The sequence below is a fragment of the Nocardioides zhouii genome, from assembly GCF_004137345.1.
Lineage (GTDB): Bacteria > Actinomycetota > Actinomycetes > Propionibacteriales > Nocardioidaceae > Nocardioides > Nocardioides zhouii.
The window spans coordinates 55518-110159 of the sequence record NZ_SDWV01000003.1; the positions used below are offsets into that span (position 1 = coordinate 55518).

58 protein-coding genes (2 of these 58 running past the window's edge) are annotated in these 54642 nt (G+C 71.2%); 23 read left to right on the forward strand and 35 right to left on the reverse strand.

What is annotated here, in order from left to right:
- Positions 1-527, reverse strand: partial view of a pyridoxal phosphate-dependent decarboxylase family protein gene (locus EUA94_RS03500; protein WP_207210379.1) — the start only. The gene continues 904 nt to the left of window position 1, outside the view; 527 of the gene's 1431 nt are visible here — the first part of the coding sequence; it begins with the start codon at positions 525-527; its stop codon lies beyond the left edge, outside the window.
- Positions 528-624: 97 nt separating this feature from the next.
- On the opposite strand from EUA94_RS03500, the gene EUA94_RS03505 reads away from it, so the two are divergent.
- Positions 625-915, forward strand: a complete 291-nt coding sequence (locus EUA94_RS03505; RefSeq protein WP_129424762.1) for a YiaA/YiaB family inner membrane protein — start codon at positions 625-627, stop codon at positions 913-915.
- Between the two features lie 149 nt (positions 916-1064).
- On the opposite strand, the gene EUA94_RS03510 is transcribed toward EUA94_RS03505, so the two are convergent.
- Positions 1065-2282: an acyl-CoA dehydrogenase family protein gene (locus EUA94_RS03510; RefSeq protein ID WP_129424764.1), complete on the reverse strand. Its 1218-nt coding sequence runs from the start codon at positions 2280-2282 to the stop codon at positions 1065-1067.
- Complete coding sequence (locus EUA94_RS03515; RefSeq protein ID WP_129424766.1) at positions 2282-3643, reverse strand: acyl-CoA dehydrogenase family protein; 1362 nt, start codon at positions 3641-3643, stop codon at positions 2282-2284. The genes EUA94_RS03510 and EUA94_RS03515 overlap by 1 nt, the downstream gene beginning before the upstream one ends.
- 88 nt (positions 3644-3731) lie before the next feature.
- On the opposite strand from EUA94_RS03515, the gene def reads away from it, so the two are divergent.
- Complete coding sequence (gene def / locus EUA94_RS03520) at positions 3732-4343, forward strand: peptide deformylase (RefSeq protein ID WP_129424768.1); 612 nt, start codon at positions 3732-3734, stop codon at positions 4341-4343.
- Positions 4340-5134 (forward strand): TrmH family RNA methyltransferase, encoded by a 795-nt coding sequence (locus EUA94_RS03525; protein ID WP_129424770.1) that lies wholly within the window; start codon positions 4340-4342, stop codon positions 5132-5134. The genes def and EUA94_RS03525 overlap by 4 nt, the downstream gene beginning before the upstream one ends.
- Positions 5135-5188: 54 nt before the next feature.
- On the opposite strand, the gene EUA94_RS03530 is transcribed toward EUA94_RS03525, so the two are convergent.
- Together EUA94_RS03530 and cobA are read right to left on the reverse strand one after the other, a co-directional pair.
- Positions 5189-6001, reverse strand: coding sequence for a TrmH family RNA methyltransferase (locus EUA94_RS03530; protein WP_129424772.1), 813 nt, complete (start codon positions 5999-6001; stop codon positions 5189-5191).
- Complete coding sequence (cobA, locus tag EUA94_RS03535; protein ID WP_129424774.1) at positions 5994-7217, reverse strand: uroporphyrinogen-III C-methyltransferase; 1224 nt, start codon at positions 7215-7217, stop codon at positions 5994-5996. Before cobA ends, EUA94_RS03530 begins: the two co-directional genes overlap by 8 nt.
- Positions 7218-7266: 49 nt before the next feature.
- Here cobA and EUA94_RS03540 point away from each other — a divergent pair, with 49 nt between their 5' ends.
- The 5 genes from EUA94_RS03540 (at position 7267) to EUA94_RS03560 (ending at position 11301) form a co-directional block, all read left to right on the forward strand.
- The gene (locus EUA94_RS03540; RefSeq protein ID WP_129424776.1) at positions 7267-7794 is read left to right on the forward strand and encodes a YbhB/YbcL family Raf kinase inhibitor-like protein; all 528 of its coding nucleotides are present in this window, start codon (positions 7267-7269) and stop codon (positions 7792-7794) included.
- A 236-nt stretch (positions 7795-8030) separates the two neighbouring features.
- On the forward strand, positions 8031-8606 hold the full coding sequence (locus tag EUA94_RS03545) for a CAP domain-containing protein (RefSeq protein ID WP_165356784.1): 576 nt from the start codon (positions 8031-8033) through the stop codon (positions 8604-8606).
- Between the two features lie 128 nt (positions 8607-8734).
- A complete protein-coding gene (locus EUA94_RS03550; protein ID WP_129424780.1) occupies positions 8735-9532 on the forward strand; it encodes an ABC transporter permease in 798 nt (265 codons plus the stop codon).
- Positions 9525-10328, forward strand: a complete 804-nt coding sequence (locus EUA94_RS03555; protein WP_207210380.1) for an ABC transporter permease — start codon at positions 9525-9527, stop codon at positions 10326-10328. The genes EUA94_RS03550 and EUA94_RS03555 overlap by 8 nt, the downstream gene beginning before the upstream one ends.
- 1 nt (position 10329) lies before the next feature.
- Positions 10330-11301, forward strand: coding sequence for an ABC transporter ATP-binding protein (locus EUA94_RS03560; RefSeq protein ID WP_129424782.1), 972 nt, complete (start codon positions 10330-10332; stop codon positions 11299-11301).
- Between the two features lie 4 nt (positions 11302-11305).
- On the opposite strand, the gene EUA94_RS03565 is transcribed toward EUA94_RS03560, so the two are convergent.
- Positions 11306-12454 carry a PP2C family protein-serine/threonine phosphatase gene (locus EUA94_RS03565; protein WP_129424784.1) on the reverse strand — a complete coding sequence of 383 codons (1149 nt, stop codon included), beginning with the start codon at positions 12452-12454 and terminating at the stop codon, positions 11306-11308.
- 99 nt (positions 12455-12553) lie between these two features.
- Here EUA94_RS03565 and EUA94_RS03570 point away from each other — a divergent pair, with 99 nt between their 5' ends.
- The gene (locus tag EUA94_RS03570) at positions 12554-13552 is read left to right on the forward strand and encodes an alpha/beta hydrolase (RefSeq protein ID WP_242494658.1); all 999 of its coding nucleotides are present in this window, start codon (positions 12554-12556) and stop codon (positions 13550-13552) included.
- 187 nt (positions 13553-13739) lie between these two features.
- Positions 13740-14858 carry a peptidase associated/transthyretin-like domain-containing protein gene (locus EUA94_RS22360; RefSeq protein ID WP_207210403.1) on the forward strand — a complete coding sequence of 373 codons (1119 nt, stop codon included), beginning with the start codon at positions 13740-13742 and terminating at the stop codon, positions 14856-14858.
- A 60-nt stretch (positions 14859-14918) separates the two neighbouring features.
- Here the strand turns inward: EUA94_RS22360 and EUA94_RS03580 are convergent, their stop codons facing one another.
- The 4 genes from EUA94_RS03580 to EUA94_RS03595 are packed head-to-tail and all read right to left on the reverse strand — an operon-like array spanning position 14919 to position 18161.
- Positions 14919-15680: a sulfite exporter TauE/SafE family protein gene (locus EUA94_RS03580; protein ID WP_129424786.1), complete on the reverse strand. Its 762-nt coding sequence runs from the start codon at positions 15678-15680 to the stop codon at positions 14919-14921.
- Complete coding sequence (locus tag EUA94_RS03585; RefSeq protein WP_129424788.1) at positions 15677-16795, reverse strand: SPFH domain-containing protein; 1119 nt, start codon at positions 16793-16795, stop codon at positions 15677-15679. Before EUA94_RS03585 ends, EUA94_RS03580 begins: the two co-directional genes overlap by 4 nt.
- A 48-nt stretch (positions 16796-16843) precedes the next feature.
- On the reverse strand, positions 16844-17305 hold the full coding sequence (locus tag EUA94_RS03590) for an NfeD family protein (RefSeq protein ID WP_129424790.1): 462 nt from the start codon (positions 17303-17305) through the stop codon (positions 16844-16846).
- 49 nt (positions 17306-17354) lie between these two features.
- The gene (locus EUA94_RS03595) at positions 17355-18161 is read right to left on the reverse strand and encodes an ABC transporter ATP-binding protein (RefSeq protein ID WP_129424792.1); all 807 of its coding nucleotides are present in this window, start codon (positions 18159-18161) and stop codon (positions 17355-17357) included.
- Between the two features lie 90 nt (positions 18162-18251).
- Between EUA94_RS03595 and EUA94_RS03600 the strand changes: the two genes are divergently transcribed.
- Together EUA94_RS03600 and serB are read left to right on the forward strand one after the other, a co-directional pair.
- A complete protein-coding gene (locus EUA94_RS03600; RefSeq protein ID WP_129424794.1) occupies positions 18252-18962 on the forward strand; it encodes a hypothetical protein in 711 nt (236 codons plus the stop codon).
- Between the two features lie 74 nt (positions 18963-19036).
- The gene (gene serB / locus EUA94_RS03605) at positions 19037-20260 is read left to right on the forward strand and encodes a phosphoserine phosphatase SerB (protein ID WP_129424796.1); all 1224 of its coding nucleotides are present in this window, start codon (positions 19037-19039) and stop codon (positions 20258-20260) included.
- Here serB and EUA94_RS03610 read toward each other — a convergent pair.
- Positions 20226-21023 (reverse strand): putative protein N(5)-glutamine methyltransferase, encoded by a 798-nt coding sequence (locus EUA94_RS03610; protein ID WP_129424798.1) that lies wholly within the window; start codon positions 21021-21023, stop codon positions 20226-20228. The genes serB and EUA94_RS03610 overlap by 35 nt on opposite strands.
- Positions 21020-21550 (reverse strand): SixA phosphatase family protein, encoded by a 531-nt coding sequence (locus EUA94_RS03615; RefSeq protein ID WP_242494659.1) that lies wholly within the window; start codon positions 21548-21550, stop codon positions 21020-21022. The genes EUA94_RS03610 and EUA94_RS03615 overlap by 4 nt, the downstream gene beginning before the upstream one ends.
- A 48-nt stretch (positions 21551-21598) precedes the next feature.
- Between EUA94_RS03615 and EUA94_RS03620 the strand changes: the two genes are divergently transcribed.
- Genes EUA94_RS03620 through EUA94_RS03630 form a run of 3 tightly spaced genes read left to right on the forward strand, consistent with a single transcriptional unit; the run spans position 21599 to position 25719 of the window.
- Positions 21599-22579 (forward strand): cyanophycinase, encoded by a 981-nt coding sequence (locus EUA94_RS03620; protein ID WP_129424801.1) that lies wholly within the window; start codon positions 21599-21601, stop codon positions 22577-22579.
- Positions 22576-25353 carry a cyanophycin synthetase gene (gene cphA / locus EUA94_RS03625; RefSeq protein ID WP_129424803.1) on the forward strand — a complete coding sequence of 926 codons (2778 nt, stop codon included), beginning with the start codon at positions 22576-22578 and terminating at the stop codon, positions 25351-25353. Before EUA94_RS03620 ends, cphA begins: the two co-directional genes overlap by 4 nt.
- Positions 25354-25719: a cupin domain-containing protein gene (locus tag EUA94_RS03630; RefSeq protein WP_129424805.1), complete on the forward strand. Its 366-nt coding sequence runs from the start codon at positions 25354-25356 to the stop codon at positions 25717-25719.
- Between the two features lie 516 nt (positions 25720-26235).
- Here EUA94_RS03630 and EUA94_RS03635 read toward each other — a convergent pair.
- On the reverse strand, positions 26236-27663 hold the full coding sequence (locus tag EUA94_RS03635; protein ID WP_129424806.1) for an MFS transporter: 1428 nt from the start codon (positions 27661-27663) through the stop codon (positions 26236-26238).
- 50 nt (positions 27664-27713) lie between these two features.
- Here EUA94_RS03635 and EUA94_RS03640 point away from each other — a divergent pair, with 50 nt between their 5' ends.
- Positions 27714-28223 carry a winged helix-turn-helix transcriptional regulator gene (locus EUA94_RS03640; protein ID WP_129424808.1) on the forward strand — a complete coding sequence of 170 codons (510 nt, stop codon included), beginning with the start codon at positions 27714-27716 and terminating at the stop codon, positions 28221-28223.
- Between the two features lie 10 nt (positions 28224-28233).
- Here the strand turns inward: EUA94_RS03640 and EUA94_RS03645 are convergent, their stop codons facing one another.
- The 5 genes from EUA94_RS03645 to EUA94_RS03665 all read right to left on the reverse strand — a co-directional run bounded on the left by EUA94_RS03645 (position 28234) and on the right by EUA94_RS03665 (position 32208).
- The gene (locus EUA94_RS03645; protein WP_165356785.1) at positions 28234-28452 is read right to left on the reverse strand and encodes a hypothetical protein; all 219 of its coding nucleotides are present in this window, start codon (positions 28450-28452) and stop codon (positions 28234-28236) included.
- 37 nt (positions 28453-28489) lie between these two features.
- Positions 28490-30181, reverse strand: coding sequence for a Mur ligase family protein (locus EUA94_RS03650; protein ID WP_242494660.1), 1692 nt, complete (start codon positions 30179-30181; stop codon positions 28490-28492).
- Between the two features lie 193 nt (positions 30182-30374).
- Positions 30375-31145 carry an enoyl-ACP reductase FabI gene (fabI, locus tag EUA94_RS03655; protein WP_129424812.1) on the reverse strand — a complete coding sequence of 257 codons (771 nt, stop codon included), beginning with the start codon at positions 31143-31145 and terminating at the stop codon, positions 30375-30377.
- A 54-nt stretch (positions 31146-31199) separates the two neighbouring features.
- Entirely contained in the window at positions 31200-31916 is a 717-nt protein-coding gene (gene fabG, locus EUA94_RS03660; RefSeq protein WP_422879882.1) for a 3-oxoacyl-[acyl-carrier-protein] reductase, read from the reverse strand.
- A gap of 79 nt (positions 31917-31995) precedes the next feature.
- Positions 31996-32208, reverse strand: coding sequence for a dodecin (locus EUA94_RS03665; protein WP_129424816.1), 213 nt, complete (start codon positions 32206-32208; stop codon positions 31996-31998).
- Positions 32209-32306: 98 nt separating this feature from the next.
- Here EUA94_RS03665 and EUA94_RS03670 point away from each other — a divergent pair, with 98 nt between their 5' ends.
- Positions 32307-32597 (forward strand): DUF3099 domain-containing protein, encoded by a 291-nt coding sequence (locus EUA94_RS03670; RefSeq protein ID WP_129424818.1) that lies wholly within the window; start codon positions 32307-32309, stop codon positions 32595-32597.
- Positions 32598-32806: 209 nt separating this feature from the next.
- Positions 32807-33010, forward strand: a complete 204-nt coding sequence (locus EUA94_RS03675) for a hypothetical protein (RefSeq protein ID WP_129425160.1) — start codon at positions 32807-32809, stop codon at positions 33008-33010.
- Between the two features lie 472 nt (positions 33011-33482).
- Here the strand turns inward: EUA94_RS03675 and EUA94_RS03680 are convergent, their stop codons facing one another.
- The 4 genes from EUA94_RS03680 to moaA form a co-directional block, all read right to left on the reverse strand.
- Positions 33483-34034: a hypothetical protein gene (locus EUA94_RS03680; RefSeq protein WP_129424820.1), complete on the reverse strand. Its 552-nt coding sequence runs from the start codon at positions 34032-34034 to the stop codon at positions 33483-33485.
- 15 nt (positions 34035-34049) lie between these two features.
- Positions 34050-35558 (reverse strand): hypothetical protein, encoded by a 1509-nt coding sequence (locus EUA94_RS03685; RefSeq protein WP_129424822.1) that lies wholly within the window; start codon positions 35556-35558, stop codon positions 34050-34052.
- Positions 35559-35807: 249 nt separating this feature from the next.
- Entirely contained in the window at positions 35808-36941 is a 1134-nt protein-coding gene (locus tag EUA94_RS03690) for a CDP-glycerol glycerophosphotransferase family protein (RefSeq protein WP_129424824.1), read from the reverse strand.
- A gap of 25 nt (positions 36942-36966) precedes the next feature.
- Entirely contained in the window at positions 36967-37956 is a 990-nt protein-coding gene (moaA, locus tag EUA94_RS03695; RefSeq protein ID WP_129424826.1) for a GTP 3',8-cyclase MoaA, read from the reverse strand.
- Positions 37957-38016: 60 nt separating this feature from the next.
- Here moaA and EUA94_RS03700 point away from each other — a divergent pair, with 60 nt between their 5' ends.
- Entirely contained in the window at positions 38017-38898 is an 882-nt protein-coding gene (locus tag EUA94_RS03700) for an SURF1 family cytochrome oxidase biogenesis protein (protein ID WP_129424828.1), read from the forward strand.
- On the opposite strand, the gene EUA94_RS03705 is transcribed toward EUA94_RS03700, so the two are convergent.
- Complete coding sequence (locus EUA94_RS03705) at positions 38842-39612, reverse strand: SDR family oxidoreductase (protein ID WP_129424830.1); 771 nt, start codon at positions 39610-39612, stop codon at positions 38842-38844. The two genes, EUA94_RS03700 and EUA94_RS03705, sit on opposite strands and share 57 nt — an antisense overlap.
- 20 nt (positions 39613-39632) lie before the next feature.
- The gene (locus tag EUA94_RS03710; protein WP_129424832.1) at positions 39633-41513 is read right to left on the reverse strand and encodes an ABC transporter ATP-binding protein; all 1881 of its coding nucleotides are present in this window, start codon (positions 41511-41513) and stop codon (positions 39633-39635) included.
- A gap of 152 nt (positions 41514-41665) precedes the next feature.
- Between EUA94_RS03710 and EUA94_RS03715 the strand changes: the two genes are divergently transcribed.
- Positions 41666-42169: an RNA polymerase sigma factor gene (locus EUA94_RS03715; RefSeq protein ID WP_129424834.1), complete on the forward strand. Its 504-nt coding sequence runs from the start codon at positions 41666-41668 to the stop codon at positions 42167-42169.
- Complete coding sequence (locus EUA94_RS03720) at positions 42156-42821, forward strand: hypothetical protein (protein WP_129424836.1); 666 nt, start codon at positions 42156-42158, stop codon at positions 42819-42821. Before EUA94_RS03715 ends, EUA94_RS03720 begins: the two co-directional genes overlap by 14 nt.
- 12 nt (positions 42822-42833) lie before the next feature.
- Here EUA94_RS03720 and EUA94_RS03725 read toward each other — a convergent pair whose 3' ends face one another.
- From EUA94_RS03725 to EUA94_RS03735, 3 genes are read right to left on the reverse strand one after another with little or no spacing between them, the layout of a single operon-like run.
- Positions 42834-43850, reverse strand: a complete 1017-nt coding sequence (locus EUA94_RS03725) for a TolB family protein (RefSeq protein WP_129424838.1) — start codon at positions 43848-43850, stop codon at positions 42834-42836.
- Between the two features lie 60 nt (positions 43851-43910).
- Positions 43911-44693: an enoyl-CoA hydratase/isomerase family protein gene (locus tag EUA94_RS03730; RefSeq protein ID WP_129424840.1), complete on the reverse strand. Its 783-nt coding sequence runs from the start codon at positions 44691-44693 to the stop codon at positions 43911-43913.
- A 28-nt stretch (positions 44694-44721) separates the two neighbouring features.
- Complete coding sequence (locus EUA94_RS03735) at positions 44722-46320, reverse strand: ABC-F family ATP-binding cassette domain-containing protein (protein ID WP_129424842.1); 1599 nt, start codon at positions 46318-46320, stop codon at positions 44722-44724.
- Positions 46321-46439: 119 nt separating this feature from the next.
- Between EUA94_RS03735 and ypfJ the strand changes: the two genes are divergently transcribed.
- Positions 46440-47363 (forward strand): KPN_02809 family neutral zinc metallopeptidase, encoded by a 924-nt coding sequence (ypfJ, locus tag EUA94_RS03740; RefSeq protein WP_129424844.1) that lies wholly within the window; start codon positions 46440-46442, stop codon positions 47361-47363.
- A gap of 19 nt (positions 47364-47382) precedes the next feature.
- On the opposite strand, the gene EUA94_RS03745 is transcribed toward ypfJ, so the two are convergent.
- The 7 genes from EUA94_RS03745 to EUA94_RS03775 are packed head-to-tail and all read right to left on the reverse strand — an operon-like array spanning position 47383 to position 53158.
- On the reverse strand, positions 47383-48291 hold the full coding sequence (locus EUA94_RS03745) for a phosphotransferase (RefSeq protein ID WP_129424846.1): 909 nt from the start codon (positions 48289-48291) through the stop codon (positions 47383-47385).
- 10 nt (positions 48292-48301) lie between these two features.
- Positions 48302-49876, reverse strand: coding sequence for an ABC transporter permease (locus EUA94_RS03750; protein WP_207210381.1), 1575 nt, complete (start codon positions 49874-49876; stop codon positions 48302-48304).
- Positions 49873-50766: an ABC transporter ATP-binding protein gene (locus EUA94_RS03755; RefSeq protein ID WP_129424848.1), complete on the reverse strand. Its 894-nt coding sequence runs from the start codon at positions 50764-50766 to the stop codon at positions 49873-49875. Before EUA94_RS03755 ends, EUA94_RS03750 begins: the two co-directional genes overlap by 4 nt.
- Positions 50767-50785: 19 nt before the next feature.
- Positions 50786-51391, reverse strand: a complete 606-nt coding sequence (locus EUA94_RS03760; RefSeq protein WP_129424850.1) for an acVLRF1 family peptidyl-tRNA hydrolase — start codon at positions 51389-51391, stop codon at positions 50786-50788.
- Positions 51392-51396: 5 nt separating this feature from the next.
- The gene (locus tag EUA94_RS03765; protein WP_129424852.1) at positions 51397-51942 is read right to left on the reverse strand and encodes an NYN domain-containing protein; all 546 of its coding nucleotides are present in this window, start codon (positions 51940-51942) and stop codon (positions 51397-51399) included.
- 29 nt (positions 51943-51971) lie between these two features.
- Positions 51972-52358 carry an ASCH domain-containing protein gene (locus EUA94_RS03770; RefSeq protein ID WP_129424854.1) on the reverse strand — a complete coding sequence of 129 codons (387 nt, stop codon included), beginning with the start codon at positions 52356-52358 and terminating at the stop codon, positions 51972-51974.
- A 17-nt stretch (positions 52359-52375) separates the two neighbouring features.
- Positions 52376-53158, reverse strand: a complete 783-nt coding sequence (locus EUA94_RS03775; RefSeq protein ID WP_129424856.1) for an aminoglycoside adenylyltransferase domain-containing protein — start codon at positions 53156-53158, stop codon at positions 52376-52378.
- A 116-nt stretch (positions 53159-53274) separates the two neighbouring features.
- On the opposite strand from EUA94_RS03775, the gene EUA94_RS03780 reads away from it, so the two are divergent.
- Positions 53275-54237, forward strand: a complete 963-nt coding sequence (locus tag EUA94_RS03780; RefSeq protein ID WP_129424858.1) for a DUF6923 family protein — start codon at positions 53275-53277, stop codon at positions 54235-54237.
- Positions 54238-54398: 161 nt separating this feature from the next.
- Here the strand turns inward: EUA94_RS03780 and EUA94_RS03785 are convergent, their stop codons facing one another.
- Positions 54399-54642, reverse strand: partial view of a metal-sulfur cluster assembly factor gene (locus EUA94_RS03785; RefSeq protein WP_129424860.1) — the 3' portion only. The gene runs 137 nt beyond the window's last position; only the last 244 of its 381 coding nucleotides appear in the window; the start codon falls outside the window, past its right edge — the gene reads right to left on this strand; the stop codon is at positions 54399-54401.

The following is a 54642-nucleotide window of genomic DNA, read 5'->3' on the forward strand; positions in this document are numbered from 1 at the left end:
CCCAGGCCGTGCACGCGTACGTCTCCCTCACTGGCGCGGTGGAGCGCCGACAGCAGCGCCGTGAAGGTCGCGGTGGAGGCGGTGTCCTGGATGACGCCGCCACCGGCGCCGTCGCTGCGGAACGCGTCCGGGAGGCCCAGCGCCTCGGCGAACCAGTCCAGGACGACCTGCTCCACCTCGGTGACCGCCGGGCTGGTCGCCCAGATCATCCCCTGGGCGCCGATGCCGCTCGAGAGCAGGTCGCCGAGGATCGCCGCCGGCGACGAGTTGGCCGGGAAGTAGGCGAAGAACCGCGGGTGCTGCCAGTGCGTGAGGCCCGGCACGACGATGCGGTCGAGGTCGGCGAGCACGGCCTCGAACGGCTCGCCGGTCTCCGGCGCCGACGTCGGGAGCTCGCGGCGTACGTCACCGGGCGCGACCTGGGCGCGCACCGGCAGGTCGTCGAGTGATGCCCAGTAGTCGGCGATCCAGTCGATCGCGGCGTGCCCCTGGCGACGGAACTCATCGGGCGTCATGTGGTCTGCCATAGCGCGAACGTACCGGGGCAGGTTGGGTCGTCGTACTCAGCACCGATCGGGTACGACGGCAGGTCCGCGGGAGCGCGGGCGACACGAGACTTCACCCATGCCCAAGACCGACACCACCGCCAAGAACACCACTGCCTTCGCCGCCCAGGCCGCGATCTCCTTCGGCGCCTCGCTCTTCGCGATGCTGGTCGCCGTCTACTTCATGGAAGCCGATCCCTGGATCAAGGGGTTCCTCGCCCTCGGCACCCTCTACCTGACCACGTCGGCCTTCACGCTCGCCAAGGTCATCCGCGACCAGCAGGAGGACCAACGGGTCTTCCACCGCATCGACCAGGCCCGCGTCGACCGTCTCCTCGCCGAGCACGACCCCTTCAAGTCCGTCTCCTGACCCACCACACACACGAGGCCCCCTCCCAGATCGCCCGGGAGGGGGCCTCGTCGTGTGTCGGGTGGGGGAAGTCTTGCGGGATGGGGGCGTTGCAACGGCCCAACCGCGCGGGAGTCACCGCTCAAGCGGGGACTCCGACAGACCCAGCCCTACTTCAGCTCAGAGCTCGTCAGCCCGAGGATCCGGCGGGCCACGATGAGCTGCTGGATCTGCTGGGTGCCCTCGAAGATGTCGAGGATCTTGGAGTCTCGTGCCCACTTCTCCAGCAGCTCGCCCTCGCTGTAGCCGAGGGTGCCGCAGAGCTGGACGCACGAGAGCGTCACGTCGGAGCCGACCCGGCCGGCCTTGGCCTTGGCCATCGAGGCCTCGAGCGAGTTGGGCTTGCGGTTGTCGGCCATCCACGCCGCCTGCATCATCAGCAGCTGGGCGCCCTCCCAGTCCGCCTCGAGCTGCAGGAACTTCGCGGCTGCGGCCACCTGGCGCTCGGCCGGGCGGTCGTAGTCGATGGTGACGCCGGCCTGCTCGAGCAGGTCGCGGGTCAGGTCGAGCGAGGCCCGGGCGCACCCGATCGCCATCGCGGCCACCAGCGGACGGGTGTTGTCGAAGGTCGCCATCGCACCGGCGAAGCCCGACTTGGTGTCGATCTCCGGCGAGCCGAGGAGGTCCTCGGCCGGCACGCGGCAGTCGGTGAAGGTGATCGCCGCGGTGTCGGAGGCGCGGATGCCGAGCTTGTGCTCGAGCCGCTCGACCTTGAGGCCGGGGTTGTTCTTGCGGACGAGGAACGACTTGATCGCCGCGCGGCCGAGCTCCTTGTCGAGCGTGGCCCACACGACGACGCTGTCGGCGCGGTCGCCGGAGGTGACGTAGATCTTCTCGCCGTTGATGACGTACTCGTCACCGTCCTTGACCGCCGTGGTCGCGAGGTTGGCCGAGTCCGAGCCGATGCCGGGCTCGGTGATCGCCATCGCGGCCCACGTGCCCTTGTAGCGCTCGAGCTGCTCCTCGTTGGCGACCGACGCGATCGCGGAGTTGCCCAGGCCCTGGCGCGGCATCGAGAGCAGCAGCGCGGTATCGCCCCAGCACATCTCGGCAACCGACAGCACCGAGGCGAGGTTGGCGCCGTTGCGCACCTTCGACGGGTCCTTGTCGGGCGTCTCGTCACGACGTACGCCGCCCGCGCCGGCGCCGCCGGTCGCGCCGGTCTCACTCACGCCGTCGATCAGCGCGGCGAGCATGTCGAGCTCCTTGGGGTACTCGTGCTCGGCGCGGTCGTACTTGCGCGAGATCGGGCGGAGCATGTTCATCGCCAGCTGGTGGGCCTGGTCGATGAGCTGCGCCTGCTTCTTCGGGGTCTCGAGGTTGATCATCAGACCAGCACCGCACCTTCCATGATCCCGACGGCCCGCAGGTCGCGGTACCACCGTTCGACCGGGTGTTCCTTGACGAAGCCGTGGCCGCCGAGCAGCTGCACGCCGTCGAGGCCGATGCGCATGCCCTTCTCCGAGCAGAGCTGGCGCGCCAGCGCGACCTCGCGGGCGAAGTCCTGGCCGCGGGTGGCGCGGGAGGCGGCCTTCCAGGTCAGCAGGCGCATCGCCTGCAGCTCGATGGCGATGTCGGCGACCATGAACGCCACCGACTGGCGGTGGCTGATCGGCTCGCCGAACGCCTGGCGCTCGTTGACGTAGTCCTTGACGTAGTCGAGGACCGCCTGGCCGGTGCCGACCGCGAGGGCGCACCACGCGAGCCGCGAGAGGCGTACGCACTCGGTGTAGGCCACGCCGTCGGTGTCGCCGAGGAGCGCCTCCGCACCGACGCGTACGCCGGTGAGGTGCAGGCGCGAGAGCGCCGCGGCGCGCAGGCCCATGGACGGGTCTGCCTCGACCTCGAGCCCCTCGGTGCCGGACTCGACGAGGAAGAGCGCCGGCGTGCCGTCGAGCATCGCGGCGACGACGAACAGCTCGGCCTCGGCACCGCGGACGACCGCGGACTTCACGCCGTCGAGCACGAAGCCGTCACCGTCGCGCAGCGCGGTCGTGGACAGCTCGAACGGGTCGAAGAGGACCGTCGGCTCCGCGATCGTCAGGGCGGCCGTGGGGACGTCGGTGCCGGTGAAGGCCGGCAGGTAGGTCTGCTGCTGCTCGTCGGTGCCCCAGAGCCCGAGAGCCGTGGCGACGGCGCCGGGAGAGAGCGCGGCCACGGCGAGGCCCATGTCGCCCTTGGCCAGCGCCTCGGCGACGAGGGTGCCCGCCATCGCGGAGCGCTCCTCCATGATCCCGCCGAGCGACTCGGGCACGCCGAGACCGGGGAGGCCGACCTCCTGGGCTGCCGCGAGCACCTCGGCGGGTGCGGCGCACGCCTCGTCGGCCGCCGCGGCGGCCGGGCGGAACAGCTCGGCGGCGAGCTCCTGCACGACGTCGACGAGCATGCTCTCGTCCTCGGTCGGGGTCAGGTCGAAGACGCCGCGCGACGGCGCGTTGGCGGGCCGCTCCCCTGCGGTGCGCCGACCTGCCCGGGCGTACGTGCGACCGGCCGCGGTGGCGACGCGGAAGCCGTTGCGGGTGGTGGAGTAGACGGCCTGCTCGGTCTGCTTGCGCAGGCCGACGCGGTCGATGAGGTCGCTCTGCGCGAGCCGGTTGACGGCGGCGATGGCGTACCCGATGGGATCGCGCGTCTCGCGGGACGACAACCCGTGACGACCGCCGGGCCGGAGGCTGCTGAGGAAGGACATGAGCCAAATGTAACTCTGAGTTACACCCTTGACCAGCGGCGCGTACGTGGTGCCCGTCACCCGGGGTGCGACCACTACGATCCACCGCATGCCCGACGAGCAGCCGACCGACGACCACTCCGACGTGCTGACGCCCCACGGCCCGCTCCCCACCGGCGGATCGCCCCGCGCGATCACCCGCTGGGGCACGCCCGTCATGCACCGCGCGCAGCAGCAGGTGACGGCGTACGACGACGCGCTCGCGACGCTGGCGGCCGACATGGTGGCCACGATGTACGCCGCCGACGGCGTCGGCCTGGCCGCCTGCCAGGTGGGCGAGGACGTCGCGATGTTCGTCTTCGACTGTCCCGACGACGAGGGTGTCCGCACCGTCGGCGTGGTCTGCAACCCGGTCCTCACGCTGCCCGAGGGCAAGGACCGCCAGCTCGACTCCGACGAGGAGGGCTGCCTCTCCTACCCCGGCTCGTTCGAGCCGTGCGCGCGCCCCGACTGGGCCCGCGTCGACGGCTTCGGCCTCGACGGCGAGCCGGTGTCCTTCGATGGCGACGGACTCCTGGCCCGCTGCCTCCAGCACGAGACCGACCACACCCTCGGCACCGTCTTCGGCGACCGCCTCTCGGCCAAGTCCCGCAAGAAGCTCGGCAAGAAGCACGACGCCGCAGCGGAGGACTACCCCCTCACCTGGCCGGCCTCGTCGTGAACGACCTCCGCGTCACGCGCGAGAACGCCCGCTTCCAGCAGTGGGAGGCGCTGCTCACCAACCGCTCCAAGCGGCACCGCACCCGCGAGTTCCTCGTGCAGGGCGTCCGCCCGATCACGCGGGCGGTCGAGGAGGGCTGGACCGTACGCGCCCTGCTGCGCGCGGACGGCACGTCGTCCACCTGGGCCGACGACCTCTGGGCGGGCACCGACGCCGAGCGGGTGCTGCTCTCCCCCTACCTCCACGCCCGGCTCAGCGGTCGCGAGGACGGCGCCGAGCTCGTCGCCGTGATCGAGATGCCCGACGACGGGGTGTCGCGGCTCGAGGGCTCCTCGCGGCCCCACGGACCGATCGTCGTCTTCGACCGGCCGACCAGCCCCGGCAACATCGGCACGCTCGCCCGGTCGGCGGACGCCTTCGGCGCCTCGGCGCTCGTCGTCACCGGCCACGCGGCCGACCCGTACGACCCGCAGGCCGTCCGCGCCAGCACCGGCTCGCTCTTCGCGCTGACCGTGCTCCGCGTGCCCGGCCCCGGGCCGGTGGTCGAGCACGCGCACGCCCACGGCTACCGGATCGTCGGCACCGACGAGGAGGGCAGCGCGCTCGCCGACGTCGACCTCGGCGGCCGGGTCGTGGTCGTCGTCGGCAACGAGACCCACGGCCTCTCCTCGCAGTGGCGCGCGGTCTGCGACGACGTGGCGAGCATCCCGATGGTCGGCTCGGCGTCGTCGCTCAACGCGGCGGTGGCGGGATCGATCGTGCTCCACGAAGCGCTGCGTCAGCGCGGCTGAGCCATGAGGTGTGGCGATGCGGCGGTCCGGACCGCCGCATCGTGACACGTCCGATCAGCGCCGGGCCGCGATGTAGCAGGCGACCGCGGTGGCCGCGGCGACGTTGAGCGAGTCGATGCCGGCGCGCATCGGGATGATCGCCCGTCGGTCGGCGGAGGACTCCCAGCGGGTGGACAGCCCGTGGCCCTCCGACCCGAGCACCAGGGCGAGCCGGTCGACTCCGGCGACCGCCTCCTCGATCGGCACCGAGTCGGGCGACAGCGTGAGCGCGACGCTGGTGAACCCGCGCCGGGCGAGGTCCGGCAGGGCGTCGTACCAGTCCGGCAGCCGCGTCCAGGGCGTGGTGAAGACGGCGCCCATGCCGACCTTGATGGACCGGCGGTAGAGCGGGTCGGCGCAGCGCGGCGCCAGCAGGACGGCGTCGAAGCCGAGCGCCGCGCCGGAGCGGAAGATCGCGCCGACGTTGGTGTGGTCGACGAGGTCCTCGAGCACCAGGACCGAGCGGGCACCGGCCAGCACGTCGTCGACGGGCGGCAGCGGCCGCCGGTGGAGCGACGCGAGCGCTCCCCGGTGCACGTGGAAGCCGGTGACCTGCTCGATGAGGGCCTCGGACAGGACGTAGACGGGGGCGTCGCCCGATCCGAGCACGTCGGCCAGGCCGTCGAGCCACCGCGGCGCCATCAGGAAGGAGCGCGGCGCGTAGCCCGCCTCGATCGAGCGGCGGACGACCTTCTCGCCCTCGGCGAGGAACAGGCCGTGCTCGGCCTCGAGGCTCTTGCGCAGCTCCACGTCGCGCAGGTCGCGGTAGTCGGCCAGGCGTGGGTCGTCGGCGTCGGCGATCTCGACGAGCTGCGGGGCGTCAGGCACGCCCGTAGTGTGCCGGACGCGCGACCGCGACCACTTCTCCGATCACGATGATCGCCGGCGGCACCACGCGGTGCGTGGCGAGGTCGTCGGCGAGTGACCCGAGGGTGCTCAGCACCGTGCGCTCGGTCGGCATGGTGCCGTCGACGATGACGGCCGCGGGCGTGTCGGCGGACCTGCCGCCCCCGACGAGGGCGGCGGCGATCGCGGGTGCGTTGTCGACGGCCATCAGCAGGACGATCGTGCCGCGCATCCGGGCCACCGCGTCCCACGCGACGAGCGAGTCCGGGTGGCCGGGCGGGAGGTGCCCGGAGATCACGGTGAACTCGTGGGCCACTCCGCGGTGGGTGACCGGGATGCCCACGCGGGCCGGGACCGAGAGCGCGGACGTCAGGCCGGGTACGACGGTGACGGGCACGTCGGCGGCGGCGCAGGCCAGCAGCTCCTCGAAGCCGCGACCGAACACGAAGCTGTCCCCGCCCTTGAAGCGTACGACGCGCTTGCCGGCGCGGGCGCGGGCGACGATCACCTCGTTGATGGCGTCCTGCGACGCCGAGCGACCGCGCGGCAGCTTGGCCACGTCGATGAGCTCGACGTGCGGGCCCAGCTCGTCGAGGAGCTCGCGCGGGGCGAGCCGGTCGGCGACGACGACGTCGGCCGAGGCGAGCGCGTGGCGGGCGGCGACGGTGACGAAGTCGGGCTCGCCGGGTCCACCGCCGACCAGGACGACCCCCGGGCTCCGGTCGTGGGCGTCGGTGGCGGTCAGGTGGCCGTCGCGCAGGGCCGTGACGATGTCGTCGCGCAGCGCCGCCGACTTGCGGGGCTCTCGGTTGCCCAGCACGCCGATGGTGACGCTCCCGTGGTGCCCGACGGCGGGCGTCCACGCGGATCCGCCGAGGGCATCGTCGGCGCGTACGCAGAAGGTGTGCCGGCTCTCGGCGGCGGCGGCGACCCGGGCGTTGACGGCCGGGTCGTCGGTGACGGCCACGACGTACCAGGCACCGTCGAGGTCGGTCTCGGTGAAGTCGCGCAGGTGCAGCGTCAGCTCGCCGGCAAGTCCCTCGAGCGCCGGGGTGACCTCGGGGCTGACCAGCGTGACCTCGGCGCCCGCGGCCAGGAAGGTCGGCACCCGCCGCTGGGCGACGTGTCCCCCGCCGACCACGACGACCTTCCGTCCGGCCAGGACGAGTCCGGCGAGGTAGGGATGCGGGTCGGTCATGGTCCATTGTCTCCGGGCCGGTCATGGAGGGCGTGGCTAGGTTCGAGGGATGAGCACTGGCATCGAACGACCCGTGGCCCCCAACCCCTACGAGTACCTGCCGCAGACCGCGTCCTTCACCGTCACCAGCGACGACGTGACCGACGGCGCCGCGCTGAAGGACGATCAGGTGGCGGCCCTCGGCAACACCTCGCCCCAGCTGAGCTGGTCCGGGGCGCCCGAGGGGACGCAGTCCTACGTGGTGACCTGCTTCGACCCCGACGCTCCGACCCCCAGCGGCTTCTGGCACTGGGTCCTCGTCGACGTCCCGGCCGACGTGACGTCCCTCGACACCGGCGCCGCGTCCGGCACCCTCCCGGGCGAGGCGTTCCACGTCCGCAACGACGGCGGCGAGTCGGGCTTCATGGGCGCGGCCCCGCCGGAGGGCGACCACCCGCACCGCTACTTCTTCGTGGTGCACGCCGTCGGGGCGCCGAGCCTCGGTGTCGACGCGGACGCCTCCCCGGCAGTCGTCTCCTTCAACCTGGCGTTCAAGACGCTCGGCCGCGCGATCGTGCACGGCACCTACCAGCACTGACCCACCCAGCACGCAGCACCAGGCCCGTACGGGGCCCGATGGTCGAGACCTTCATGGTCCAGACCACCGGGCCCCTTTTTCGTGTTCCGCCTCTCGAGCGCAGCACGCGCGCTTTGATCTGCACCGAGACGTTTCTCGCCCGTTCGTAGCCCGAAACTTGACGTAGCACCCCTTGTTACAAGATTCTCTCAAGATCCACTCCCCCGCTCTCGTGGATCCGCCCCGGAGGAATGACCGTGCCCCACTCCCGCTCCCTTGCCCGGCTCGCGACGATCGCCGTCGCTGCAGCCGCGGTGTGCAGTGTCCCGGCGGCCGCCGACGCGAAGGACTGGTCCGGCCCGCGGAGCACGGCGAACTGGTCCGGCCCGCGGACCGCAGCGCACGTGGTCACCAGCGCCGGTGGCGACCTCGACGACACCTCCGACGCCGTCGCGACCGACGCCCTCGAGGACGCACTGATGGCGGAGATCAACGAGGCGCGTGCGGCCAACGGCCTGCGCAAGATCTGGAACTTCGACGCGTGCACCGACCAGCTCGCCGAGGAGTGGGGCCAGCAGATCGCCCGCACCGGGCTCTTCGAGCACCGGGACCAGAACGAGGTCATCCGCAGGTGCAACAACTCGTGGGCCGGCGAGACGCTGGTGCGCGGTGTGGGTCTCACCCCTGACGTCATGGTCGACCTCTGGCTCGACTCCCCCGGCCACCGCGAGATCCTCCTCAACCCCCGCGCGCGCCGCGCCGGCGTGTCCATCGACCAGGACAGCCAGGGCCGCGTGATCGGCGTGGTCAACCTCGTGCGGCACACCAGCTGACGGCCGATCCCGGCCAGCACGCGTACGAGGTGCGCGTGTCACCACACATGTGAGACGATCCCCGACCCCCTCGTGGGTGGGCCGGGGATCGTCTTTCATGAAGGGGTCGCGTTGTGAGGGGTGGGGGGATGTTGCACGTCGCCGTCGCGACCCGCACCTTCCGCCGCTACTCGACCTATCGGGCGGCTACCCTCGCCGGCATCTTCACCAATTCCGTCTTCGGCGTCATCTACTCCTACGCCTACCTCGCGCTGTGGAACGAGAACCCGACGGCGGGTGGCTACGACGCGCAGGACGCGGTGACGTACGTCTGGCTCGGGCAGGCGCTGCTGATGACCATCGCCCTCTGGGGCGGCGGCACCACCGACGACCTCGCCGAGCGGGTCCGCACCGGCGACATCGCGATCGACCTCTACCGCCCCGTCGGCCTGGTCGGGTGGTACCTCGCGAGCGACCTCGGCCGGGCGGCGTACCACCTGCTCACGCGCGGCTTCGGGCCGACGCTGATCGGCATCGTCGTCTTCGACATCGCGCTGCCCGCGTCGCCGCTCCACGCCGTCGCGTTCGCCGTGTCGCTGGTGCTCGCCGTCATCGTGAGCTTCGCGATCCGGTTCCTCGTGGCCAGCACCGCGTTCTGGCTGCTCGACCAGTCGGGCGTGAAGGTGATGAGCGGCGCGTTCGCGATCTTCTTCAGCGGGATGATGCTGCCGCTGGTGCTCTTCCCCGGCTGGCTCGGCACCCTCTCCAACGCGTTGCCGTGGGCGTCGTACGTCCAGGTGCCGGCCGACATCTGGCTCGGCAAGCACGTCGGCACGGGGCTGCTGGCCGCGCTCGGCTTCCAGGTCTTCTGGGCCGTGGTGCTGCTGGCCGCCTGCCAGGGCGTCCTGCGGCTCGCGACCCGCAAGGTGGTGGTGCAGGGTGGTTGACCTGACCCACCTGCGCACCTACGGCCAGATCGCCTGGCTCTGGATCCGCGCCGCCTGGCAGTACCCCACGTCGTTCGTGCTCCTCGCGGTCGGCAACGGGATGATCACCGGGCTGGACTTCGTCGGCCTCTGGATCATGTTCGCCCACCTCAACGACCTCGAGGGGTTCACGCTGCACGAGGTGGCGCTACTCTACGGCAGCGCCTCGCTGGCCCTCGCGTTCGCCGACACTGCGATCGGCAGCGTCGAGCGGATCGGCACGTACATCCGCACCGGTCGCCTTGACCAGATGATGACCAAGCCGGTGCCGCTGCTGGTGCAGGTCTGCGCCGACCAGTTCACCCTCCGCCGGCTCGGCCGGCTGACCCAGGCGAGCGTGGTGTTCGGGTGGGCGTGCACGTACGTCGACTGGACGCCGCTGAGGGTCGTGGTGGCCGTGTCGATGCTCGTCAGCGGCGCGCTCGTGTTCTTCGGCCTCTTCGTCGGCTTCTCCTGCATCCAGTTCTGGACGACGGACGCCACCGAGTTCGCCAACGCCTTCACCTACGGCGGTGCGACTGTCACCCAGTACCCCCTCAACATCTTCCCGCGCGAGGTGATGGTCGGGCTGACGTTCGTGATTCCCGTCGCCTTCGTGAACTGGTATCCCTGTCTCTACCTCCTCGGTCGCCCCGACCCCTTCGGCAACCCGGAGGTCCTGCAGTTCGCGTCACCGCTCGCCGGCGTGCTGACGATGGCGGCCGCCCTGCTCGTGTGGCGCTCCGGCGTCCGCCACTACACCTCCACCGGGAGCTGACATGTCGTCCGACCCAGGACCGCTGATCGACGTACGCGACCTCGCGCGCACCTTCGACGTACGCCGTCGGGTCGAGGGAAAGCGCCGCCGGGTGCGTGACGAGGTGCACGCCGTCCACGACCTCACCTTCTCCGTCGCGGCCGGCGAGATGGTCGGCTACATCGGGCCCAACGGGGCCGGCAAGTCGACGACCATCAAGATGCTGACCGGCATCCTCGTGCCCACCGGCGGACAGGTCCGCGTGGGCGGGCTCGACCCCAGTCGCGAGCGCGTCCAGCTCGCCCGCCGGATCGGGGTGGTCTTCGGCCAGCGCTCGACGCTCTGGTGGGACCTGCCGTTGCGCGACTCGTTCGACCTGCTCCAGAAGATGTACCGCATCCCACCGGCGCGCTACCGCGAGAACCTGGCCCGATTCGTCGAGCTCCTCGACCTCGGCGCCCAGCTCGACACCCCGGTGCGCCAGCTCAGCCTCGGCCAGCGGATGCGCGGCGACATCACTGCGGCACTGCTCCACGACCCCGAGGTGATCTACCTCGACGAGCCCACGATCGGCCTCGACGTGGTGAGCAAGGGCCGGCTGCGCGAGTTCCTCCGCGCGCTCAACCAGGAGCGCGGCACGACGCTCCTGCTGACCACCCACGACCTGCAGGACATCGAGGCCCTCTGCGACCGCGTGATCGTGATCGACCACGGCACGAGCGTGTACGACGGCTCGCTGGCCGGGCTGCACGCCCAGGGCGGCTCCTCCCGCACTCTGGTCGTCGACCTGGTCGACGAGGCCGCGCCCATCGACGTACCCGGGGCCCAGGTCCGCAACGTCGAGGGACCGCGGCAGTGGCTGTCCTTCCCCAGCGACGCTAGCGCCGCGCCGATCGTCGCGGCGGTGGCGTCGGCGTACGACGTCGCGGACCTCTCCATCCAGGAGCCCGACATCGAGGACGTCATCCGCGAGCTCTACTCCCGGGGCGCCTGAGGCGTCAGCCCAGGCCGCGGTGCCGCTCGGAGTCGCGCTCGGGCGAGGTCAGCGGCTGGCGCTCGAGGACGAGCATGGCCCGGTCGTCGTCGCCGCGGGGCACCTTCTTGAGCACCCGTCGGGGCATGCCGGTGAAGCCGCGGGCGTCGACGGCCTGCAGTGCCACGTCGCGCAGCCAGTCGATGCCGTCGTCGAGGTCACGGTCGGCGGTCTCGATGACGCCGTCGGTGTAGAACATGAGCGCCTCACCCGGACGGAGCCGCCCGCGGCTCGGGGTGAAGTCGGCCTCGGGGATGACGCCCAGCGCCATCCCCCGGGCGTTGTCGACCGTCCAGCCACGCTGCCCCAGGTGCCAGTGGAGCGCCGGCGGGTGGCCGGCGCTGGTGATCGTGTAGTCGCCGGTGACGAGGTCGACCTTGATGTGGACCGCGGTGGCGAGGGACTCGTCGGACTCCTGGCGGAGCAGGAACTGGTTGGCCGCCGACATCAGCTCGGCGGGCGGGAGCGCGCCGATGAGCCCGCCCAGGGCACCGGCGAACTGCAGCGCCTGCGGCCCCACCGAGGTGCCCTTGCCGCACACGTCGACCAGCGCCATCTCCAGCCAGCGCCCCTCGCGCAGGTCGGCGACGAGGAAGTCGCCGGCATAGCTGGGGCCGTTGGCGGTGATGGTGGCCGACTGCGTACGCCAGCCGTCGGGCAGCGGCGGCACGACGCCCTGGCGCTGGAGCCGGTCTCGCAACTGGCTCAGCACTGCCTCGCTGAGCGCCATCGGCAGGCCGGAGCGCTGCTTGCTCGCCTGGTAGAGCGCGAGCAGGAGGCCGACGGCGAGGATGACGAGCCCCGTGGACCTGTGGGCCGTCGCGAAGCTGCTCTCGACCGAGGTCCACCACGCGACGACGCCCAGGACGAGACCCAGCACCAGCAGCGGGACGAACCGCAGCAGCATCGTGCCGAGCATGAGGAAAAGGAACCAGAGCGAGACCGGCACGACCACCCGGGTCAGCGCGCCGATGGTCACCGCCACGACGATGAGCGTGACGAGGATCAGAAGGAGGAACGCCTGGCTCGCCCGCGACCCCGTACGCCAGCCGTCGACCCGCTGACGGACATAGGTGGAGGACCCGCGCACCAGGGACTCCCACGCGTTCGACACGGCTGCAGGGTAGAGCCCGGCTCACGGCCCTCGCGGTCGAACCACGAAAACCGCGGGAGCCTCGCGAGCGGCCCGTACACGCGCCACTAGGGTTGCCCCATGCCTCCGGAGCCCCTGCAGGCCGACGTCCTCGGTCCTGACTACCGGGTAGAGACGATCTCGCTCCCGCCGGACAGCGAGGGGTCCGTGGTCGCCACGCTGGTGACGCTCGAGCCGGACCGGCCCAACGGACGGGCCGTGCTGCACGTGCACGGCTTCGCCGACTACTTCTTCCACACCGAGTACGCCCGGTGGTGGGCCGACCGCGGCTACACCTTCTACGCCGTCGACCTCCGCAAGTACGGCCGGTCACTGCGCGAGCACCAGACCCCCAACTACGTCTCGGACCTGCACGAGTACTTCGCCGAGATCGACCTCGCCTGGTGGCGCATCACCCAGCGCGACGGGCACCGCGAGGTGATCGTGTCGGGACACTCGACGGGCGGCCTGACGGTGCCCCTCTGGGCGCACGAGCGCCGACCGGCGGAGCTGACGGCGATGGTGCTGAACTCGCCGTGGTTCGACATGCAGGGAGCCGCCTGGCTGCGCAGCCCGGCCGCGCGCGTGGCCATCGAGCGGCTCGGCACCTCCCGGCCCATGCGGGAGATCCCGCGCAAGGTCAGCCCGGTCTACGGCCACTCGCTCCACGTCGAGCACGGCGGCGAGTGGGACTACGACCTGGCGTGGAAGCCGCTCGAGTCCCGCCCCGTGTACGTCGGCTGGCTCCGAGCAGTGCGCCGCGGCCACGCGCAACTGCACGCCGGGCTGGACGTGACCTGCCCGATCCTGGTGCTGTCGTCGGCGCGCTCCTGGTTCGGCGAGCAGACCGACGAGACCGTGACGACCCACGACATCGTCCTCGACGTCGAGCAGATCCGGCGGTGGGCCTCGTCCGTCGGCCGGCACGTCACCTCGATCGGGATCGACGGCGCCATGCACGACGTGGTGCTGTCTCGGCCCGAGATCCGCGCACAGGCGTACGACGCACTCGAGAGGTGGCTGGGTGCCTGGGTGGAGCGCTCGTCAGTCAGCCCGGACGCCGGCGACGCGCACTCCTAGCCCCTTTCCTGACGGTCTGTCCCGGAAGTCAGGATCTGTTCGTGACCTGTCTGGTCCAGCCGTACACCCTTGGTAACACAGCGGTAACAATCAGCCACTGAATGGTGACAACGCCAGCGGGAGATCCCTCCCGATCTCACTGTGGGCAGCGCGTCGCGCCGCGATGTCTCTATGTGGGGAGAAGAACATGCACGTGTACAGCAAGCTGGGGGGAGCCGCTCTCGCGGTCGCCGTCGGCATCAGTTCGACCATGCTCGTCGCAGGGCCGGCCGAGGCCGCCAAGCCGACCCGGATCAAGGGGTCCGTCACCTCGGAGGACGGCACCCCGCTTCCCGGCATCGTGGTGACCACGCTCGCCGACCCCGCCGGCACCGGCCAGTGGGTCGCGGTGGACGACGCGGTCACCGGCCTCGGCGGCGGATACAACGTCGGCAAGCTCGACGACGGCATCTACCGCGTGCGGTTCGACGACCCGACGGGCGCGTACGCCACGGAGTTCTACAACGACGCCCCCCGCATCGAGTCCGCCGCCCCGGTGGACCTCACGAACGGCGGCTTCCCGACGCTCGCGACCGCGAAGCTCGCCGGTGCAGCCCACCTGGTCGGCACCGTCACCGGGAGCGACACCAACGGCGTTGCCGGGGCAGAGGTGACGGCGTACGTCCGCCAGGGCGCCTCCGCATGGACGTCCTTCCGGACGGTCGTGGCCGGCTCCGACGGCACCTACGACATCGGCGGCCTGTCCGCCGGCGAGTACACGCTCGGCTTCCGCGACCCCGCCTCCAACGTCACCGAGTACTGGAACGACCGCGCCGCGATCGCCGACGCCGACCCCGTGACGGTCCCGAGCGCCGGACGTTACGACGTGTCCCTGGCGACGCCCACGCCGCCGACGCCGACGCCCACCCCGACGCCGACGCCGACGCCGACTCCGACGCCGACTCCGACGCCGACGCCGACTCCCACGGTGACCCCGACCCCGACCCCGACACCCGTGGCACCGGTCGTGGTGACGACGACCCCGACGGCTGCTGCGGTCACGGTCATCAAGCGGCCGCGCATCAAGGGCCTCGCCGAGGTGGGCGAGCGGCTGCGGGTGACCAAGGGGACCTGGAACCCCACGTCGGTCACGCGCACGGTGCAGTGGCTCGCCAACGGCAAGAGGATCAAGAACGCGACGAAGAACCGCCTGCGCCTGACCAGCAAGCTGGTCGGCAAGAGGATCTCGGTGCGGGTCGTCGCCACGGCCGCGGGCCGCACGCCGGTCACCGTGACGACGCGCAGGACCAAGCGCATCGCCGACTGAACGGGTCCTGCCGCCCCTCCACCTCAGGCAGGGGCGGCAGGCACCATCGAGCGACGACTGTCAGACGAGCAGGACCACCAGCGCGGTCACGCCGACGACGGCGATCACGGCCCGCAGCAGGCCGGGCGGCAGTCGGCGGCCGACCGTCGCCCCGAGCTGGCCTCCGACGACCGAGCCCAGGGCGATGAGGCCCGCGACCAGCCAGTCGATGTCCGCGGCGGCGATGAAGACGGTCGCCGCGACGGCGTTGACGAGCAGGGCGAGGACGTTCTTGGTCGCCGTGTGCCGCTGCATCGAGTCGACCACCCCGATGCCCAGGACCGCCATCAGCAGGACGCCCTGCGCGGCACCGAAGTAGCCGCCGTACACCCCCGTCGCAGCCACGGCCGGCCACACCCACCAGACGCCGTGGTCGGGGATGCCGCCGCGCGACTCGGCACGCGCGGCCACGGCGCGCTGGATCCGCGGCCCGAAGACGACGAGCAGCACGCCGAGCAGGATCAGCACCGGCACGATGGCGTCGAACGCCGCCGACGGCAGCACGAGCAGCAGCACCGCGCCGACGATCCCGCCGATGAGGGACGCCGATCCCAGCCGCAGCACGCGCGAGCGCTGTCCCACCAGCTCGCGCCGGTAGCCGACGACGCCGGACAGGCTGCCGGGCACGAGCCCGACGGTGTTGCTGACGTTGGCGGTCACCGGAGGTACGCCGAACGCCAGCAGGGTCGGGAACGTGATCAACGTTCCCGACCCCACCACTGCGTTGATGGTGCCGGCCGCCACTCCTGCGAGCGTGACCAGCACGGCCTCGAGCGGACTCACGCCGTGGGAGGCTCCCCCGCCGTGCCCTCACTCGGCGCCGGGTCGACCGGGGTCGCGCGGGTCTGGCTGGCCGACTCGGCGGCCGCGATGGCGTCCTGCACGGCCTTGCTGGTGGCGCTGAGCTCGTTGTCACCGGACGAGCGCGGCAGCTGGGGCTCCGTGGGTCCCATGTCGACGCGCGTACGCGGCGTGGCGTCCTTCGGGATACCGGCGATCTCGTGGATCGAGGAGCCGAGGCCCTCGAGGGCCTTGGTGATCTCGGACGGGATGACCCACACCTTGTTGGCGCTGCCCTCGGCGATCTTCGGCATCATCTGGAGGTACTGGTAGGCCAGCAGCGACTGGTCGGGCTGACCGTCGTGGATCGCCTGGAAGACGGTCTGGATGGCCTGGCCCTCACCCTGCGCACGCAGGATCGAGGCCTCGCGGTCGGCTTGCGCGCGCAGGATCTGCGACTCGCGGTCACCCTCGGCGTTGAGGATCTGCGACTGCTTCGAGCCCTCGGCCGTGAGGATCGCGGCCTGTCGCTGGCCCTCGGCGGTGAGGATGACGGCGCGCTTCTCGCGGTCGGCGCGCATCTGCTTCTCCATCGAGTCCTTGATGGAGGGCGGCGGGTCGATGCCCTTGAGCTCCACGCGGTTCACGCGGATGCCCCACTTGCCGGTGGCCTCGTCGAGGACGCCGCGCAGGCCGGAGTTGATGGAGTCGCGGCTGGTCAGCGTCTCCTCGAGGTCCATGCCACCGACGATGTTGCGCAGGGTGGTCATGGTGAGCTGCTCGATGGCCTGGATGTAGTTGGCGATCTCGTAGGTCGCGGCCACCGGGTCGGTGACCTGGAAGTAGATGACGGTGTCGATAGAGACGACGAGGTTGTCCTCGGTGATCACCGGCTGCGGCGGGAAGCTCACGACCTGCTCGCGCAGGTCGATGAGGTAGCGCAGCTTGTCCATGAAGGGCACGAGGATGTTGAGGCCCGCAGGCAGCGTGGCCTTGTACTTGCCGAAGCGCTCGACGACGGCGGCGCGTGCCTGGGGCACGATCTTGACCGTCTTCGAGAGCATGACGACGACGAATACGACGACGAGCAGGAACAGGACCAACAGGGCTGTGGGCATTCGGTTCTCCCCCGGGTGTGGTGTAGCGGTGGTGTGGCGGTGCCGTGCTCAGGACTCGAGCGTGGCCACGGGGTGGACGTAGGCCGTCGCACCCTTGATCTGCAGGATCTCGACCGTCTCACCGGGCGCGATCCTCAGGTTCTCGTCGTACGGCAGGGCGGTCCACGTCTCGCCGCCGGCCTTGATGCGACCCGCGTTGAGACCGGTGATCTCCTCGGTGACCATGCACCGGGTGCCGACCAGTTTGCCGTGGCCGAGGGACAGCTCCGGCCCGGCGTGGAGGCGCTTGATGAAGGCCGGACGTACGAGCGAGAGGGCCGCGACGGACGCGGCGAGCGCCAGCAGGATCTGCGCAACGACCGGGAGTCCGATGAGGGCGGCCACCATGCCGATCACGGCGCCGGCCGCGAGCATGGCGAGGATCAGGTCCAGGCTGAACATCTCGGCGACCCCGAGCGCGATCGACAGCGCCAGCCAGGTCTCCCAGAGGTGGTCGCGGATCCAGTCCATGACCAGACCCTATCCAGTCGTGCGCAGCGCGGGCCGGACCTCGGCCCTGCTAATCCTGGCGGATCCGCTGCGCCGGTCGGCGGCGTGCGGCGTACCGGTCGTCGGCACGGGTCAGCAGCAGCGGCATGCCGAACGTCTCCGACAGCGTCTCGGCGGTCACGACGTCCTCGACCGGGCCGGCGTCGACCACCCGTCCCTCGCGCAGCAGCAGGGCGTGGGTGAAGCCGGGCGGGATCTCCTCGACGTGGTGCGACACCAGGACGGTGGCGGGCGAGTCGGGGTCGAGGGCGAGCTCGGACAGCGTCGCGACGAGGTCCTCGCGACCGCCGAGGTCGAGCCCGGCGGCGGGCTCGTCGAGGAGGAGCAGCTCGGGGTCGGTCATCAGCGCCCGCGCGATCTGCACCCGCTTGCGCTCGCCCTCGCTCAGCGTGCCGAAGGTGCGCTCGGCCAGGTGGCTCGCGCCCACCTCGGTGAGGAGCTGGGCGGCGCGGTCGTGGTCGAGGTCGGCGTAGTGCTCACGCCACCGACCGACCACGCCGTAGGACGCGGAGACGACCACGTCGCGGACCAGCTCGGACCGGGGGATCCGGTCGGCCAGCGCGGCGCTCGTCAGCCCGATGCGCGGGCGGAGGTCGAAGACGTCGGTGGTGCCGAGCACCTCGTCGAGGATGCCGGCCACGCCGGCGGTCGGGTGAAGCTGTGCAGCGGCCACCTGGAGCAGCGTCGTCTTGCCGGCGCCGTTGGGCCCGAGGACCACCCAGCGCTCGTCCTCCTCGACCTCCCAGCTGACGTCATCGAGCAGGAGGGACCGGCCACGGCGCACGGTGACCCCTGCGAACTCGATGACCGCGACCATGGGCGTCACCCTATCCAGCGCGCGGGCCGCGCCCCGGCCTGACACGACGGCCGGACGGCGGCGGGATGACGGCGGGTAGCCTCGCCCGCGATGTCGACGTCCCCGCTCGCGCTCCCCCACTCCGCGGTCCTGGCCTGGTGGCTGACCGCGTGGCTGCGCGGGCACGAGCAGACCGACCACGTGCTCGACGTCCTCGCCGGTGACACGCACCTCCTCGAGGGCGGCTCGGCGCTCGACCTGCTGGCGCTCGCGCGGTCCCGCGGGGCGGCGTACGCCGGGCTCGCGCTGCCGGTCGAGGGCGATCCGCTCGGCCTCGGTGGGCCGCGCGACTTCAACGCCGCCGCGATGGACGCGGGCCAGGCGGTCGTGGCGGGCAGCCTCGGGCTGGTGCCCGAGGAGCAGGGCGAGACCGTGCAGTGGCGGGCCTTCGAGGCCGACCGACGCCAGCTGCCCGACGTGGGCGAGGCCGACCGTACGCTGCGCGAGGCGCTGCTCGGGGCGGCCGACAGCCTGGCCGGCCTCGACGTCGCACGCTGGCGCCCCGAGGCCGCCGACGCCCTGATGAACCTGCACCACCGACCGACCGTCGAGGCACCGCTCGGCACCCCGACCCGATGCGTCAACCTGGCCGCCCGGGGGCTGCAGGCCTGGGCCATCGTCGACCTGGCGCTCGTCGACGACGGCGGCGCGCTGTCGTCGTACGAGGTCGACCAGCGCCGCGGCGTGCTGCAGCCGCTGGGTCGGGCGGCCCGTCGCGCGCTGGTCGCGGCCTGCTCGCCCGAGGTGTGGCCGGACCGCTGATGTAGCACCGACGCGCCCGGTGGGCGGACGTCCCGCGGGTCCGTGGTGCGGGCAGGACTAGCCTTCCCCACACCATGGAAGACCAGCCGAAGACTCTCCTGGTCACCCTCACGGGCAAGGACCGGCCCGGCGTCACCTCCGCGATCTTCGCGGCGCTCGCGGCGGCGGGGGTCGAGGTCATCGACATCGAGCAGATCGTGCTGCGGCGCAGGCTCGTGCTCGGCATCCTGGTCACCGCACCGCGGGACTGGAAGAAGCTCCGCGACGTCATCGAGCGCACCGCGACCGATCTGGACATGAACGTCGAGGTCGACCGCGGCGCCGGCGACAACCGGAGCCGCTCCGGCGACCGCTCCCACATCACGATCATCGGCAAGCCGCTGAAGGCCTCGGCGATGGCCGCGATCGCCGGCCGGATCGCCGACTCGGGCGCCAACATCGACAAGATCGAGCGGATGGCGCGCTACCCCGTGACCGCGATCGAGCTGCACGTGTCGGGCGCACCTGCCGACCGGCTCCGCCCGCTGCTGGCCGCCGAGGCGGTCCGGCAGGGCATCGACCTCGCCGTGCAGCGCGACTCCCTGCACCGCCGCGGCATCCGGCTGATCGTGATGGACGTCGACTCGACCCTCATCCAGGGTGAGGTGATCGAGATGATCGCCGCCCATGCCGGTCAGGAGGCCGAGGTCGCGCGGGTGACCGAGGCGGCGATGCGCGGCGAGCTCGACTTCGAGACGTCGCTGCGCGAACGAGTGGCGCTGCTGGCCGGTGTGCCCGCGACCGCCCTCGACGAGGTCTACGACGCGATCGAGCTCGCCCCGGGTGCCCGGACCATGGTCCGTACGCTCCGGCGGCTGGGCTACCGCTTCGCGATCGTGTCGGGCGGCTTCACGCAGATCACGGACCGCCTCGCCGCGGACCTCGGCATCCACTTCGCCCGCGCCAACGAGCTCGAGATCGTCGACGGTGTTCTCACCGGCCGCATCCTCGGCGAGGTCGTCGACCGCGCCGGGAAGGCCGTCGCGCTGCGGGAGTTCGCGACGGAGGTCGGCGTGCCGCTCGACGCCGTGATCGCGATCGGCGACGGCGCCAACGACCTCGACATGCTCAACGCGGCCGGGCTCGGCATCGCGTACAACGCCAAGCCGGTCGTACGCGACGCGGCGGACACGTCGGTCAACGTCCCCTACCTCGACGCGATCCTCTACCTGCTCGGCATCTCCCGCGAGCAGATCGAGGACGCCGACGCGGCGGTCGGGATCGTCACGCCTGCTCCCCCACTGGGCCTCGACGACTGAGGATCCCCACCGCAACACAGCCGCCAATGTCGTCGTCCAGCTCGACGTCGGCCTCGAGGCCCCCGGCCTGCATGGCGGCGGTCGTCAGCGCCGCCTGGGACGGACTGGTCTCGACGAGCAGCACGCCGCCGGGCGCCAGCCAGTCGGCCGCACCGGCAGCCAGTCGACGGTGCAGGTCGACTCCGTCCGCGCCACCGTCGAGGGCGGCCCTCGGCTCGTGGTCGCGGGCCTCGGGCGGCATGTCGGCGATCCGGTCGGTCGGCACGTAGGGCGCGTTGGCCACCAGTACGTCGACCCGGCCGCGCAGGGCGGTCGGCAGCGCGGCGTACAGGTCGCCGAGGTGCGCAGCGGACGTCGGTGCGTTGAGCCGGGCGCAGTCCAGCGCGACCTCGCTCAGATCCGCCACGTGCAGCTCGACCGGGAGGTCCGCCAACGCGGCGGCCACCGGCGCGACCCCGCAGCACATCTCGACGACCACCGGCGGAGCGACCGTCCGCGGTGCCGCGACCAACATGCGCGTCAGCCGCGCGAGCAGCTCGGTGCGGCGCCGCGGGACGAAGACGCCAGGCGCGACCACGAGTCGGCGGCCCAGGAACTCGACCCAGCCGAGCACCGTCTCCAGCGGCTCACCGGCGACCCGGCGCGCGACGAGCGCCTCCAGCTCCTCAGGACCGGCCGCGGCGGCCTCCAGCAGGGCCGCCTCGTCCTCGGCCCACACGCACCCGGCGGCCCGCAGTCGGGCGACGACGTCGGGACCGCTCACGCATCCCCTGCGTGGAAGGCCTCGAGCCGCCCCGTCCCGGGGCCGAGATCGGCCCACGGGCCCTCGACGGTGAACACGACCAGGGCCGAGGTCGGGAAGCCGCGGGTGACCATGCCGGTGGTGGCGTCCGGGTCACCCTCGCCGTCGTCGATCAGTTCCGCGACGTACGCCATGGTGGGGTTGTGGCCGATCACAATGAGCGACGTCACGGCCGGGTCGGTCTCGCGCAGCAGGTCGAAGGCGGAGTCCGATCCCGCGGCGTAGAGGCCCGCCGAGAAGTCGACGGTGGACTCGTCCCAGCCGGCCCCGCCGGAGACCTGCTCCCAGGTCTGGCGCGTGCGTACGGCGTCGGAGACGAGCGCCAGGTCAGGCGCGATCCCCTGCCCGCGCAACCAGCGCCCGGCAGCCTCCGCGTCGGCCCTCCCGCGGGATGCCAGCGGACGTTCGTGGTCCGAGGGCGCGGTCGCCTCGGCCTTGGCGTGACGCATGATGACGAGCCGTCGCGAGGCTCCGCTCCCGAGGTCCAAGCCTGACTCCTGCATCGGCCCACCCTTGCAGCCGCTAGCCTGCCTGTCATGCCCAGCGGACCACTCATGATCATCGGTGGTGCCGAGGACAAGGTGCGCAAGCCGACGATCCTCAAGCACTTCGTCGCCCTGAGCGGTGGTCCGGACGCCCGGATCGCCGTCATCCCGACAGCGTCTTCCCTGGGGCGGGAGGTGGTCGATGTCTACGACGCGCTCTTCTCCAAGTTCGGCGCGGCGCGCGTCGACGCCGTACGTCCGGAGTCGCGCGAGCAGGCCCACGACCCCGCACTGGTCAAGGCGCTGGACGAGGCGACCGGCATCTTCATGACGGGCGGCAACCAGCTCAAGCTGTCGTCGATCATCTGCGGCACGCCGGTCGGAGACGCGATCCTGCGGGCCCACGACCGCGGCGCAGTGGTGGCCGGCACGTCGGCGGGGGCGAGCATCCAGTCCTCCCACATGGTGGCCTTCGGCGTCGGCGGTGCGACCCCCAAGCAGCGGATGACGCAAGTCGCCGCCGGGCTCGGACTGGTGGACTCGACCGTGATCGACCAGCACTTCGACCAGCGCAACCGCTACGGCCGGCTGCTGATGATCGTGTCCCAGAGCCCTCAGCTGCTCGGGATCGGCGTCGACGAGGACACCTGCGGACTCGTCGAGGACGTCGACGGCGACATGGTCATGCGGGTGCTCGGCAAGGGCGCCGTGACGATCTTCGACGGCGCGCGGATGACCTCCAACGCCTACGAGGCCAAGCGGTCCTCGCCCCTCCTCGCCAGCGGCGTGATCTTCCACGTCCTCCCCGAGGGCGCCGTGTTCAACCTCTCGACCCGCACCCTGGTGCCGCAGGAGCCGGTGGTTGCCGGCGAGGACGCCGAGGAGCTCGCCGAGGCCACCCGCGACCTGCGCCAGCTCGTCCGCGACATCGCTGCGGCCGACGCCGCCCCCGCCGCGATCCGGCGGCGCCTCGCGCTGAGACGGACCCGCTCCACGCCCCCGACCACGCCCGACCAGGGAGACCCCTCATGAGTGAGCGACCCACTCCGGACCTCGAGATCATCGAGACGCGCGTCTACCGCGGCGCCAATGTCTGGTCCTACGACAAGTCGATCCACCTGGTGGTCGATCTCGGGTCGCTCGAGCAGTTCCCCACCAACACCATCCCCGGGTTCAGCGAGGACCTGGTCTCGATGCTGCCGGGCCTGCGCGAGCACTCGTGCTCGCGCGGACGCCGCGGCGGCTTCCTCGAGCGGCTCAACGAGGGCACGTGGCTCGGCCACGTCGCCGAGCACGTGGCGCTGGCCCTGCAGCAGCTGGTCGGGCACGACATCCGGCGGGGCAAGACGCGCGCCGTCAAGGGCCAGCCCGGCCACTACAACATCATCTACGGCTACGTCGACGAGAACGTCGGCCTGACCGCAGGACGCCTCGCCGTACGCCTGGTCAACCACCTCGTCGAGGGCGACCCCGACTTCGAGTGGGAGACCGAGCGCGACGAGTTCATCCGCCGCGCGGAGCGCACCGCGTTCGGCCCGTCGACGCAGGCGATCGTCGACGAGGCGGTGTCGCGCGACATCCCCTGGATCCGGCTCAACCAGTACTCCCTCGTCCAGCTCGGCCAGGGCGTCCACGCCAAGCGCATCCGCGCGACGATGACGTCCGAGACCTCGTCGATCGCCGTCGACATCGCCTCCGACAAGGACCTCACCACCAAGCTCCTCGGCGCGGCCGGCCTGCCGGTGCCCAAGCAGGAGTCGGTGCGCTCGGAGGACCAGGCCGTCGCGGCCGCCCGCCGGATCGGCTTCCCCGTCGTCCTCAAGCCGCTCGACGGCAACCACGGTCGCGGCGTCTGCCTCGACCTGCAGGACGACGACGACGTACGCGCCGCCTTCCCGATCGCCGAGGGCCAGTCGCGTCGCGGCACCGTCATCGTCGAGTCGTTCGTGACCGGCAAGGACTACCGCTGCCTGATCATCGACGGCCGGATGGTCGCCATCGCCGAGCGCGTGCCCGCCTCGGTGACGGGCGACGGCACGTCGACCGTACGGTCGCTCGTCGACCTCACCAACGCCGACCCGCGGCGCGGTGTCGGCCACGAGAAGGTGCTCACCCGGATCAAGGTCGACGACGCCGCCATCGAGGTGCTCGCCGACCAGGGCCACACGCTCGACTCGGTGCCCGCCGAGGGCGAGATGGTGAAGCTGGCGCTGACCGGCAACATGTCGACCGGCGGCATCTCGATCGACCGCACCTTCGAGGCGCACCCGGAGAACGTCGAGATCGCCGAGGAGGCCGCCCGCATGGTCGGCCTCGACATCGCCGGCATCGACTTCATCTGCCCCGACATCACCGAGCCCGTACGCGAGGCGGGCGGCGCGATCTGCGAGGTCAACGCGGCGCCGGGCTTCCGGATGCACACGCACCCGACGATCGGTGAGCCGCAGTTCATCGCCAAGCCGGTCGTCGACATGCTCTTCCCGCCGGGCGCGACCTCGCGGATCCCGATCGTCGCCGTCACCGGCACCAACGGCAAGACCACCACGAGCCGGATGATCGCCCACATCTTCAAGGGCCTCGGCCGCAAGGTGGGCATGACCTCCACCGACGGTGTCGTCATCGACGAGCGCCTGGTGATCCGGGCCGACGCGTCCGGTCCGCGCTCGGCGCGGATGGTGCTGCAGAACCCCCGCGTCGACTTTGCGGTCTTCGAGGTCGCCCGCGGCGGCATCCTGCGCGAGGGCCTCGGCTACGAGCGCAACGACGTCGCGGTCGTGCTCAACGTCCAGCCCGACCACCTCGGCCTCCGCGGCATCGACACCGTGGAGCAGCTCGCGGATGTCAAGGCGGTCATCGTCGAGGCGGTGCCGCGCGACGGCCACGCCGTGCTCAACGCCGACGACCCGCTGGTGCGCGAGATGCGTCGCAAGTGCTCGGGCCAGGTCGTCTGGTTCTCGATGGAGGAGCCGGGCAGCGAGGTGCGCGACATGATCGACGCGCACTGCCGTCGCGGCGGGAAGGCCATCGTGCTCAACCCGACCGAGCGCGGCGAGATGATGGTCGTCCAGCACGGCCGCCGCGAGATGCAGCTGGCGTGGACCCACCTGCTGCCGGCGACGTTCAACGGGCGCGCCCGGATGAACGTGCAGAACTCGCTGGCCGCTGCGGCCGCGGCGTTCGCCGCCGGTGCCCCGCTGCACGACATCCGCCAGGGGCTGCGCACCTTCTCGACGAACTACTACCTCTCCCCCGGCCGCCTCAACGAGGTGGACGTCAACGGCGTGAACGTGATCGTCGACTACTGCCACAACGCGCCCGGCATGAAGATGCTCGGCGACTTCGTGGACCGCGTCGGCGACTCGCTCGAGTCCTCGCACGACCTGGCCCGCCCCTCGCGTATCGGCATCATCGCCACCGCGGGCGACCGGCGCGACCAGGACATGGTCGAGCTCGGCACGATCGCCGCCCAGCACTTCGACGTGTGCATCATCCGCGAGGACGTCGCGCTCCGCGGCCGCGAGCGCGGTGCGACCGCGCAGCTGGTGCTGGACGGCGTACGGGCTGCGATGGACGACGGGGCGCGCTGCAAGCAGGCCGAGATGGTGCTCGACGAGATCGAGGCCGTCCGCCACGCGATGAGCCGTGCGAACGCCGGCGACCTCGTCGTCGTCTGCGTCGACAAGCACGCCGAGGTCATGTCGGAGCTGGAGAACTGGTCCGACGTCGCCCAGGCCGGCTCCGGCGGCAACCCCGACGCGCCCTCGGCCGACCCGGACTACACACCGCCCACCACCACCGAGTCCTGAGTGCGGCTCCTCGACCTCTCCGACCTCCCCCACCGCCCCATCGAGGCGCACGGGAGTCACGGGTTCTCGGTCGGTGCGTTCGGGATCAGCGCCGACGCCCACCTGATCGCCGTCGCCCTCGTCCCCGGCGGCACGATCGGTCGCCACCCCGCGGCCGGACGGCAGCTGCTGGTCGTGCTCACCGGCGAGGCCGAGGTCAGCGGTGCGGAGCTGACCGTACGCCGCATCGGCCCCGGCCAGGCCGCAGTCTGGGAGCCAGGCGAGGTCCACGAGACCCGCTCGCCCCGCGGGATGACGGGGATGATCGTCGAGGGCGACCTCGACATCGGCGCCCCCGGCGAACAGGTCGACCCCGGCGACGTCTGACCCTTGCTTGTCGCCTCTCTGGGAGCGGTGCGTGAGACATGTTCTCGGCGTTCTGAAGGTGTCTCACCACCGCTCCGCGCCCCGCCTGCCGAGCGGTGGCCCAGCCACCTTCGTGCGCCAGGAAGTGTCGCTCCACCACCGCTCGGGCACGTGTCGGCGTACGACGCGCGCGGCAGCGGTGGTCCAGCCACAGTCGACGCCCGGAGAGTGTGGCTCAGCCACCGCTCGCCTCGCTGGGAGCGGTGAGTGAGGGGCATTCCGACACGTCGGCGTACGCCTCACGCACCGCCCATGGGCGTGTCGGCGTACGACGCGCCCGGCAGCGGTCAGTGAGGCGCCTTCCAGCGGATCGCAACCCGCCTCACTCACCGCCCACGGTCGCCGCGCCTCGCGAGCGGTGGCCCATCCACCTTCGTACGCCACGAAATGTCGCTCCACCACCGCTTGGGTGCGTGTCGGCGTACGACGCGCCCGGCAGCGGTGGTCCACCCACAGTCGAGGCCCGGAGAGTGTGGGTCAGCCACCGCTCGTCGGGGCATCAGTCGGGGCATCAGCCGGGGCATCGGCCGGGGCATCGGCCGGCACCGCGACCTCGGCGGGCACCACCCGCTCACCGAGGAGCGCCACACCTAGGGCCCCCACAAGAGACACCAGCGCGGTCACGATCACGGCGCGGTGCCAGCCGTCGACCAGCGCCTGGGCGGTGACCGCACCGACGGGCGCAGCGACGACCGAGACGACGGTGACGCCGAGGGCGGAGCCGAGGTAGCGCGCGGTGTTGTTGGCGCCGCTGCCGAGACCGGCCTGGCCCGGCGGGACGCTGGCCACGCTCTCGCGACCCATCGCCGCGTTGAGCACGCCGGTGGCGATGCCGGCGAGCAGGAGGCCGGGGACGAAGGCCGCGGGGCCGCTGGTCGTGCCCACGCCCAGCACCAGCAGCTGGCCGACGCCGATCACGAGCAGCGCGCCGGCCATCTGGTTGCGGCCGCTCCAGCTCGCGGGGAGCCGACGCGCGCCGATCGCCGTCACCACGCTGGGTGCCGACCAGGCCAGCATCAGCCAGGCGGCGGTCGTGGCGGAGATGCCGAGACCCGCGCCGACGAACCCGGCGACGTACGACATCAGCGCGATGATGCCGGCCCCGGTGGCCAGGCCGGCGATGTTCACCGCGCGGAAGGCGGGTCGGTGGAGGAGGCCGAGGTCGAGCATCGGGTGGGTCGAGCGTCGCTCGACGAGCACGAAGCCCGCCAGCAGCGCCAGGCCCGCGGCGAGCAGCAGCACCGGAACCGCACCCCACCCACCGCGGCCCTCGGTGAGCCCGGCGAGCACGGCAGCGGTCCCGGACGCCATCAGCACGACGCCGGCGACGTCGAGCGGCGCCCGGTGCGCGCTGCGCGATTCCGGGCAACCCCGGCCGGCCACCGCCAGCGCCAGCCCCGCGACGCCCAGGACGACGTACACGTCGCGCCACGAGTGGAGCAGGCCCAGGTAGTTGCCCAGGAGCGGACCGATGGCGATGCCGGCGCCGATGCTCGCGCCCCAGATGCCCGTCGCCCTCCCCCGCTCGACCGGGTCGGGGTGCGCCTCGGCGATCATCCCCAGGCCGGCCGCGACGACGGCTGCGCCACCCGCGCCGGCGAACACGCGCGACACGACGAACGTGGTGACATCGCCTGCGACAGCGCCGAGGAGCGAGGACACGCCGAGCACCAGCGCGCCGATGACGAACCAGCGCCGCCGGCCGTAGTCGTCGGCCAGCCGGCCCGCGGTCAGCAGGAACGCGCCGAGGCCGATGCTCATCGAGCTCAGCACCCAGGTGCCGCCGGCATGTCCGGCGCCCAGCCCGGCGACGGTCTGGTTGAAGTTGGCCAGCGGGGCGGTGAAGGCGACCAGCACCGCGACCGTCCCGAGCGAGGCGGTGATCAGCGTGCGTCGGGCCGTCACGACACGTCCTTTAGTTCGATGAACAGACCAAACCACGATAGCATCGCTCCATGGCCCTTGGCACCGACTACCCGCGGCAGGACTGCGGCATCGCCCGCTCGCTCGAGCTGATCGGCGAGCGCTGGACGCTGCTGATCCTGCGCGACTGCTTCCTGGGCGTACGCCGCTTCACCGACTTCCAGACGCACCTCGACGTGTCCCGGGGCGTGCTGGCCTCCCGCCTCGACGCCCTCGTCGCCGAGGGGCTCCTCGAGCGGGTCGGCGACGGCCACCCGTCGTACGAGCTCACCGAGGACGCGATCGGTCTCTGGCCGGCCCTGCTCCTCCTCGCCCAGTGGGGCGACGAGCGCACCAGCCCCGGCCGCCCGCGGCGGACGTTCCACCACGTCGGGTGCGGGACCCTCGGTCGCGACGGACGGTGCACGACCTGCGACACCGCGCCGCATCCCCGTGACGTCGAGACCCGCCGGGGCCCAGGGGCCGACCCGACGCTCCGCGACGACGCCGTCTCCCGGGCACTCCGGGTGCCCCACCGGTTGCTGGAGCCCCTGCAGACCTGAGACGCGACGCTCAGCCGGCGTCGCCCGTGGTCGTGGCCTCCCGGAAGAGGTGGAGGATCGGCACCATGTCCTCGACGGCCATGCCGTCCACCCGGACCGTGAGTTGCCCCAGGGTCCCGCTGCCCACCCAACCGCACACGATGGCGCCCTCCAGCTCGGGCGGCACGTCGTCCACGCAGGCAGCGCCGCCGCCCTGCGGTCCCGGATCGACCACGTCTGCCGACTTCACTCCTGCCGCGCCGCTGACGTAGTCGGCGGGCGGGCGCTCACGTGCTCGCGGCGCGCACCTTCTGGGAGAGCGTCTCGGGCGAGTCGGGCGTGCCGCCGTGGGCGGCGATCCAGTCGTACGCCTCCTGCCGCTCGGCGTGGCACATCAGCCCGACGACGTCGCCGGCCTCGGCGCGGTCCACGAGCGCGGCCAGGCACTCGACCTCGGTGGTGTAGGTGTCGATGTCGGTGACGCCGACGCGCTCCGCCCCGGCCCGCAGCAGCTGGTCGATCTCGTCCATGGTGCGACCGCGGAGGTACCACTCCTTGTGGCCGATCGCGACCACGTCGCTGCCCTTGGCGCCGATCTCGCCCAGGGCGTCGATCAGTTCGTCGGTGCGGTCGCCCACGGCACCGAGGCCGAGCATGATGCGCGCACCGGGACGGCGTACGCCCGACATGATCTCGAGCAGCGCCTCGAGGCCGGCCTCGTTGTGGGCGAGGTCCATCACGACCGAGATGTCGCCGGGCAGCGAGAAGAAGTTCATCCGGCCCGGGTTGTGCTCGGCGTCGGGGCGGAACGACGTCAGGCCGGCGACGACGTCGGCACGCGGCAGCCCGATCGCGAGCGAGGCGGACGCGGCGGCGAGGGCGTTCTCGATGTTGAAGCGCGACAGCCCGGCCAGCGTCATCGGCACGTCGGCCAGCTCGACCAGCGGGTCGGGGTCGGCGCCGGGTGCGAGCACCGTGATCCACCCGTCGATGACCGTGGTCGCGCGGCCGCCGCCGTGGCTCAGCACCTCGCGTACGGCCGGCGAGTCGGGGTCGCGGCTGAAGATCCACGGCTGGGCCTGGATCACCGACTGCATGGCGAGCACGCGCGGGTCGTCGCCGTTGAGCACCGCCCAGCCGTCCTTGCGGGTGATCCGCGGGACGACCGACTTCACCTCGGCGAGCTGGTCGACGGTGTCGATGCCCTGCAGGCCGAGGTGGTCGGCGGTCACGTTGGTCACGACCGAGACGTCGTTGCGGGTGATGCCGATGCCCTTGAGCAGGATGCCGCCGCGGGCGGTCTCGGTCACGGCGAACTCGACGCCCTCCAGGCCGAGCGCCCGACCGGCGCCGGACGGGCCGGAGTAGTCGCCGGCCTCGACCAGCACGCCGTCGCGGTAGATGCCGTCGGTGTTCGACCACCCCACGACGAGCCCGCTGGTGCGGGCGATGTGGGCGATCATCCGGCTGGTGGTGGTCTTGCCGTTGGTGCCGGTGACGGCGACGACGGGGATCTTCGGGGTGATGGTCGTCGGACGGGCGCCCCTCTCGGCCGCGCGGACCTCCTCGGCAGCCGTGCTCACGGCCGACTCGACGTCGGGCGTCGGCAGCGCGTCGAGCGCGTGCGCGACGGCCTCCCCCAGCGCCTGGGCGCGCCCCCGGTTGCGCCACGGGAAGGCCACGACGACGACGTCGGGGTCGGAGGTCAGTCGGACGCGTACGGCGAGGCGGCGGGTGCCGGCCTCGTTGGCGATCGCGCGCACCAGCCGCTCGACCGCGCGCAGGGCGAACCGCTGGCGGAACCCGGACCCGGCCGCGCCGGGACGCGTCGTACGCAGCCCAATGCGTCGCGCGAACCGCAGCACCGTCTCGTCGCTCGCCTCGGTGATCGTCGAGACGTCGAGCGTCAGCTTCACCGCGGCTCGCGGGAAGTAGAGGTTGGGGCCTTCGAGGATGCGCAGCTCGACGAGTGAGGTCACGCGTGGAAACTATCGAACCGCTTCGTCGGGGCTGAGCCTGGTCTACCGATCGACGCCGTCGCGAGCGTCATCAGGCGGGTGTGATGGCAAGGCGGAGGGCCGAAGGCGGGCCGCCAGGCCCGTCGAGTGCTCGACAACGCAGCCAGCGCGCCCGCATGGTGGCGCGCAGCAGGCGAGAGATCGGTGGACCAGGCTAGAGCCCCATGGCGTGGAAGCCACCGTCGACGTGCACGATCTCGCCGGTCGTCGCCGGGAAGAAGTCGCTCAGCAGCGCGCACACGGCCTGCGCAGTGGGCGTGTGGTCGGTCTCGTCCCAGCCCAGCGGGGCGCGGTCCTTCCACGCCGACTCGAGGTCCCCGAAGCCCGGGATCGCCTTAGCGGCCAGGGTCTTGAGCGGCCCGGCCGAGACCAGGTTGCAGCGGATGCCCTCGGGACCGAGGTCACGAGCGACGTACCTACTGGTGTTTTCCAGGGCCGCCTTCGCGACGCCCATCCAGTCGTACGCCGGCCACGCGGTGGTCGCGTCGAAGGTAAGCCCGACGATGGAGCCGCCGCGCTGCATCAGCGGACGGGTCGCCACGGCGAGCGACTTGAGGGAGAAGGCCGAGACATGCACGGCCTGGGCGACGTCCTCCCACGGTCCGGTCATGAACTTGCCGCCGAGCAGCGTCTCCGGGTTGCCGTACGCGATGGAGTGGACGACGCCGTCGAGGCCGTCGACGTGCTCACGGACCTGGTCGGCGAGGCCGGCGAGGTGGTCGTCGTCGGTGACGTCGAGCTCGAGCACCGGCGCCTCCTGCGGCAGCCGCTTGGCGATCCGCTTGGTGATGTTGAGGGCGCGGCCGAAGTTGGAGATCAGCACCGTGGCGCCCTGCTCCTGCGCGACGCGTGCGGTGGCGAAGCCGATGGAGCTGTCCATCGTGACGCCGGCGACGAGGATGCGCTTGCCGTCGAGGATTCCCATGTGTGTGTGCCTTCTCTCTGGGTCAGGGGCGAAGCGGACGAAGCAGGGGTGGCGTCAGTGGCCCATGCCGAGGCCGCCGTCGACCGGGATGACGGCCCCGGTGACGTACGCGGCGCCGTCAGAGGCCAGCCAGGTGACGGCCGAGGCGACCTCGGCCGGCGAGGCGTAGCGACCGAGCGGCACCTGCGTCTTGATGAGGGCCTTCTGGTCGTCGGTCAGCACGTCGGTCATGTCGGTCTCGACGAAGCCGGGGGCAACCACGTTGGTGGTGATTGAGCGGCTGCCGAGCTCGCGCGCCAGCGAGCGCGCCATCCCGACGAGCCCGGCCTTGGACGCGGCGTAGTTGACCTGGCCGGCGGAGCCGAGCAGGCCCACGACCGACGAGATGAAGATGATCCGGCCGCGGCGCAGCCGGAGCATGCCCTTGGCGGCGCGCTTGGCGAGGCGGAAGGTCCCGGTGAGGTTGGTGTCGATGACCGAGGACCAGTCGCCCTCGCTCATCCGGAGGATCAGCGTGTCCTTAGTGATCCCGGCGTTGGCAACGAGCACCTCGACCGGACCGTGCGCCTCCTCGACCTGCTTGAACGCCGCCTCGACGGCGTCCGGGTCGGTGATGTCGCACCGCACGTCGAGGGCGCCCTCGGGGGCACCGCCGTTGCGCGTGGTGACGGCGACCTTGTCGCCCTGGGCGATGAACGCCTCGGCGATCGCGCGGCCGATGCCGCGGTTGCCGCCGGTGACCAGGACGGAACGGGGCTCAGTGCTGGGAATCTCGCTCACGCTCCACGACGCTAGTGATTACCGAGGGGTACGACGAACTCGGCCGGGCCTCGACGTGGGCTGGGCTCGCTTACTCGTCCTCGAGCCGGAAGCCGACCTTCATGCCGACCTGGAAGTGCTCGACCACGCCGTCCTTGGCCTGGCCGCGCATCTGGGTGACCTCGAACCAGTCGATGTGGCGCAGCGTCTGACCGGCACGCTCGATGCCGTTGCGGATCGCCTGGTCGATGCCGTCGGGCGACGTGCCGACGATCTCGGTGACGCGGTAGGTGCGGTTGGACATGGCGTACTCCTCCTGCTGGGACGACCCGCTGGTGGCGGCTGCTCAAGGGCCGTCGCCGGCCCGTGTCTCGGCGAGCCTAGCGACGTACAGTGGAGGTCATGGCCAAGGCTGAGGCAGTACGCATCACCACTGCTCGCAGCAGTGCCGCCGACGACATGCGATCGCGCCAGGTGCGCTACGCCGTCTCGATGAGCATCCGCATGGTGTGCTTCTTCGCGGCCGTAATCGTCGGACCGGGTGTCTTCCGATGGATCCTGGTCGCGGCCGCCGTCTTCCTGCCGTTCTTCGCGGTGGTGATTGCCAACGCCGGAGACCAGCGCGACGACGGATTCCGTCTGCCGGACAGCCCCGGCGCCCATGAACTGACGGCCGGCGAGCCACAGGATTGACGAAAATTTGCCGAAAGCCCGTCCTCCTAAAGTTTGGTTTTCACCAACCGCCGTGGAATGATCTGGCTCGCGAGCGCAGCATCCCCCGTCTGTGCTCGCTTCTGAGGTGCCGGACAGCTTCCCCCCGTGGCTGTCCGGCACCTCTACTTATTTGCTCTGTGCCCGACCCTCGAATCCTGCCTCCGGGAGGCCCCGTGACGGACACCTCGATGGGCCCGGAGCGAGCCGTCTGCTCGGCGAAGGGCTGCCAGGCGGACGCCGCGTGGGACCTGCAGTGGAACAACCCCAAGATCCACACCCCCGACCGCCGCAAGTCCTGGCTCGCGTGCGACGAGCACCGCACCTCGCTCTCTGACTTCCTCGGGGCGCGGGGGTTCCTCAAGGACGTCGTGGGGTACTCCCCCGGGGCTTAGGTCGCTCGCCCGCTTCTACACGACGAACAGGTACGCCAGCACGACGTACGTGGCGATCGGTGCGGCTATCGCCAGCACTCCCAGCACCAGCCCCGGGCGACACGTGCCGCGGTTGGAGGCCGTGCCGGTCCGGACCTGGGACGGGGCCGATGGAGCTGCAGGCGGTGGCTGTGACGCCGGGCATGGGGTGATGGAGCGGGCAGTGTGCGCTTCGCCGTTGACAAGAAGTTCCGCCTTGGCATAGCACTACGGGTGGCGACGTCTGGAACCTCGTTAACTACATCGAGCCGACCCTGGATGCTCCGGAGGGCTTGTTGGTCTACTCCTTCGTCAGGGGCATCCTCAGCCCGCCGATGGTCCGGTGGACGAAAGTCGAGGCTCAAGCTGGGCCGCCGCGGGTCGACAATCAATCATGTACTTCGCCGCTGACATGCTGCCTCGTCAGTGTCAATAGACCTTCCGCATCGCATCCTTACTTTTCCTGTCCATTCGATTCAGGTCGGCCCCGTTGCGCTAGAAATATCAGTCCGTAGAGCGCCGGTGCGAGCAATGTCAGGGCGACGCATACCCACTCCAGAGCAAGGCTGGTACCACTGAGGTCAGGTCCGAGGATGATCGCCGCTACCCCTGCGCCGAATAGCAGTACCGGAAGCGTGCCGTCCAAGAGGACGGCACCCGCGCTCCTCGACAGCCACGACCGCTTGCCATGCTGCTCTTCCCACGAGTGCGCGTAGTCGCTTAGGGCCATCACCTCTGGCCAGACCGTTGTGCGCAAGTAGCTGCCGATTCGGTCGATTTGGAAGGACTCGCTCAACTGAAGAATGCACAGCACCAGGCCAAGCGGCGGCACTACCGTAAGCAGCCGTGCGTCGCCATCGCCGCCCAAGGCGAAGGAAAAGAGACCTGCGTAAGCGGCCAACGCAATACTGACGATGTTCTTCTGAGTTTGGCGCAGGTTAAGGATCTCGGCTCGGAGTGCGTCAAACTCGGCCAGTGCCGCACTGAACCGTCGCTCCATGGACACGTGGGTCCCCCTGGACTACATCTCGCCGCTTGGCAGGGTCTCTTGATCGACTATTCGGATGTGGATCAGCTGTTGCGTCGCGCTACTTACAATCAACTCTGCCTGCAACTGCCGGACTTCCAGTTCCGCGCGGTCGACGTCGGCTCGCAACGCACTAAGTGGATCGGGAACCCCTGGCGTCTTCAGGTCATCGATCTTCTTTTGCATCTCGAGCATGTCAAGTTCGGACTTTTTGCGGGCCAGCGCGGCGGCTCCGTCCGACGGCGGTAGAAGGGCCTTTGCCGTCTCCATCCCGCTTTTGAGTTCGGCTGGGATGGACGCAAGGGCCGCAGCGCGCTCGCCGCTGGCGTCCGTCCGCTCGACCTTGACGTTCTTCAAGAACCCTTCGTCATCGAACGCAACCGTAGTCTTGGAGTCGCCGTCAGGCTTCTCGCCACCGAAAATCCCCTGTCGACTTGGCCGCAGTGGAACTGTCGACTCAGTTCCGCGAACAAGGACGGCCTTCTGCACGCGACTCATCTGCGTCAACTTGAATGTCCCTTTAAGCTCCCCCGGTTCGGCCGCCCATGTGGTGAGCAGGGCCAGCCGGGACCGGCGATAAACGAGGTGCTCCTTGTTGAAGTCATCAGGAATCCCTATCGTCTCGTCGTTTGCATCTTTCGCGGGATCCGTGTCGAGGAAGTCGCAACTCACGATGACCCGAAGTTGGTCGAGCACCTTCCACCATCCGGGCTGATTCTGACCTGGAGCCACCGCCACGACGCTCAACAGGCCCGCTTCTGTGGGCAGTTGGCTGAGGCGCAACCGCCGATAGACCGTGGCGAGTGTGTGCGCGGTGGCGGGCCCGTTCAGCCATCGCAGGTATTTGGTCTCCGTCTCAGCCAACCTCGAGCGGACGATCCCGAGTGAACGCTCAAGCGCACGAAGCGCATCGGCTGACGGCACCGGCTCATGCACAACAGCTAGAGCTCGATCGGCGATCGCACGCTGCAGCAGCGCTTCGCCCCATCGAAGATCGGCGAGCAGCCGCGCATCGGTTGGGTGGCCTTTGACATAGTCAGCGTGCACTCCCAACTCTTCTGGCGTCGGCGAATGCCCGATCGCTGGCGCAGTGCGTGTGATCCCGAGTCGACCGCTGACCGCCAACGCCGCGAGCGCCGCTGCGGGCGCTGCAGCCGGGGCGACTAGCCCTAAGGCAACTGGTCCCAGGGTGTATGCCGCGAACGCGCCAATGCGGATTAGGGATTGGAGCTTGTCAGCGGTCTGGTCGTCGACTGCGGAATCTGCGGTCACCAGGCGACCGTCTGCATGCAATGTAACGTCAGCCGTCGTCTTCGCGCCGTCAGGCTTTGGAATTGTCAATGACCATGTTCGTGCCGGATCGGCAGTCACCTCGATTGCCACGGAAGCTGACCTGGAAATGACCGGCTCAAGCGAGATCAGTTTGTTGGTTACGGCCGTGACCGTCCCTGCGATCGTGACTTGAGTGAGAGGTAGCCGGTAGACAAGCTCCGTGTCGCCCATTGAGTCTCCAAGCTTCTTAGGGCTTCGAACGGTGGCACCGTAATGACGTCTTGACAACCGTACGAATGGAACGGCTTGAACATGTCTAGACCGTGAGCGCAATTTCAGAACTTGTCGCTAAGCCTGCCCGCTTGCCGCAAATGATGGCTCGTCGGCAGAGTTGCACCAAATTCCATGAGCTAACAGCCGAGCAAGGCACCCGCAGTCCTCATGCGAAACCGAGACTCCCTGCCGCCAGGCAGCCCGGCCTCAGGCCGTAATAGCGCTCGAGTCGCCGGCGAGCAGCTGATCCCGCAGCGCGGCCAACTCGGAGACCGCAGCCAGGAAGCGGACCGTGCTGTCGCCGACGTGGAGGTCGTCGAAGTAGTGGTGGCGCATGGCCAGCCGGTCGAGGTGATGCGTGTCGTGGTCGAGGCGGGAGCCGAGGAGCTCCGACAGCGACTCCAGGCTGGGCTCGTCGATGACGTCCGCGCAGCGGCTGATCGGGGCCAGCTGACGGAGCCAGTCGGGCTCGCCATGGGGATCGGTGATGAAGATCGGCTTGTCCGTGTGGAGGTAGAGCCAGTCGAGGCCCACCGAGGACACGTCGGTGATGAACGCGTCGCTGCCGGGCATCACCGCGAGGATGTCGCCGGTCAGGACCTGCGTGTGGCCGGCGTCTGGTTCGAGACGCGCGGCCTCGTCGATCATCCGGAGGATGGCGCGGTGCGCGTCGGCGACGGCAGGGGTGAGGCTGGTCGTGACCTTGGGGTGGGGCTTGTAGACCAGTCGTACGTCGGGCACCTCGAGGATCGCCTGGACGATCGACTCCCCCAGCGTGTCGACCGAGGTGTAGTCGTTGAAGTCGGCGTCGCCCTCCCACGTGGGGGCGTACATCACGGTTCGCCGCGGACTCGGCGCCAGGAGCGGCGTACGCGGCAGGTCGAGCTGCGGGCGGCCGATCCGCACCAGCCGTGTGGCGTCGAAGTCGATCAGGCCGGAGAGGTAGCGCTGGACCGCGGCGTCTCCCGCGACAAACACCCGGTCGTAGGCCTTGGCGTTGTTGCTCGCCATCGACTGCTTGTCGCTCTCGCCGTGGTTGATGTGGACGTGGAGCATGCGGGTGTCGACGAGGGACTCGAAGTTGAGCGCCTGGTTGTTGCAGTAGAGGACGACCTTCGCGTGGAGCTCGGCGTAGAGCTCGCTGAGGTCGGAGAACGTGGCAGCGGTGAACAACGGGAGGTCCGTACGCGCCGCGATCAGCGCCGCGGACTCGGGGTCGCGCACCACCAGGCCGACCGACTGGACGTCGTCCAGCACCTCGAGGACCTCCAGCCACTGGGTCAGCTGGTAGGTCAGGGAGGGGTCGCCTGCGAAGTAGGCGATCACGGACACGTCGTTCACGAACAGATTGTAGTCCGCGTGCACCTCAGCCGCCGATTGCGGACATCGGGCGATCAGGCTGGAGGAACGTCACGTCGTCGATGCCGTGGCCGGCACGCTTACCGAGCATCGCGACGACCCACCGATCGGCGATCTCCACGTCGGTCGCACCGGTCCGCAGCGCCGTACGCAGGTCGGACTCCTCGCGCGCGAAAAGGCAGTTGCGGATCTGGCCGTCGGCGGTGAGGCGTACGCGGTCGCAGTCGCCGCAGAACGGGCGGGTGACCGAGGCGATGATGCCCACGGTCGACGGTCCGCCGTCGACGTCGAACAGCTCGGCGGGCGCACTCCCCCGCGGCTCGCCGTGGGGCGTCAAGGTGAACTCGGCGGTCAGCTGCTCGAAGATCTCGTCGGCCGTCACCATCGCGGCGCGGCTCCAGTCGTGCTGGGCGTCGAGCGGCATCTGCTCGATGAAGCGCAGCTCGTAGCCGTGGTCGACCGCCCAGTGCAGCAGCTCGGCCGCCTGGTCGGCGTTGGTGCCGCGCAGCAGCACCGCGTTCAGCTTGATCGGGCCGAGCCCGGCAGCCTTCGCCGCCTCGAGTCCCTCGACGACGTCCTTGAGCCGGTCGCGCCGGGTGATCGTGTGGAAGGTCTCCGGGCGGACCGTGTCGATGCTGGCGTTGATCCGATCGAGGCCGGCGTCCTTGAGGGCCTGCGCGGTGCGGGTCAGGCCCAGGGCGTTCGTGGTCAGCGACGTCTCGACGCCGAGCGCGTGCGTACGGGCGACGATGTCGACCAGCCCACGGCGCAGGAGCGGCTCTCCCCCGGTGAAACGCACCTCGGCGACCCCGAGGTGCTGCACACCGATGGTGATCAGCCGGACGACCTCGTCGTCGGTCAGCGTCTGGTCGGTCGGCAGCCAGTCGAGGCCCTCGGCCGGCATGCAGTAGTTGCACCGCAGGTTGCACCGGTCGGTCAGCGAGACGCGCAGGTCCGTCGCCACGCGGCCGAAGCGGTCTGCCAGAGGTGTCGTCACACACCCCAGCCTATCGGGGCGGCCCTCAGCGGCTCAGGTCGCGCCGGATAACCTCGGGTGGTGCACCAGCTGCGGTTCCTCGTCTCGCGACGCTGGATCGCCTTCTTGCTCGTCGTCGTGTTCCTCGCGTGGGTCGCCTGGCGGCTCGGCGAGTGGCAGTTCCACCGCCTCGACGACCGCCGCGAGCGCAACGCGATCATCGAGCGCAACGAGAAGGCCGGACCGCAGCCGATCGCCGAGGTGCTGGCACCCGGTGAGCCCGTCACCGCGCAGTCCGAGTGGCGGATCGTCGAGGCGACCGGCACGTACGCCGTCGACGACACCGTGATCGTGCGCTACCGCACCCGTGACGGCGAGGCCGGCGTGGACGTCGTGGTGCCGCTGGAGCTGGCCGACGGCACGAGCGTGCTGGTGGACCGCGGGTGGTACGCCACCGACAACCGCGGTGCCACCACGGAGGACGTACCCGCTCCGCCCGACGGTGAGGTCACCGTGACGGGATGGGTGCGCCGCGACGCCGAGGGCGACAGCACCGAGGTCAGCAGCCAGTCGACCCGCGCCGTGAACAGCGTCGAGATCGGGGACGCGCTCGGTCGCGAGGTGCTCAGCGGCTGGGTCGACCTGCGCACCGAGTCCCCCGAGCCGGCCGAGGCGCTGCTGCCGGTCGAGCTGCCCGAGCTCAACAACGGGCCGCACTTCTTCTACGGCCTGCAGTGGTGGTTCTTCGGGGCGCTGGCGGTCTTCGGGTTCGTCTTCCTCGTGTACGACGAACTGCGCGGCGGTCGCGGTCCGGTGAAGCCCGCTGCGTCGAGACCGGCCAAGCCCCCGGCCCCGCGACGGAAGACCTGGCGCGAACGACTGGACTCCGCGAGCGAGGACGATGATTCAGAGGGCCCGCAGCAGCCCGCCGTCGACGGGAAGCATCACGCCCGTCAGGAATGAGGCGGAGGGCGACAGCAGGAACGCCGCCACGGTGCCGAACTCCGCCGGCTCGCCGTAGCGCCCCAGCGGGATGGTCGCCTCCGCTGCCCGGCGGGCGGCCTCGGCGTCACCGGTCGAGGCGTCGAGCTCCGCGACCCGGTCCGTGGCGATGCGACCCGGCAGCAGGCAGTTGATGCGTACGCCGCGCGGGCCGAGCTCGTCGGCGAGCGTCTTCGCCACCATCGCGAGGCCGGGGCGCAACCCGTTGGAGATCGCCATCCCCGGCAGCGGCACCCGCACGCTCGAGGACAGGACCAGGCCGAGCGACCCGCCCGACGGGAGCGCGGCGCCGACCTCGCGAGCGAGGCGTACGGCTCCGAGGAACACGGACTCGAAGGCGGCGCTCCACTGCTCGTCGGTGATGGCGCCCACCGGCCCCTTGGGCGGTCCGCCGACGCTGATGAGGGCACCGTCGACACGGCCCCACGCATCCTCGGCGGCCGCGAGCAGGCGGGCCGGTGTCTCCCGATCGGCGTTGTCGGCGACCACGCCGACGGCCGCGTCACGGCAGGCGGACTCGTTCAGCGTCGCGACCGCCTCGTCGAGCGACTCCTGCGAGCGGCCCGAGATCACCACGCGCGCACCCTCGGCGACCAGCGCATCGGCACTGGCCCTGCCGAGGCCGCGGGCTCCTCCGGTGACGAGGAAGACGCGGTCGGTCAGCTGGAGGTCCATCCCCACAAACTAGCCAAGGCCTAGAGAGCGGGAGCGGTCGTCTCCTCGCGGAACTGGGTCGCGTGGAGGGTGGCGTAGAGCCCGCCCGCGGCGAGGAGCTCGGCGTGCGTGCCCTGCTGGACCACGCGGCCGTCGTCGAGCACCAGGATCAGGTCGGCGTTGCGGACGGTGGAGAGCCGGTGGGCGATCACGAGCGACGTACGCCCCTCGAGGGCCGCGTCGAGCGCTTGCTGGACCGCGGCCTCGGACTCGCTGTCGAGGTGGGCGGTCGCCTCGTCGAGGACGACGATCGCGGGCGCCTTGAGCAGCAGCCGGGCGATCGCGAGGCGCTGCCGCTCGCCGCCGCTGAGCCGGTAGCCCCGGTCGCCGACGACCGTGTCGAGGCCGTCGGGCAGCGACCGGACGAGCGAGGCGATCTGCGCGGCCTCCAGGGCGGCCCAGACATCCGCCTCGGCCGCGCCGGGGCGGGCGTAGAGCAGGTTGGCCCGGATCGTGTCGTGGAACATGTGCGCGTCCTGGGTGACGTAGCCGACGACGTCCTCCAGCGACTGGAGGGTCACGTCGCGTACGTCGTGGCCGCCGACCCGTACGGCCCCCGACTCGACGTCGTAGAGCCGGGCGACGAGGTGGGTGACGGTCGTCTTGCCGGCGCCGGACGGACCGACCAGCGCGACCATCCGGCCGGGCTCGGCGACGAACGAGACGTCGTGGAGGACCTGACCGCTGTCGCGCGACTCGGTGCGCGCCACGGTCTCGAGGGAGGCCAGCGAGATCTGGTCGGCGCGGGGGTAGGTAAAGGCGACGTGGTCGAACTCGAGCCGCGACGCACTGGCCGGCAGCGCGACCGCGCCGGGCTTCTCCTGGATCAGCGACGGCAGGTCGAGCACCTCGAAGACCCGGTCGAAGCTGACGAAGGCCGTCATCACGTCGATGCGCACGTTGGAGAGCCCCTGCAGCGGGCCGAGCAGCCGGGTCAGCAGCACGCCGAGGGCGACGATGGTGCCGACGGACAGGTCGCCGCGGATGGCCAGCCAGCCGCCGATGCCGTAGACCATCGCGGTCGCGAGCGACGGCACGAGCGTCATCGCCGCGAAGAAGATCCGCGTCAGCAGCGAGATCCGGATGCCGAGGTCGCGCACGACCGCGGCCTTCTGGGCGTACGACACGTCCTCCGCCTCGCGGCGACCGAAGAGCTTCAGCAGCATCGCGCCGCCGACGTTGAAGCGCTCCGTCATCGCGTTGCCGAGGTCGGCGTTGCCGTCCATCTGCGCGCGGGACAGGTCGGCGAGCCTCGTGCCGACCAGCCGCGAGGCGAGCAGGAGGATCGGGAACAGCGCCAGGCACAGCACCGTCACCGGCCAGCTGAGGAACAGCATCGTCACGCCGACGACGATCGCCGCGATGATGTTGGAGACGGTGCCCTGCAGCGTCGAGGTGAACGCCCGCTGGGCGCCGATGACGTCGTTGTTGAGCCGGCTCACCAGCGCGCCGGTCTGGGTGCGGGTGAAGAACGCGAGCGACTGGCGTTGCACGTGGGCGAAGACCTGGGTGCGGAGGTCGTAGATCAGGCCCTCACCGATGCGGCTCGACAGCCACCCGGTGATCAGGCCGAAGCCGGCGTCGACGACTGCCACGACCGCCACCAGGGCGGCGAGCCAGACGACCAGCGACGTGTCGCCGGAGCTGACGCCGTCGTCGATGATCGCCTTGAGCAGCAGCGGCGGGACCACCACGAGCGCGGCGTCGACGACGGTCACTCCCAGGAACGCGCCGATCAGCCTGCGGTGCGGACCGGCGAAGGCCAGCACGCGGCGTACGGTCTTGCGCTCGAGCTTGGACTCGGTGGCGCTGCGGTCGCTGCGCAGGTGTCGCCAGGGCGGCCCGCCCATTCCCATCGACATTCCTGCTCCTCTGTTGTTCTCTCCATCGAACCACCCGGATCCGACAGTTGTTCCTTCCGCTGGTGCGTCACGCGCCGGGGGACGAAACTGGTGTGGCCGGCGAGTGGAAGTCCGCGCCGCCTCGGGACTGTGTCAGGTCGGGAGGTGGTGTCATGAGGCGGGACGGGAGCGACGTCGACTTCGACGCGTTCTTCCTCCACGAGTTCCCCAGGGTCGCGCGCACCGTCCACCACATCGTCGGCGACCGGGCGCGGGCCGAGGAGCTCACCCAGGACGCCTTCATCGAGCTGTTGCGCCACTGGCGGACCGTCGCCGAGTACGACCGCCCGGACCTGTGGTTGCGGCGCGTGGCGATCCGCAAGGCCCAGCGCGAGCGGCACCGGGGGTGGCGGCGCCGCGAGCTCGAGGTGCTCACCGCTCCCACCGAGACTGTCGACGGCCCGCCCACCCCGGCGCCTGAGGTGCTGGCGGCCGTACGACGTCTCGCCCCGGGCCAGCGCACCGTCGTCGTCCTCTTCTACTTCGAGGACCGCCCGATGTCGGAGATCGCCGAGATCCTCGGTATCAAGGAGTCCACCGGATGGAGCCAGCTCCACACCGCGCGCCGGCACCTGGCCGACACGCTGGAGGAAGAGGTGTCCGATGTCATCCGTTGACGACCGGCTGCGGGAGGCCTTCGGGACCGCCGACGACGAGTGGGTGCGACGGGCCCCTGCCGCCCAGGGCGAGCTGCGCGCGCGGCACCGGCACGGGCAGCGCATACGTCGTGGCCTCGCCGCAGGTGCCGTGGCGGCAGTGGCCTCGGCGGCGACGGTGGTGGCGCTGACCGCCGGAGACGGCCGGGGCCCCCGGGGTGTCGAGCCGGCCGAGCCGACGACACCGGCTGTCACTCCCGCGGTGACGTCCTCGCTCGAGGGCAAGTGGACATCCGGCCCGTTGAGAGCCTCCGACGTCCGAGCGGCCGCCCGTGCCGCGGGAGCTCCCGAGGCAGCCGCCGCCATGCTGACCGACCTCCCACGGGCGCCGTTCCGGGTGGTGGTCGCGGTGCGAGGCGCCAGCCTCTCGACGTACGTGCAGGGAGCTGGTGGTCGGCGGGTGGACCTCGACCAGGAGTCCATCGCCGTCGAGGGCGGACTCATGACCGTACGGCCCTTCACCATCTCGGCGGAGACGGTGCACGCGTGGGAGATCAGCGGTGACACGCTGACGTTGGACTTCCGCTCGACCACCGAGCCGGACAACGACGCCGGCGTGCCGGGTGAGGCCTGGCAGCGCCTGCTCTACGACACGGTCAGCCTCACCCGTTGACGTCGTCTCGCACTAGACGCCGGGCTCGACCCGCGGGTGGCGACCGATGATGGTGGCACCACCCAGGAGCTGCGGTGCGGAGGACCCGTCCGCCGGGACCGTCAGCAGCACCCCGCCCTGGAAGGAGTCGGGCAGCTTCCCGCTGAAGACGAGGTGGGCGCTGTCTGCCCGCCAGGTCGGTTCATCGGCGTACCCGCCTGAGCCCGAGAGGTGCGTCACCTGGCGGGGCTCGCCGCCGATGGCCGGGATGACGAAGAGGTCCGCGGTCTCTGCGTCCGGTCGCTCGAGGCCGGAGAAGACGATCGTCGCGCCGTCGGGGCTCCAGTCGGGCGTCACCGCGAAGATGTCCGGCGCGGTCAGCGGAGGTCCGGCCTTCCTCGAGTCGAGAACAATGACACGCAGGGAGACACCATCGACCTCCGCCTCCAGTCCGGTGCTCACCTTGTGGACGTCCTCGAACACGATCTGCGAACCGTCCGGCGACCAGCGCGCGCCCGATGTGAACGTGCGTGCCCGCGGCGGCAGGATCACCGACACCTCGCCGGTGTCCACGTCCACCACCTCGAGTGAGCTGAGGCCGTTGCGGCCCCGGGCGACGGTGCGGCTGTATACGACGCTCGACCCGTCGGGCGACCAGTCCGGGTCGTCGAGCCAGGCGCACGCTCGCCTGCAGGGCAGGAGCTCGCGCGCGTTGCCACCATCCGCGTCGGCGACCCAGAGCGACTCACGGCTCCCGTCGTCGAGGGCGAAGACGACCTGGCTGCCGTCCGGCGACCAGTCCGGGTTGGTCTGGTTGCCGCCGGGCAGGTCGTCCAGCGGGTACGTCACGTGCGACCCGTCGAGGAAGGCCAGCGCGACCAGGGTGTGCTCGCCCTGCGCCTGGAACAGCACCCGCGGCTCGGGCGGCTCCGCGCTGGCGGCTTCAGCGCCGCCGGCGCCCTGTGACGAGCAGCCGGCCAGGGTGAGGACCGCGGCGGCGGTCGTGAGTGCGTACGTGCGGCGGGTCGCCGATCCGGGTGAGGAGGTCATACCCCTTCACAGTCGCCGGACCCGCGTTCCTGCCACGCCCGGCCGACCGGTCCAGACGGGTCAGACGAAAGCAGCCGCGACGGCGCGGAAGCGGCGCACCTGCGCCTCGCGCTCGAGGCGGCGCTGCTCGTCGAGGTCGCGGTCGGCCGCGCCCTGGAGCATGGCCTTGGTCTCGGGCACGACTCCCGGCATGGGTGCCACAAGGGCCGCGACGAGGTCGGTGACAGCGGAGTCGAGGTCGGCGGCCGGGACCGCCGCAGTGGCCAGGCCGATGCGCAGTGCCTCGTCGGCGGGCACGACCCGGGCGGTCGCGCAGATCTCCAGCGCGCGGGCGTAGCCGACGTGCTCGACGAGCGGCTTGGTGCCGGTCAGGTCGGGGACGAGGCCGAGCGCGGACTCCTTCATCGAGAACTTCGCGTCGTCCGCCACCACGCGCAGGTCGCACGACAGGGCGAGCTGGAAGCCGGCGCCGATCGCGTAGCCGCGCACCTTGGCGATGGAGACGAACCGAGGGTCGCGCAGCCACGTGAAGCCGCGCTGGAACTCCTCGATGCGGGCGGCCATCTCCTCGTCGCTGAGCGACAGGAGCCCGATGACGCTCTCCTCCCCCGACGTCGACGGGTCGAGCATCGCCCGGTCGAGTCCGGCGGAGAAGGTCTCGCCCTCCCCCGTCACCACGACCACGCGTACGTCGTCGGGCAGGGTGCGGCCGATCTCGCCGAGCGCCAGCCACATGGCCGGCGTCTGGGCGTTACGGACATCGGGACGGTCCAGCGTCACCGTGGCGACCGGGCCCTCGATCTCGAGACGGAGACCGACGGCGGCAAGGTCCTCGGGAGTCATGCCCCGAGGTTACTACTCGTGAGTAACGTCAGGCGAGCGAGACCAGGTCGGCGTACTCGTCCGACCAGAGGTCCTCGTCGCCGTCGGGCAGCAGCAGGACGCGGTCGGGCGAGAGCGCGCGGACGGCACCCTCGTCGTGGGTGACGAGGATGATCGCGCCGGTGTAGCTGCGGATCGCGTGCAGCACCTCTTCGCGGGAGGCCGGGTCGAGGTTGTTGGTGGGCTCGTCGAGCAGCAGCACGTTGGCGCTGGAGACGACGAGGATCGCGAGCGCGAGCCGGGTCTTCTCACCACCGGAGAGCACGCCGGCGGGCTTGTGGGCATCGTCGCCGGAGAAGAGGAACGAGCCGAGCACGGAGCGGGCCTGGGTGTCGGTGAGCTCCGGCGCAGCGGAGTGCATGTTCTCCAGCACGGTGCGGTTGACGTCGAGCGTCTCGTGCTCCTGGGCGTAGTAGCCCATCTTGAGCCCGTAGCCCGGCACGACCTCGCCGGTGTCGGGCTGGTCGACGCCGGCCAGGATCCGCAGCATCGTGGTCTTGCCGGCGCCGTTGAGGCCGAGGATGACCACGCGGCTCCCCCGGTCGATCGCGAGGTCGACGGCGGTGAAGACCTCGAGCGAGCCGTAGGACTTCGACAGCTCCGAGCCCATGAGCGGCGTCTTGCCGCACGGCGCGGGGTCGGGGAACGCGATCCGCGCGACCTTGTCGGCCGTACGCTCGCCCTCGATGCCGGCCATCATCTTCTCGGCGCGCTTGAGCATCGACTGCGCGGCCTGGGCCTTCGTCGCCTTGGCGCGCATCTTGTTGGCCTGGTCGGTGAGGACCTTGGCCTTGTTCTCGGCGTTCGAGCGCTCGCGCTTGCGGCGCTTCTCGTCGTCCTCGCGCTGGGTGAGGTAGTTGTGCCAGCCCATGTTGTAGACGTCGATCACGGTGCGGTTGGCGTCGAGGTGGAAGACCTTGTTGACCGTCGCCTCGAGCAGCGCGTTGTCGTGGCTGATGACCACGAACCCGCCGCGGTGCGCCTTGAGGAAGTCGCGCAGCCAGACGATCGAGTCGGCATCGAGGTGGTTGGTCGGCTCGTCGAGGAGCATGATCTCGGCGCCGGAGAACAGGATGCGGGCCAGCTCGACGCGGCGACGCTGGCCACCGGACAGGGTGCCGATCGGCTGAGCCAGGATCCGCTCCTCGATCCCGAGCGCGGCCGCCATCTGCGCGGCCTCCGACTCGGCGGCGTACCCGCCACCGGCGTGCAGCTCGGCGTCGGCGCGCGTCCACCGCTTCATCCCACGCTCGTGGATCTTCTGGTCCTCGCTGGCCATGTCGACCTCGGCCTCGCGGAGACGGCGTACGACGTCGTCGAGACCGCGCGCGGAGAGGATCCGGTCGCGGGCGAGCACCTGGGGGTCACCGACCCGCGGGTCCTGCGGCAGGTAGCCGACGTCGCCGCCACGCAGCACCTGCCCGGACGCGGGCTCGCCCTCGCCCGCGAGGATGCGGGTGAGGGTCGTCTTGCCGGCTCCGTTGCGCCCCACGAGGCCGACCTTGTCGCCTGCGGCGATCCGGAAGGTGACGTCCTCCATGAGGAGCCGCGCGCCGGCTCTGACCTCGAGCTTCTGGGCGGTGATCATCTTGGCTGCATCCTACGAAGGGGTGGCTCCGGGAGCCCCATCCGCGGCTCAGGCACTACTGTGCGATCAGGCACACCGCCTGCTCAGAGCACCGCGTGCACACGTCGAAAGGCACTCCCATGCGCTTCAACCCGAAGGCCCGACTCGACACCTCGCGCGTCGGCGACGGTGGCGGTGGCGGCGGCGGTGGCGGCGGGATGCGCATCCCGATGCCGGGCGGCACCCGGGCCGGCGGCGGCATCGGCGCGGTGATCATCGTCATCCTCTTCCTGGTCCTCCAGCAGTGCGCCGGCGGCGGCCTGCCGAGCCCCGGCGGCGGCACCGACACGACCTCGTCGGGCACCGACGCCAGCCGGATGGACGACTCCGAGCGCTACGCCAACTGCAAGACCGGCGCCGACGCCAACACCGACGAGGACTGCGCGCGCGTGGGCGTCGAGAACTCCCTCGTCGCCTACTGGGAGAAGACGCTGCCCGAGCAGTCGGACGTGGCGTTCGAGCCCGCGACGATGCGGACCTTCAGCGGCGCCGTCGGGACCGGCTGCGGTGAGGCGTCGTCGGACGTCGGCCCGTTCTACTGCCCGCCCGACAAGCGGATCTACCTCGACACGACCTTCTTCCGCGACGTGCTGGAGGGTCAGCTCGGCGGCCAGGGCGGCGACTTCGTCGAGCCCTACGTGATCGGCCACGAGTACGGGCACCACATCCAGAACCTGATGGGCACGATGGGCCAGGTCCGCACCCAGCAGGGCGCCGACTCCGACGCCGTACGCCTCGAGCTGCAGGCCGACTGCTACGCCGGCATGTGGACCAAGTACGCCGAGGACAGCGAGTTCATCACCCTCGACGACACGGACGTCCCGGAGGCGCTCGACTCGGCCAAGGCCGTCGGCGACGACCGGATCCAGCAGAAGTCGGGCCAGGGCGTCGACCCCGAGGGCTGGACCCACGGCTCGGCCGAGCAGCGGATGGCGTGGTTCACGACCGGCTACGAGCAGGGCACGCTCGAGGCCTGCGACACGTTCGCCGCCGACCAGCTCTGAGGGCCCTGACACCGCAAGGTCAGGCGAGCAGCGCCTCGATCTGGTCGACCTGGCGCTGCATCGCGCGGATGTACGGCGCGACGCTGGGGTGCCGGAACTTGCCGGCGAGGGCTCCCTCGCCGTCCGCGACGCGTGCCAGCGCCCAGTCCAGCCGCGTGAGCGCGGTGTAGACGGCCATCACGCGGGCGCCCGTACGGACGTCGTCGGTGGTGGCTAGGCCCGCGGGCAGCCGGGCGACGTACGCCTCGACGAGCGGGTCGACCTCCTCGCGCGTGGCCAGCGACAGGTAGCCGAGGTCGGCGCCGACCGGGCCCCGGCCCAGGTGCGCCCAGTCGATGGCGATCGCGCCGTCGTCGTGTGCGGCACGTCCCGGGATGTTCGCGGCGGACGGGTCCCCGTGCTGGGCGACCTGCGGCAACGCGTCGCACACGTCGAGCCACTGGGTGCGGTGGGACCACAGGTGGTCGGCGATGTCGGCCATCGGCGTACGCGCGAGGGTCCGCCAGCCGCCACGGTGCGCGACGAGCGCGAGCCGGCTGCGCAGCTGGTCGCGGGCCAGCCAGGAGTGGTCGCCCAGGTCGGTCGCCGCGAACCTGCCGAGGCAGGCCGCGAGCCAGAGCCCGGGCGCCACCACGTGCCCCACGCGGGCGTGGACGAGCGTGATGCCCTCGTCGTCCTCCTCGACGCGCACGACCGGCGCCTCGCGCAGCCCGGGTGCGCCAGCGACCACGCCGCTGAGGGCGACGTCGGCGGCTCGGCGCCAGTAGTTCACGTCGGACGGGACCAGGGCACCGTGCGCGTCGACCGGGTCGGGGCAGCGCAGGCGCTTGACGACGACGTCGCGGCCACCGACGGTGGCCGACCAGACGCCGGCCGTCGCCGGCCCCGCACCCGGGAGCGGCTGCCATCCCGGCTCGGGTTGCCACATGTGCGTGACGCTAGCCGATGTCGCGGCTCCGGTAGCGCGTCCACGCCACGCCGAGCACGAGCGCGGTCAGCGCCGTCATGAGCAGCTCGGGCGTCCAGGCGAACGCCTCGGCGGGGTACTTCGGCACGTGGTGGAACGGCGAGAGCCCGAGCACCCAGTCGGGCAGCTCGAGCCCTGCGCCCACCTGGCCGAGGGTGACGCAGGCCGCCAGCACGGCCCAGCCGGCAACCGCCCAGCGGCTGCGGACGGACAGCAGGAGCAGCGCGACCGCGAGGACGACCCAGACCGCCGGAGCCTGGACCAGCGCCGCACCGACGGCGCCCACGCCGTCGCCGCGGCCGACCGCGGTCGCCGCACCGGAGACCAGCAGCAGCCACGTGCTGCCGAGCAGGGCGGCGCTGGCGACGGCCACAAGCACGGCGGCGCGCGACGTGGCGGTCGCCAGGACGGTCTCCGTACGCCCGTCGTGCTCGTCGCCGGCCGCGCGCGTCACGGCGCCGATGCCGAAGCAGGTGATGACGACGGCGACCACCGACGCGAGCGCGAAGACGAGCGAGTCCTGGAGGCCACCGACGCCGCCCATCGCCTCGATGATCGGACGGGTGCGGTCGGTGTCGAGCAGGTCTCCGATGCCGGGCACGATCGAGCCCATCGCGATGCCGATCGCGCCGATGCCCACCGTCCAGCCGGCCAGGCCGGTGCGTTGCTGCCGCCACACGAGCGCCAGGGCATCACCCAGCCGCGGGGCTCCTCGAGCCGGGCCGGGGCGGTCCGGCAGCACGCCCGCGCCGAGGTCGCGGCGGCGGCGCAGCGCGAGACCGGCGGCGGTGAGGACGAGGGCGAGCACGGGATAGCCGACGAGCAGCCACGCTCGCGGCTCGGACCAGGCGCTCAGCTGCGTGCCCCAGCCGAAGGGCGTGAGCCACGACAGCCAGGAGGCCGACGTGTCGCCGATCGCGCGCAGCACGTAGAGCACGCCGACCACCGCCGACGCGATGAAGCCGACGGTGCGAGCGCTGCTCGAGAGCTGGGCCGACAGGACCGCGATGCCCGCCCCCACGTGGCCGATGCCAGCCCAGGAGGCGCCGAACAGCACGGACCCCATGGCTGGGAGGCCGCAGGCGATGTTGCCGACGGCGGCGAGGGTACCGACCAGCAGCGAGGCCAGTGCCGCCTCCAGCAGGGCGGCCGCGACCGGGGCGTCCGCACCGACGGCGGTGGCGCCCACCAGCTCCGCCCGTCCGGTCTCCTCCTCGACGCGCGTGTGGCGGCGTACGACGACCACGGACATGAACGCGACGAACACGGCGTAGAGCACGGTCATCTTCGTCATCGACAGCTCTCCGAGGCTGGTGGTGTCGAGGATCGGGCCGTAGAGCGCGACGATCGCCGGGCTCGCGTTCAGCGCTTCCGCGGCCGCCACCCGCTCCCCCGCAGTCGCGTAGAGCGGACCGGTGGCCGCGGCACTCGCGACCACGGTCGCGGTGAGGAGCAGCACCCAGACCGGCACCAGCACGCGGTCGCGGCGCAGCGCGAACCGCAGGAGCAGCCCGGTGCCCCGTAGCCGGTCGGTCACTCCCCTCACCCGCCCGTGCTCCGGTAGGCGTCGAGGAAGAGCTCCTCGAGGGTCGGTGGCGCGCTGGTCAGCGAGACCACGCCCGCGGCGTCGAGCGCCTTCAGCAGCAGGGGCAGGCCGACGGGATCGACCGAGGCCGAGACGACGCGGCCGTCGACCTCGACGTCGTGGACCCCGGCGAGGTCGGTGAGGTCGGGCAGCGGGCCCGACACCTCGGCGCGTACGCGGTTGCGGCGCAGGTGGCGCAGCTCGGTGAGCGTGCCGGACTCCACGGTCCGTCCGCGGCGGATGATCGTGACTCGGTCGGCGAGCCGCTCCACCTCGCTCAGGATGTGGCTGGAGAGCAGCACCGTCGTGCCCTCGGCCTTGCGCTCGGCGAGGCACTCGTTGAAGACCTGCTCCATCAGCGGGTCGAGCCCCGAGGTCGGCTCGTCGAGGACGAGCAGGTCGGTCGGAGCGGCGAAGGCCGCGACGAGCGCCACCTTCTGCCGGTTGCCCTTGGAGTAGGCGCGGCCCTTCTTGGTCGGGTCGAACTCGAAGCGCTGGAGCAGCTCGTCGCGCCGGGTGGCGCGCGGGTCGAGGTCGCGCATCCGCAGGAGCAGGTCGATGGTCTCGCCACCGGAGAGGTTCGGCCAGACGCTGACGTCGCCCGGGACGTACGCGAGGCGGCGGTGGATCGCCGTGGCGTCGCGCCACGGGTCGAGCCCGAACACGGTCGTCGTGCCACCGTCGGCGCGCAGCAGGCCGAGCAGCACCCGGATGGTCGTGGACTTGCCGGCGCCGTTGGGACCGAGGAAGCCGTGCACCTCCCCCGCGGAGACCGACAGCTCGAGGCCGTCGAGGGCCCGCGCCCTGCCGAACAGCTTCACCAGGTCGTGGACCTCGATCGCGTTGCTCACGACCTCCACCGTACGACTCCTAAGCGTTGGCGACGTCGACCAGGATCGCCTGCGCGTCGAGGATCGCCCGGTCCAGCACCGCGCGGCGCGGGTCGGGCACCGCGAGCCACGGCCCGACGACGGCCAGGGTCGCGAGTCGCGCGTCGGCGAGCACCGCCTCGACCGCGGTGTGGTCGCCGCCGGTCACCACGGTGCGAACGCCGCCGACGATGCGCGCGGCGTGGTCGGCAGCGGCCTCGTACGCCTGTCGCGCCTGGTTGTCGCGGCGGCGGGCGAAGCGCTGCTGGCTCTGGCCGCCCGCCTTGGTGCGACCCTGCACGTGGCGCTGGCCGATCTTGTGCTCGACCATCGCGACACCTGCCATCCGCGCGACGGCGAAGCCGCCCTTGCGGACGAGCAGCACGCCCCACTGGGCCGGGGTTTCCGCGGCCGCGCCGAACGCTCCTGCCTCCGCCGGTCCGGCGTACGCCGTGTCGAACGGCAGGCGAGCCGAGAAGTGCGAACCGTCCTCGGCCTGCCCGCGCAACGCGTCCTCCATCACGACGAGCGGAGTCGGACCATGGCTCGCGACGAAGTTGTCGACCCACCTCTCCCAGCGGACGGTCGGGACGAGGACTGTGGCCATCGAGGTCAGAGGAAGTCGAGCGGGTCGAACTCGTCGATCGGGATGATCCGGACTCGCGGCAGCGGCGTGTTGAAGGCGCCGAGGTCGTACTCGAGGTCGAAGATCCGCAGGCCCGGGAGGTTGCGGAACTGCGCGTTGACGAACTCCGTGAAGCCGATGACACCGACCTGGCGGCTGCCGTCACACAGCGCCGAGACCTGATCGACGAAGTCCCCGTCGTGGCTGACCAGCACTACGTCAGCCTCACGGTCGACGAGGGCCTCGGCGGTGCGCTGGATGGCGATGTCGACGACCTTGCCGTCACCCGTCAGCGGGATCGGCTTGAACCCGATCGCCAGCAGGGCCTGGACGAAGCTCATCGGCATCTCGGTGCTCGCGGCGAGGAAGAACAGGCCGGTGACGTCCTGGTCGAAGGCCCGCTCGGCCCACTCCAGCAGCCGGTCCCACCGGGGCCGCTCCTCCGGCCGCGGACGGCGGCCGAGGATGGAGGTGCCCAGGGTGGCGTCGATGTTCTCCCCGTCGACGAGGAGGTAGGTCATCCGCTCGGCCATGCGAGGACTCTCCCACACGGCTGATCGACTCAGGGCTGGTAGACGACCTTGAAGCTCTCGACGACCTCGTCGCCCGACACCGTCACGTCCGACACCTCGACGAGCGCCCGCGGCACGCCGGAGCCGTCGCAGAGGATCGAGAGTGTCCCGGTCTCCGGGTACTCATCGGCGTAGTCCTCGCCCGGTGCGGTGGTGCTGCCCTCGTCGTCGGCGAGCACCTGCGCGACGAACGCGTCTGACTCCTCCGCCGAGTCGCCGTACGCCCACGCCGGGGGCGGCACGGACTCGAGGGTGGTCGGCCCGAAGTACGTCGGCGCCGCGTTGAGCTTGGCGTGGTAGCGCGCGAGCTCCCAGAAGACGCGCAGCTCCTCGTGGTCGAACTCAACTTCGGACAGGTCGACCTCGGGCTCATCCATGCCCGAAGGGTAGCGAGTCAAGCCACGGCCGCGACCCAGGCCGCGAACGCCCGGGCCTCGTCCATCGCCTCGGACGTCGGCGCGTCGGCGGGGTCGAAACCACGGTCGCGGTCGGCCTGCACCTGCTGGAGCAGCGGTCGCCAGCGCGGGTCGCCGTGCATCATCGACCAGCGCAGGGCGTCGCGCTTGCTGGCGACCTGCGCCGTACGGACGGTGTAGAGGCTCCGGCACGCCTGGACGACCAGGTAGCGCTGGCACCACGCGATGCTCGGCGGGCACCACCCCAGGACGTCGTCGGTGAGCGTGGCCAGCCCGGCTCGGGCCCGGTCGCGCAGCACGTCGTCGGGGACCGGGTCGACCAGGTCGACCGGGCAGGGTCCGACGAGGGTGATGCCGTGCTCGCGCATGATCCATTGAGCCCAGGGCTGGTTGCAGTGGTCGGACCAGATCAGCTCGTCGGAGCCGTGGTCGGCGTACAGCCACTCGCGACCCAGGCCGTCGACCGTGCGCAGGTCGTCGGCGACGGCGTACGACCCCTCGAGGTGGCGGTTCCAGTGGCCGTCGCGGTGCGGGAGGTCGTGGTGCAGCTCCCGGAGAGCGGCCTCCTGCTCGGCATCCGGCCGCTCGCGCACCACGACGAGGAAGTCGCAGTCGCTGTGCAGGTCACCCGCCCCGAGCGCGAAGGACCCCTGGAGGTACGCACCGACGAACGACCCACCGAGCGCCTCCTGGGCGCCGGTGACGAGGTCGTGCAGCACGCCGTTGAGCTCGGCGTAGCGCGTGGGGTGAGGGTTGAGCACGCGAAGAGTGTGCGCCTCCGCCGGGCGCGGTGCCACGGATTATCGACTGCCGACACCCTGGCCCGTGTTGCCGCGCGTGGCTACCGTCGATGGTCCACACCTGCTCGGAGGTCTCCATGTCCCGTCTGCTCGCATCCGGCGCCGTTGCCGTCCTCAGCCTCACCCTCGTCTCCGGCGTGCAGCCGGCGAACGCCGTCCGGGCCACGCCCGACGGCTCCTTCCCCGCGCGGCTCGAGCTGCCCGACGGCTTCCAGCCCGAGGGCATCGCGACCGGCGCGGGCCCGACCGCGTGGCTGGGCTCACGCGCCGACGGCGACATCTATGAGCTGTCGCTGCGCACCGGCGAGGGCAGGACCATCAGCGAGGGACCGGGCACGCCGTCGCTCGGGTTGAAGCACGACCGCGACGGCCGCCTGTACGTCGCCGGCGGCACCTCCGGCACGGCTCGCGTCATCGACACCGAGACCGGGGCCGTGCTCCGGGACATCCCCCTCGCCACGGCCCCCAGCTTCGTCAACGACGTCGTGCTGACCAAGGGCGCCGCGTGGTTCACCGACTCCAACCGCGCGCAGCTCTACCGCGTGGACCGCTCCCCCGACGGCGAACCGGCAACGATCGCGACCACGGTGCCGCTCACGGGCGAGTGGGTGCAGGGCGCCGGGCTCGGCGGCAACGGCATCAGCACGACACCCACCGGTCACGCCCTCCTGGTGGTGAACTCCACCAGCGGCCTGCTCTACCGGGTCGAGCCCGCCACCGGCGTGGCCACCGAGGTGGACCTCGGCGGCGCGTCGCTGACCATGGGCGACGGCCTGCTGCGCCACGGCCGCACGCTGTACGTCGTACGCAACCGGGCCAACGAGATCGCCGTCATCCGGCTCTCGAAGTCGGGCCTGACCGGCCGACTGGTCCGTACGATCGATGCGGACGACCTCGCCGGGACGACGAGCTTCGATGTGCCGACGACCGTGGGCCGCTTCGGCTCGCGCCTCTACCTCCCCAACGCGCGCTTCACCACGCCCCCCACCCCGACGACGGACTACTGGGTGACCGAGGTGCCGGCGCGCGCGGGCGACTGACTGAGCTCTCGGGCGGTGGCCGAGCCACCTTTGCGGCGCCGCAAAGGTGGCTGGATCACCGCACACCGGTCAGTCGTCGACCGCCCCGCATCTCGGCGGTGGCCGAGCCACACTCCAAGCGCTGCGAAGGTGGCTGGATCACCGCTCGGCGGCGACCGACCTCAGACGTTGAAGCCGAGCGCCCGCAGCTGCTCGCGGCCGTCGTCGGTGATCTTGTCCGGGCCCCACGGGGGCATCCAGACCCAGTTGATCGCGACGTCGTTGACGAGGCCCTCGAGGGCGGCGTTGGTCTGGTCCATGATCACGTCGGTCAGCGGGCAGGCCGCCGAGGTCAGGGTCATGTCGAGGACGGCGTTGCTGCCCTCGTCGATGTGTACGCCGTAGACCAGGCCGAGGTCGACGACG

What these genes read in the sequence shown, in the direction of transcription:
- EUA94_RS03540 (WP_129424776.1), top strand. Translation starts at nt 7,267, where the DNA reads ATGAGCACTGGCATCGAACGACCCGTGGCCCCCAACCCCTACGAGTAC.
- EUA94_RS03560 (WP_129424782.1), top strand. Translation starts at nt 10,330, where the DNA reads ATGTCGTCCGACCCAGGACCGCTGATCGACGTACGCGACCTCGCGCGC.
- EUA94_RS03510 (WP_129424764.1), bottom strand. Translation starts at nt 2,282, where the DNA reads ATGATCAACCTCGAGACCCCGAAGAAGCAGGCGCAGCTCATCGACCAG.
- serB (WP_129424796.1), top strand. Translation starts at nt 19,037, where the DNA reads ATGGAAGACCAGCCGAAGACTCTCCTGGTCACCCTCACGGGCAAGGAC.
- EUA94_RS03600 (WP_129424794.1), top strand. Translation starts at nt 18,252, where the DNA reads ATGTCGACGTCCCCGCTCGCGCTCCCCCACTCCGCGGTCCTGGCCTGG.
- EUA94_RS03640 (WP_129424808.1), top strand. Translation starts at nt 27,714, where the DNA reads ATGGCCCTTGGCACCGACTACCCGCGGCAGGACTGCGGCATCGCCCGC.
- EUA94_RS03715 (WP_129424834.1), top strand. Translation starts at nt 41,666, where the DNA reads ATGAGGCGGGACGGGAGCGACGTCGACTTCGACGCGTTCTTCCTCCAC.
- EUA94_RS03505 (WP_129424762.1), top strand. Translation starts at nt 625, where the DNA reads ATGCCCAAGACCGACACCACCGCCAAGAACACCACTGCCTTCGCCGCC.
- EUA94_RS03765 (WP_129424852.1), bottom strand. Translation starts at nt 51,942, where the DNA reads ATGGCCGAGCGGATGACCTACCTCCTCGTCGACGGGGAGAACATCGAC.
- EUA94_RS03675 (WP_129425160.1), top strand. Translation starts at nt 32,807, where the DNA reads ATGGGCCCGGAGCGAGCCGTCTGCTCGGCGAAGGGCTGCCAGGCGGAC.
- EUA94_RS03720 (WP_129424836.1), top strand. Translation starts at nt 42,156, where the DNA reads ATGTCATCCGTTGACGACCGGCTGCGGGAGGCCTTCGGGACCGCCGAC.
- EUA94_RS03725 (WP_129424838.1), bottom strand. Translation starts at nt 43,850, where the DNA reads ATGACCTCCTCACCCGGATCGGCGACCCGCCGCACGTACGCACTCACG.
- EUA94_RS03770 (WP_129424854.1), bottom strand. Translation starts at nt 52,358, where the DNA reads ATGGATGAGCCCGAGGTCGACCTGTCCGAAGTTGAGTTCGACCACGAG.
- EUA94_RS03570 (WP_242494658.1), top strand. Translation starts at nt 12,554, where the DNA reads ATGCCTCCGGAGCCCCTGCAGGCCGACGTCCTCGGTCCTGACTACCGG.
- EUA94_RS03735 (WP_129424842.1), bottom strand. Translation starts at nt 46,320, where the DNA reads ATGATCACCGCCCAGAAGCTCGAGGTCAGAGCCGGCGCGCGGCTCCTC.
- def (WP_129424768.1), top strand. Translation starts at nt 3,732, where the DNA reads ATGCCCGACGAGCAGCCGACCGACGACCACTCCGACGTGCTGACGCCC.
- cphA (WP_129424803.1), top strand. Translation starts at nt 22,576, where the DNA reads ATGAGTGAGCGACCCACTCCGGACCTCGAGATCATCGAGACGCGCGTC.
- EUA94_RS03620 (WP_129424801.1), top strand. Translation starts at nt 21,599, where the DNA reads ATGCCCAGCGGACCACTCATGATCATCGGTGGTGCCGAGGACAAGGTG.
- EUA94_RS03745 (WP_129424846.1), bottom strand. Translation starts at nt 48,291, where the DNA reads ATGTGGCAACCCGAGCCGGGATGGCAGCCGCTCCCGGGTGCGGGGCCG.
- EUA94_RS03730 (WP_129424840.1), bottom strand. Translation starts at nt 44,693, where the DNA reads ATGACTCCCGAGGACCTTGCCGCCGTCGGTCTCCGTCTCGAGATCGAG.
- EUA94_RS03710 (WP_129424832.1), bottom strand. Translation starts at nt 41,513, where the DNA reads ATGTCGATGGGAATGGGCGGGCCGCCCTGGCGACACCTGCGCAGCGAC.
- EUA94_RS03670 (WP_129424818.1), top strand. Translation starts at nt 32,307, where the DNA reads ATGGCCAAGGCTGAGGCAGTACGCATCACCACTGCTCGCAGCAGTGCC.
- EUA94_RS22360 (WP_207210403.1), top strand. Translation starts at nt 13,740, where the DNA reads ATGCACGTGTACAGCAAGCTGGGGGGAGCCGCTCTCGCGGTCGCCGTC.
- EUA94_RS03590 (WP_129424790.1), bottom strand. Translation starts at nt 17,305, where the DNA reads ATGGACTGGATCCGCGACCACCTCTGGGAGACCTGGCTGGCGCTGTCG.
- EUA94_RS03780 (WP_129424858.1), top strand. Translation starts at nt 53,275, where the DNA reads ATGTCCCGTCTGCTCGCATCCGGCGCCGTTGCCGTCCTCAGCCTCACC.
- EUA94_RS03515 (WP_129424766.1), bottom strand. Translation starts at nt 3,643, where the DNA reads ATGTCCTTCCTCAGCAGCCTCCGGCCCGGCGGTCGTCACGGGTTGTCG.
- EUA94_RS03665 (WP_129424816.1), bottom strand. Translation starts at nt 32,208, where the DNA reads ATGTCCAACCGCACCTACCGCGTCACCGAGATCGTCGGCACGTCGCCC.
- EUA94_RS03595 (WP_129424792.1), bottom strand. Translation starts at nt 18,161, where the DNA reads ATGGTCGCGGTCATCGAGTTCGCAGGGGTCACCGTGCGCCGTGGCCGG.
- ypfJ (WP_129424844.1), top strand. Translation starts at nt 46,440, where the DNA reads ATGCGCTTCAACCCGAAGGCCCGACTCGACACCTCGCGCGTCGGCGAC.
- EUA94_RS03705 (WP_129424830.1), bottom strand. Translation starts at nt 39,612, where the DNA reads ATGGACCTCCAGCTGACCGACCGCGTCTTCCTCGTCACCGGAGGAGCC.
- EUA94_RS03550 (WP_129424780.1), top strand. Translation starts at nt 8,735, where the DNA reads ATGTTGCACGTCGCCGTCGCGACCCGCACCTTCCGCCGCTACTCGACC.
- EUA94_RS03760 (WP_129424850.1), bottom strand. Translation starts at nt 51,391, where the DNA reads ATGGCCACAGTCCTCGTCCCGACCGTCCGCTGGGAGAGGTGGGTCGAC.
- fabI (WP_129424812.1), bottom strand. Translation starts at nt 31,145, where the DNA reads ATGGGAATCCTCGACGGCAAGCGCATCCTCGTCGCCGGCGTCACGATG.
- EUA94_RS03685 (WP_129424822.1), bottom strand. Translation starts at nt 35,558, where the DNA reads ATGGGCGACACGGAGCTTGTCTACCGGCTACCTCTCACTCAAGTCACG.
- EUA94_RS03585 (WP_129424788.1), bottom strand. Translation starts at nt 16,795, where the DNA reads ATGCCCACAGCCCTGTTGGTCCTGTTCCTGCTCGTCGTCGTATTCGTC.
- cobA (WP_129424774.1), bottom strand. Translation starts at nt 7,217, where the DNA reads ATGACCGACCCGCATCCCTACCTCGCCGGACTCGTCCTGGCCGGACGG.